The sequence below is a fragment of the Myroides albus genome (assembly GCF_024722315.1).
Classification (GTDB): domain Bacteria; phylum Bacteroidota; class Bacteroidia; order Flavobacteriales; family Flavobacteriaceae; genus Flavobacterium; species Flavobacterium album_A.
The window spans coordinates 3,596,271-3,653,941 of record NZ_CP102754.1 but is presented as its reverse complement, the minus strand read 5'-3'; the positions used below and the strand labels follow the sequence as shown (position 1 = coordinate 3,653,941).

58 protein-coding genes and 4 tRNA genes (1 of these 62 only partly in view) are annotated in these 57,671 nt (G+C 33.8%); 25 read left to right on the top strand and 37 right to left on the bottom strand.

Annotated elements, in window-relative coordinates:
- On the top strand, nt 1-691 hold the 3' portion of the coding sequence (locus NWE55_RS16350; RefSeq protein WP_155092447.1) for an ABC transporter substrate-binding protein. Its footprint begins 110 nt before the window's first position; the window shows 691 of its 801 coding nt (coding positions 111-801); its start codon lies beyond the left edge, outside the window; the stop codon is at nt 689-691.
- A gap of 160 nt (nt 692-851) precedes the next feature.
- Here NWE55_RS16350 and NWE55_RS16345 read toward each other — a convergent pair whose 3' ends face one another.
- A complete protein-coding gene (locus NWE55_RS16345; RefSeq protein WP_155092448.1) occupies nt 852-1,670 on the bottom strand; it encodes a DUF4197 domain-containing protein in 819 nt (272 codons plus the stop codon).
- A gap of 35 nt (nt 1,671-1,705) precedes the next feature.
- Nucleotides 1,706-2,236, bottom strand: a complete 531-nt coding sequence (locus NWE55_RS16340) for a DUF7935 family protein (protein WP_155092449.1) — start codon at nt 2,234-2,236, stop codon at nt 1,706-1,708.
- A gap of 120 nt (nt 2,237-2,356) precedes the next feature.
- Between NWE55_RS16340 and NWE55_RS16335 the strand changes: the two genes are divergently transcribed.
- The 3 genes from NWE55_RS16335 to sucC all read left to right on the top strand — a co-directional run bounded on the left by NWE55_RS16335 (nt 2,357) and on the right by sucC (nt 6,671).
- A complete protein-coding gene (locus tag NWE55_RS16335; protein WP_155092450.1) occupies nt 2,357-4,690 on the top strand; it encodes an ATP-dependent helicase in 2,334 nt (777 codons plus the stop codon).
- Between the two features lie 16 nt (nt 4,691-4,706).
- On the top strand, nt 4,707-5,327 hold the full coding sequence (locus tag NWE55_RS16330; RefSeq protein ID WP_155092451.1) for an L-threonylcarbamoyladenylate synthase: 621 nt from the start codon (nt 4,707-4,709) through the stop codon (nt 5,325-5,327).
- 150 nt (nt 5,328-5,477) lie between these two features.
- Nucleotides 5,478-6,671 (top strand): ADP-forming succinate--CoA ligase subunit beta, encoded by a 1,194-nt coding sequence (gene sucC / locus NWE55_RS16325; protein WP_155092452.1) that lies wholly within the window; start codon nt 5,478-5,480, stop codon nt 6,669-6,671.
- A gap of 101 nt (nt 6,672-6,772) precedes the next feature.
- Here the strand turns inward: sucC and NWE55_RS16320 are convergent, their stop codons facing one another.
- The 3 genes from NWE55_RS16320 to NWE55_RS16310 all read right to left on the bottom strand — a co-directional run bounded on the left by NWE55_RS16320 (nt 6,773) and on the right by NWE55_RS16310 (nt 10,550).
- Nucleotides 6,773-7,195 carry a DUF1456 family protein gene (locus NWE55_RS16320; RefSeq protein ID WP_155092453.1) on the bottom strand — a complete coding sequence of 141 codons (423 nt, stop codon included), beginning with the start codon at nt 7,193-7,195 and terminating at the stop codon, nt 6,773-6,775.
- A 33-nt stretch (nt 7,196-7,228) separates the two neighbouring features.
- Nucleotides 7,229-9,214: an excinuclease ABC subunit UvrB gene (gene uvrB / locus NWE55_RS16315; protein WP_155092454.1), complete on the bottom strand. Its 1,986-nt coding sequence runs from the start codon at nt 9,212-9,214 to the stop codon at nt 7,229-7,231.
- A gap of 103 nt (nt 9,215-9,317) precedes the next feature.
- Nucleotides 9,318-10,550 (bottom strand): OmpA family protein, encoded by a 1,233-nt coding sequence (locus NWE55_RS16310; RefSeq protein WP_155092455.1) that lies wholly within the window; start codon nt 10,548-10,550, stop codon nt 9,318-9,320.
- Nucleotides 10,551-10,717: 167 nt separating this feature from the next.
- On the opposite strand from NWE55_RS16310, the gene NWE55_RS16305 reads away from it, so the two are divergent.
- Nucleotides 10,718-11,140, top strand: coding sequence for an NUDIX domain-containing protein (locus tag NWE55_RS16305; protein ID WP_155092456.1), 423 nt, complete (start codon nt 10,718-10,720; stop codon nt 11,138-11,140).
- 106 nt (nt 11,141-11,246) lie between these two features.
- Here NWE55_RS16305 and NWE55_RS16300 read toward each other — a convergent pair whose 3' ends face one another.
- Nucleotides 11,247-11,525, bottom strand: a complete 279-nt coding sequence (locus NWE55_RS16300) for a DUF3817 domain-containing protein (RefSeq protein ID WP_258204424.1) — start codon at nt 11,523-11,525, stop codon at nt 11,247-11,249.
- A gap of 114 nt (nt 11,526-11,639) precedes the next feature.
- Nucleotides 11,640-12,014 (bottom strand): hypothetical protein, encoded by a 375-nt coding sequence (locus NWE55_RS16295; RefSeq protein WP_258204423.1) that lies wholly within the window; start codon nt 12,012-12,014, stop codon nt 11,640-11,642.
- Between the two features lie 789 nt (nt 12,015-12,803).
- Here NWE55_RS16295 and NWE55_RS16290 point away from each other — a divergent pair.
- Nucleotides 12,804-13,514: a hypothetical protein gene (locus tag NWE55_RS16290; RefSeq protein ID WP_155092458.1), complete on the top strand. Its 711-nt coding sequence runs from the start codon at nt 12,804-12,806 to the stop codon at nt 13,512-13,514.
- A gap of 690 nt (nt 13,515-14,204) precedes the next feature.
- On the opposite strand, the gene NWE55_RS16285 is transcribed toward NWE55_RS16290, so the two are convergent.
- Nucleotides 14,205-14,621 (bottom strand): CBS domain-containing protein, encoded by a 417-nt coding sequence (locus NWE55_RS16285; RefSeq protein WP_155092459.1) that lies wholly within the window; start codon nt 14,619-14,621, stop codon nt 14,205-14,207.
- 239 nt (nt 14,622-14,860) lie between these two features.
- Between NWE55_RS16285 and NWE55_RS16280 the strand changes: the two genes are divergently transcribed.
- On the top strand, nt 14,861-16,792 hold the full coding sequence (locus tag NWE55_RS16280; protein WP_155092460.1) for a DUF262 domain-containing protein: 1,932 nt from the start codon (nt 14,861-14,863) through the stop codon (nt 16,790-16,792).
- A 37-nt stretch (nt 16,793-16,829) separates the two neighbouring features.
- On the opposite strand, the gene NWE55_RS16275 is transcribed toward NWE55_RS16280, so the two are convergent.
- Nucleotides 16,830-17,381 (bottom strand): thioredoxin family protein, encoded by a 552-nt coding sequence (locus NWE55_RS16275; protein ID WP_155092461.1) that lies wholly within the window; start codon nt 17,379-17,381, stop codon nt 16,830-16,832.
- A 250-nt stretch (nt 17,382-17,631) separates the two neighbouring features.
- On the opposite strand from NWE55_RS16275, the gene NWE55_RS16270 reads away from it, so the two are divergent.
- Together NWE55_RS16270 and NWE55_RS16265 are read left to right on the top strand one after the other, a co-directional pair.
- Complete coding sequence (locus NWE55_RS16270; protein ID WP_155092462.1) at nt 17,632-18,594, top strand: NAD(P)H-dependent flavin oxidoreductase; 963 nt, start codon at nt 17,632-17,634, stop codon at nt 18,592-18,594.
- Nucleotides 18,595-18,659: 65 nt separating this feature from the next.
- Nucleotides 18,660-19,109 carry a DUF4442 domain-containing protein gene (locus tag NWE55_RS16265; protein WP_155092463.1) on the top strand — a complete coding sequence of 150 codons (450 nt, stop codon included), beginning with the start codon at nt 18,660-18,662 and terminating at the stop codon, nt 19,107-19,109.
- A 73-nt stretch (nt 19,110-19,182) separates the two neighbouring features.
- Here NWE55_RS16265 and clpB read toward each other — a convergent pair whose 3' ends face one another.
- Entirely contained in the window at nt 19,183-21,774 is a 2,592-nt protein-coding gene (clpB, locus tag NWE55_RS16260; protein ID WP_155092464.1) for an ATP-dependent chaperone ClpB, read from the bottom strand.
- Nucleotides 21,775-22,075: 301 nt separating this feature from the next.
- Between clpB and ytxJ the strand changes: the two genes are divergently transcribed.
- Nucleotides 22,076-22,414: a bacillithiol system redox-active protein YtxJ gene (gene ytxJ / locus NWE55_RS16255; protein ID WP_155092465.1), complete on the top strand. Its 339-nt coding sequence runs from the start codon at nt 22,076-22,078 to the stop codon at nt 22,412-22,414.
- Between the two features lie 58 nt (nt 22,415-22,472).
- Here ytxJ and NWE55_RS16250 read toward each other — a convergent pair whose 3' ends face one another.
- Together NWE55_RS16250 and NWE55_RS16245 are read right to left on the bottom strand one after the other, a co-directional pair.
- A complete protein-coding gene (locus NWE55_RS16250; protein WP_155092466.1) occupies nt 22,473-23,003 on the bottom strand; it encodes a hypothetical protein in 531 nt (176 codons plus the stop codon).
- A gap of 154 nt (nt 23,004-23,157) precedes the next feature.
- Nucleotides 23,158-23,595: a hypothetical protein gene (locus NWE55_RS16245; protein ID WP_155092467.1), complete on the bottom strand. Its 438-nt coding sequence runs from the start codon at nt 23,593-23,595 to the stop codon at nt 23,158-23,160.
- A gap of 423 nt (nt 23,596-24,018) precedes the next feature.
- Between NWE55_RS16245 and NWE55_RS16240 the strand changes: the two genes are divergently transcribed.
- The 3 genes from NWE55_RS16240 (at nt 24,019) to NWE55_RS16230 (ending at nt 25,381) form a co-directional block, all read left to right on the top strand.
- The gene (locus NWE55_RS16240) at nt 24,019-24,330 is read left to right on the top strand and encodes a hypothetical protein (protein ID WP_155092468.1); all 312 of its coding nucleotides are present in this window, start codon (nt 24,019-24,021) and stop codon (nt 24,328-24,330) included.
- A 61-nt stretch (nt 24,331-24,391) separates the two neighbouring features.
- A complete protein-coding gene (gene tnpA, locus NWE55_RS16235; protein WP_155093506.1) occupies nt 24,392-24,823 on the top strand; it encodes an IS200/IS605 family transposase in 432 nt (143 codons plus the stop codon).
- Between the two features lie 111 nt (nt 24,824-24,934).
- On the top strand, nt 24,935-25,381 hold the full coding sequence (locus NWE55_RS16230; RefSeq protein ID WP_155092314.1) for a hypothetical protein: 447 nt from the start codon (nt 24,935-24,937) through the stop codon (nt 25,379-25,381).
- 100 nt (nt 25,382-25,481) lie between these two features.
- Here NWE55_RS16230 and NWE55_RS16225 read toward each other — a convergent pair whose 3' ends face one another.
- Nucleotides 25,482-26,141, bottom strand: a complete 660-nt coding sequence (locus NWE55_RS16225; RefSeq protein ID WP_155092315.1) for an SMI1/KNR4 family protein — start codon at nt 26,139-26,141, stop codon at nt 25,482-25,484.
- Nucleotides 26,142-26,265: 124 nt separating this feature from the next.
- A complete protein-coding gene (fahA, locus tag NWE55_RS16220) occupies nt 26,266-27,549 on the bottom strand; it encodes a fumarylacetoacetase (protein WP_155092316.1) in 1,284 nt (427 codons plus the stop codon).
- Nucleotides 27,550-27,659: 110 nt separating this feature from the next.
- Here fahA and glyA point away from each other — a divergent pair, with 110 nt between their 5' ends.
- Complete coding sequence (glyA, locus tag NWE55_RS16215; RefSeq protein WP_258204422.1) at nt 27,660-28,934, top strand: serine hydroxymethyltransferase; 1,275 nt, start codon at nt 27,660-27,662, stop codon at nt 28,932-28,934.
- 90 nt (nt 28,935-29,024) lie between these two features.
- Here glyA and NWE55_RS16210 read toward each other — a convergent pair whose 3' ends face one another.
- The 9 genes from NWE55_RS16210 to NWE55_RS16170 all read right to left on the bottom strand — a co-directional run bounded on the left by NWE55_RS16210 (nt 29,025) and on the right by NWE55_RS16170 (nt 38,562).
- Nucleotides 29,025-30,641 (bottom strand): IS1182 family transposase, encoded by a 1,617-nt coding sequence (locus tag NWE55_RS16210; RefSeq protein WP_258204053.1) that lies wholly within the window; start codon nt 30,639-30,641, stop codon nt 29,025-29,027.
- A 128-nt stretch (nt 30,642-30,769) separates the two neighbouring features.
- Nucleotides 30,770-31,507, bottom strand: coding sequence for an acyl-[acyl-carrier-protein] thioesterase (locus NWE55_RS16205; RefSeq protein WP_258204421.1), 738 nt, complete (start codon nt 31,505-31,507; stop codon nt 30,770-30,772).
- Between the two features lie 56 nt (nt 31,508-31,563).
- Nucleotides 31,564-32,484 carry a tRNA (adenosine(37)-N6)-dimethylallyltransferase MiaA gene (gene miaA, locus NWE55_RS16200; RefSeq protein ID WP_155092319.1) on the bottom strand — a complete coding sequence of 307 codons (921 nt, stop codon included), beginning with the start codon at nt 32,482-32,484 and terminating at the stop codon, nt 31,564-31,566.
- Nucleotides 32,468-33,319, bottom strand: a complete 852-nt coding sequence (locus NWE55_RS16195) for an ion transporter (protein WP_155092320.1) — start codon at nt 33,317-33,319, stop codon at nt 32,468-32,470. The genes miaA and NWE55_RS16195 overlap by 17 nt, the downstream gene beginning before the upstream one ends.
- A 13-nt stretch (nt 33,320-33,332) precedes the next feature.
- A complete protein-coding gene (locus NWE55_RS16190; protein ID WP_155092321.1) occupies nt 33,333-34,682 on the bottom strand; it encodes an exonuclease domain-containing protein in 1,350 nt (449 codons plus the stop codon).
- A gap of 18 nt (nt 34,683-34,700) precedes the next feature.
- A complete protein-coding gene (locus NWE55_RS16185) occupies nt 34,701-35,372 on the bottom strand; it encodes a YggS family pyridoxal phosphate-dependent enzyme (protein ID WP_155092322.1) in 672 nt (223 codons plus the stop codon).
- Between the two features lie 11 nt (nt 35,373-35,383).
- A complete protein-coding gene (locus tag NWE55_RS16180; RefSeq protein WP_155092323.1) occupies nt 35,384-36,601 on the bottom strand; it encodes a DUF1015 domain-containing protein in 1,218 nt (405 codons plus the stop codon).
- Between the two features lie 78 nt (nt 36,602-36,679).
- Nucleotides 36,680-37,567, bottom strand: a complete 888-nt coding sequence (locus tag NWE55_RS16175) for a 3-hydroxyacyl-CoA dehydrogenase family protein (RefSeq protein WP_155092324.1) — start codon at nt 37,565-37,567, stop codon at nt 36,680-36,682.
- Nucleotides 37,568-37,596: 29 nt separating this feature from the next.
- Nucleotides 37,597-38,562: a Gfo/Idh/MocA family protein gene (locus NWE55_RS16170; protein WP_155092325.1), complete on the bottom strand. Its 966-nt coding sequence runs from the start codon at nt 38,560-38,562 to the stop codon at nt 37,597-37,599.
- A gap of 244 nt (nt 38,563-38,806) precedes the next feature.
- On the opposite strand from NWE55_RS16170, the gene NWE55_RS16165 reads away from it, so the two are divergent.
- On the top strand, nt 38,807-39,448 hold the full coding sequence (locus tag NWE55_RS16165; protein WP_160339162.1) for a protein-L-isoaspartate(D-aspartate) O-methyltransferase: 642 nt from the start codon (nt 38,807-38,809) through the stop codon (nt 39,446-39,448).
- Nucleotides 39,449-39,509: 61 nt separating this feature from the next.
- Here the strand turns inward: NWE55_RS16165 and smpB are convergent, their stop codons facing one another.
- The 8 genes from smpB to NWE55_RS16125 form a co-directional block, all read right to left on the bottom strand.
- Complete coding sequence (gene smpB / locus NWE55_RS16160) at nt 39,510-39,962, bottom strand: SsrA-binding protein SmpB (RefSeq protein WP_155092326.1); 453 nt, start codon at nt 39,960-39,962, stop codon at nt 39,510-39,512.
- 99 nt (nt 39,963-40,061) lie between these two features.
- Nucleotides 40,062-40,652 carry a porin family protein gene (locus tag NWE55_RS16155; RefSeq protein ID WP_258204420.1) on the bottom strand — a complete coding sequence of 197 codons (591 nt, stop codon included), beginning with the start codon at nt 40,650-40,652 and terminating at the stop codon, nt 40,062-40,064.
- Nucleotides 40,653-41,816: 1,164 nt separating this feature from the next.
- Nucleotides 41,817-41,897: transfer RNA gene (locus tag NWE55_RS16150), tRNA-Tyr, on the bottom strand.
- Between the two features lie 41 nt (nt 41,898-41,938).
- A tRNA-Tyr gene (locus tag NWE55_RS16145) sits at nt 41,939-42,019 on the bottom strand.
- 41 nt (nt 42,020-42,060) lie between these two features.
- Nucleotides 42,061-42,141, bottom strand: a tRNA-Tyr gene (locus tag NWE55_RS16140).
- A gap of 39 nt (nt 42,142-42,180) precedes the next feature.
- Nucleotides 42,181-42,264 (bottom strand) — tRNA-Tyr (locus NWE55_RS16135).
- Between the two features lie 161 nt (nt 42,265-42,425).
- A complete protein-coding gene (kdsA, locus tag NWE55_RS16130; protein WP_155092328.1) occupies nt 42,426-43,244 on the bottom strand; it encodes a 3-deoxy-8-phosphooctulonate synthase in 819 nt (272 codons plus the stop codon).
- A gap of 12 nt (nt 43,245-43,256) precedes the next feature.
- A complete protein-coding gene (locus NWE55_RS16125) occupies nt 43,257-43,820 on the bottom strand; it encodes a DUF4199 domain-containing protein (protein ID WP_155092329.1) in 564 nt (187 codons plus the stop codon).
- Between the two features lie 170 nt (nt 43,821-43,990).
- On the opposite strand from NWE55_RS16125, the gene NWE55_RS16120 reads away from it, so the two are divergent.
- Genes NWE55_RS16120 through NWE55_RS16110 form a run of 3 tightly spaced genes read left to right on the top strand, consistent with a single transcriptional unit; the run spans nt 43,991 to nt 47,512 of the window.
- Entirely contained in the window at nt 43,991-44,497 is a 507-nt protein-coding gene (locus tag NWE55_RS16120; RefSeq protein WP_155092330.1) for a SixA phosphatase family protein, read from the top strand.
- Nucleotides 44,478-46,592, top strand: coding sequence for a polyphosphate kinase 1 (gene ppk1, locus NWE55_RS16115; RefSeq protein WP_258204419.1), 2,115 nt, complete (start codon nt 44,478-44,480; stop codon nt 46,590-46,592). The genes NWE55_RS16120 and ppk1 overlap by 20 nt, the downstream gene beginning before the upstream one ends.
- Before the next feature lie 8 nt (nt 46,593-46,600).
- Complete coding sequence (locus tag NWE55_RS16110) at nt 46,601-47,512, top strand: Ppx/GppA phosphatase family protein (RefSeq protein WP_155092332.1); 912 nt, start codon at nt 46,601-46,603, stop codon at nt 47,510-47,512.
- Nucleotides 47,513-47,523: 11 nt separating this feature from the next.
- Here NWE55_RS16110 and NWE55_RS16105 read toward each other — a convergent pair whose 3' ends face one another.
- Entirely contained in the window at nt 47,524-48,282 is a 759-nt protein-coding gene (locus NWE55_RS16105; protein ID WP_155092333.1) for a TIGR02757 family protein, read from the bottom strand.
- Nucleotides 48,283-48,290: 8 nt separating this feature from the next.
- A complete protein-coding gene (locus tag NWE55_RS16100) occupies nt 48,291-48,956 on the bottom strand; it encodes an ABC transporter ATP-binding protein (protein WP_155092334.1) in 666 nt (221 codons plus the stop codon).
- A gap of 258 nt (nt 48,957-49,214) precedes the next feature.
- Between NWE55_RS16100 and msrA the strand changes: the two genes are divergently transcribed.
- Together msrA and NWE55_RS16090 are read left to right on the top strand one after the other, a co-directional pair.
- On the top strand, nt 49,215-49,763 hold the full coding sequence (gene msrA / locus NWE55_RS16095) for a peptide-methionine (S)-S-oxide reductase MsrA (protein ID WP_155092335.1): 549 nt from the start codon (nt 49,215-49,217) through the stop codon (nt 49,761-49,763).
- 379 nt (nt 49,764-50,142) lie between these two features.
- Nucleotides 50,143-50,565 (top strand): hypothetical protein, encoded by a 423-nt coding sequence (locus tag NWE55_RS16090; RefSeq protein WP_155092336.1) that lies wholly within the window; start codon nt 50,143-50,145, stop codon nt 50,563-50,565.
- 60 nt (nt 50,566-50,625) lie between these two features.
- On the opposite strand, the gene NWE55_RS16085 is transcribed toward NWE55_RS16090, so the two are convergent.
- From NWE55_RS16085 to tnpA (NWE55_RS16070), 4 genes are all read right to left on the bottom strand, one after another.
- Nucleotides 50,626-51,141 carry a DMP19 family protein gene (locus tag NWE55_RS16085; protein WP_155092337.1) on the bottom strand — a complete coding sequence of 172 codons (516 nt, stop codon included), beginning with the start codon at nt 51,139-51,141 and terminating at the stop codon, nt 50,626-50,628.
- Nucleotides 51,142-51,202: 61 nt separating this feature from the next.
- On the bottom strand, nt 51,203-52,267 hold the full coding sequence (locus tag NWE55_RS16080; protein WP_155092338.1) for a nucleoid-associated protein: 1,065 nt from the start codon (nt 52,265-52,267) through the stop codon (nt 51,203-51,205).
- Between the two features lie 64 nt (nt 52,268-52,331).
- A complete protein-coding gene (locus tag NWE55_RS16075) occupies nt 52,332-52,877 on the bottom strand; it encodes an IS1096 element passenger TnpR family protein (protein WP_155092339.1) in 546 nt (181 codons plus the stop codon).
- A gap of 291 nt (nt 52,878-53,168) precedes the next feature.
- A complete protein-coding gene (gene tnpA, locus NWE55_RS16070; protein WP_155093506.1) occupies nt 53,169-53,600 on the bottom strand; it encodes an IS200/IS605 family transposase in 432 nt (143 codons plus the stop codon).
- 87 nt (nt 53,601-53,687) lie between these two features.
- Between tnpA (NWE55_RS16070) and NWE55_RS16065 the strand changes: the two genes are divergently transcribed.
- The 5 genes from NWE55_RS16065 to NWE55_RS16045 are packed head-to-tail and all read left to right on the top strand — an operon-like array spanning nt 53,688 to nt 57,552.
- Nucleotides 53,688-53,861, top strand: coding sequence for a hypothetical protein (locus tag NWE55_RS16065; protein ID WP_155092340.1), 174 nt, complete (start codon nt 53,688-53,690; stop codon nt 53,859-53,861).
- On the top strand, nt 53,839-55,230 hold the full coding sequence (locus NWE55_RS16060; protein ID WP_258204418.1) for a 2TM domain-containing protein: 1,392 nt from the start codon (nt 53,839-53,841) through the stop codon (nt 55,228-55,230). The genes NWE55_RS16065 and NWE55_RS16060 overlap by 23 nt, the downstream gene beginning before the upstream one ends.
- Nucleotides 55,231-55,232: 2 nt before the next feature.
- Nucleotides 55,233-55,592, top strand: coding sequence for a hypothetical protein (locus tag NWE55_RS16055; RefSeq protein WP_155092342.1), 360 nt, complete (start codon nt 55,233-55,235; stop codon nt 55,590-55,592).
- Entirely contained in the window at nt 55,579-56,343 is a 765-nt protein-coding gene (locus tag NWE55_RS16050) for a LytR/AlgR family response regulator transcription factor (protein WP_155092343.1), read from the top strand. The genes NWE55_RS16055 and NWE55_RS16050 overlap by 14 nt, the downstream gene beginning before the upstream one ends.
- A 54-nt stretch (nt 56,344-56,397) precedes the next feature.
- Nucleotides 56,398-57,552 carry a TlpA disulfide reductase family protein gene (locus tag NWE55_RS16045; protein WP_155092344.1) on the top strand — a complete coding sequence of 385 codons (1,155 nt, stop codon included), beginning with the start codon at nt 56,398-56,400 and terminating at the stop codon, nt 57,550-57,552.
- Nucleotides 57,553-57,671: the final 119 nt, after the last annotated feature.

Sequence of the window (57,671 nt, the reverse complement as noted above, 5' to 3'; positions counted from 1 at the left end):
AGAAGATGAAATAGTTGGTATTACAAAGTTTTGTGTACATCCATATCACCTAAAGGCTACTAAGACAAAAGTAGGGGGTACGAAGAAAGTACACCTTGAGAAAATAAAGTTGTTACAGCCTGATATCATTATAGCAAATAAAGAAGAGAATACACTTGAAATAGTTGAGAGCTTGAAGGGGATTTGTCCTGTATGGGTAACCGATGTGGTTACTTTGGACGATAATATCCAAATGATTGAAGACTTTGGGAATCTATTTAATAAAAGAACGGAGGCGAGAAAATGGATTGATAAATTAAATTTCGCTCAGAGGGATTTTATGGATTTTGTAAAGGATAAGAATTCTTATAAGGCGGCTTATTTTATTTGGAGAGAGCCTTTTATGGTTGCTGGACGAGATACGTTTATAAACGAGTTATTAAAGTTGAATAAGTTTGTGAATGTATATGAGAATAGGGAAGAAAGGTATCCTGAAATAGAATTAAAAAAGATACGAATTCAAGGAGATCCCGAAGTAGTGTTTTTGTCATCAGAACCTTTTCCTTTTACAGAAGAACATGCTTTTGAAATAGGTAGGTTTACTCATCATGGAAAAACTGTCTTTGTCGATGGTGAAATGTTCTCATGGTATGGCACACATTTGTATAAAGCATTTGATTACTTCAAACAAATACACGAAAGGTTGTCGTGATAATAAAAAATAAAAACCGAGTAGAGGCCTATTTCTACTCGGTTTTTTATTAACTAACCCTAACTTTATGAAATCAATCATATAATGATACAAATGTCTAAAAAAAATCGGACTTAATCAGTTAAATGAATGTTATAATAATGTTATGAGTGTGTTTTGTTTAAAAAATTCCGATTTTATCAAAAATACTTTGCTTTTTTTGATCTTTATCTTTTTTATTCTTAGAGGAATTATCTGAAGTGTTTTTATTCGATGTATTTGTTGTGTTATCTTGAATTGAGAATACATCTTGAAGTAATTTATTTGATCTCGAACCTCCTATATTCTCTCTGATTTTATCTTCTTCAACAGCAATCATAGTAAACACACCAGCCATAGTTTGATTTGTAACGTAATCTGTTAGGTTGGTATTGATTTGCGAGACAAGTGGTAGTTCGTTATAAGTAGAGAAGATCTTTTCCCATACTTTATCAGCACCTACACTTGAGAGTGATTTTTCGATTACAGGAGAAAACTTTGAGTATAAAGCTTTAGTAGTACTTTCTTTTAGATAATTCGTTGCAGAGCCTTTTCCTCCAAGAAGGATATTCTTTGCATCGTTAAAAGTAATGTTCTTTACAGCGTCTACAAATATGGGTGTAGCTTCTTTCACGGCATCTTCTGCTGCGCGATTGATTAGCATTAATCCTTGGTCAGCCAAGTTACCTAAACCTAATTTTCTTAGCGTTTGGTCTACTTTCTGTACTTCTTCAGGTAGTAAAATTTTTACTAATTCGTTTTTGTAAAAACCATCTTTTTCAGTTAGTTTACTAACTTGTTGTTCAATCCCTTTATCTAAAGCTTCTTTTAATCCTTTTGCTACTTTATCTTGACTGATATTGCCAATAATGTCTGTTACTTTTTGGGCATAAGCATTCTCTGTAAGGGTAGAGCTTAAAAAAAGTGCCAAAGTGCTTAGGATAATGATGTTTTTCTTCATAGTAGATTTTTTATGTTTTATATAGTGTTTATTTTTTATAAGTATTGCTTAGCTTCTGTTTTGATTGCGGTTAAACAAATAGAAGTACTGTTAGCCATAGTTTGACTTTCCTTTATTAATAAATGTTGTAAATTCAATGGATTGTCAATATTATGTAGGTTTGAAGAACGCTGTATCAAGCTGACAATTGCATTTTTGTGTTGGGTAAGCAAAGTCCACAGTTCTTCAGAAACATATACTTGTTGTGAAATATTATACTCGTATTCTTGTGTAATGTGTTGTATCAGTGCTAAGCTATACAAAGCTTTGTCATCTGTTTGCAATTGTATTCTCAATAGTAATTTTTGCAAATCAATTCTCTCAATAAAAATAGTTAATCTCTCATAAGCTTGTAATCGCAAAGCTATTGTATCAATTGTCTTGTTGTTTTGTAGGGAATCGATGATGTATTTATCTCTTTGACTTTGTCTTTTCAGAATGGCGTCAAAATAAACATAAGATAATGCGGCAACAACCAAAGCAGGAATAGTGTAACTAATTAATTCAAGTAAAAAAGTTAAGTTCATAATGCGAAATTTTTACAAAAATAAACAATATAATACTTGGGCATAAACTTTTTTATGTATTCAAAAAACTTGTTATAAAGGGAGAGTAATTGTATTTTTGGCTTTTTATGAAAAAAGGATATGCAAAATTATATTGATCAGTTAAATGAAGCACAAAGGGCGCCTGTTTTACAAAAAGAGGGGCCGATGATAGTGATTGCTGGTGCAGGTTCAGGAAAAACAAGAGTATTGACTTTGCGTATAGCATACTTGATGCATCAAGGTGTAGATGCATTTAACATTCTCGCGCTAACTTTTACCAATAAAGCAGCACGAGAAATGAAAGCGAGGATTTCACAAATCGTAGGGAGTACAGAAGCAAAGAATTTGTGGATGGGTACTTTCCACTCGGTATTTGCGAGAATTTTGAGAAGTGAAGCTGATCGATTGGGTTATCCAAGTAACTTTTCTATTTACGATTCTCAAGATAGTCAACGCTTGATCGGGCAAATAATCAAGGAAATGCAGCTTGACAAAGATGTATATAAACCAAAGGAAATTCTCAGTAGAATTTCGTCGTATAAAAACAGTTTAGTTACAGTTAAAGATTATTTTGCAAATCCTGAGCTTCTGGAAGCGGATGCTATGAGTAAACGTCCGAGAATCGGTGATATTTACCAAAACTACGTTGATAGGTGTTTTAAAGCGGGAGCTATGGACTTCGATGACTTATTGTTAAAGACAAATGAGCTGTTGAATATGTTTCCAGATGTGTTGGCTAAGTATCAAGATCGCTTTAGATATATTTTGGTAGACGAGTATCAAGATACAAATCACTCACAATATTTGATTGTTAGGGCTTTGTCTGATCGATTTCAGAATATTTGTGTTGTTGGTGATGATGCACAGAGTATTTACGCCTTTAGGGGAGCAAATATTAATAATATATTGAATTTCCAAAAAGACTACGAGGGGGTTCAAACGTATCGATTAGAGCAAAATTATCGTTCTTCACGCAATATTGTTGAAGCGGCAAATACTGTAATTGATAAAAACAGAGTTAAACTTGAAAAGGTTGTTTGGACAGCAAATGATTTCGGACCGAAGATTAAAGTGCACCGCTCTTTAACCGATGGTGAAGAAGGGCGATTTGTAGCCTCAACGATTTTTGAGGAGAAAATGCAAGGGCAAAAAAACAACAGTGATTTTGCTATATTGTATAGAACCAATGCACAATCTCGTGCGATGGAAGATGCTTTGCGTAAAAAAGACATTCCTTATCGAATTTATGGAGGTTTATCTTTTTATCAGCGAAAAGAGATTAAAGATGTACTTAGTTATTTGCGTTTGATCATTAATCCAAAAGATGAAGAGGCATTAGTTCGCGTAATTAACTATCCTGCTCGAGGAATTGGAGCTACGACACTGGATAAACTTACTATTGCTGCAAATCACTACAAGAGATCTATTTTTGAAGTTATGGAACATATCGATAAGATTGATCTTAAGATAACTGCAGGAACAAGAGGTAAATTATCTGACTTTGTCAACATGGTTAAAGCATTTCAAGCACAAGAACAGACGATGGATGCTTATCAATTGACTGAACATGTAGTAAAGAAAACGGGACTTGTTCAGGAATTGAGAAAAGATACTACTCCAGAGGGAATTACAAGAATGGAGAATATTGAGGAGTTGTTAAATGGTATCAAAGATTTCATTGAAGGTCAAAAAGAGATTGATGGAGCAAGAGGTGCTTTAGGGGAGTTCTTGGAGGATGTTGCTTTGGCTACGGATTTAGATAAAGACAATGGAGATGATGATAGAGTAGCGCTTATGACTATTCACTTGGCAAAAGGGTTAGAATTTCCTACGGTATTTTGCGTGGGAATGGAGGAAGATTTATTCCCAAGTGCAATGAGTAAAAGTACAAGAGCAGAATTAGAAGAAGAAAGAAGGTTGTTCTATGTGGCATTGACAAGGGCCGAACATCAAGCTTATTTGACTTATGCGCAATCTCGTTACCGTTGGGGTAAATTGGTAGATAGTGATCCTTCTTGTTTTATTGATGAGATTGATGATCAGTACTTAGAGTACTTAACTCCTGTTGAGACTAATTATCGATATAAGCCTATGATGAATACTGATATTTTTGGAGATGCGGATAAGAGTAAGCTGCGATTAAAAAAACCAGTAGGAGGAACTCCTCCAGCTTATATTACGGAGAATGAAGAACCAAAAGTTGATAGAAATATTAGAAGGTTAAAGCCAATTGACAGTAGTAAGAAGGAGGTGAGTAATGTGAATAATGGAGATTTGGCAGTAGGGAATATGGTCATGCATGAGCGTTTTGGTAAGGGAGAAATTTTAAACTTAGAAGGTGTAGGAGCAGATCGAAAAGCTGAGATTAGATTTGATGTAGGAGGAATTAAAAAACTACTGTTGAGATTTGCTAAGCTACGTGTATTATCGTAAATTGTAATAAAAAGTTATGGCACAGTTTATAAAGATATATCCAGATAATCCTAATGAAAAAGAAATAGACAAGGTCGTGAAAATCCTTCGAGATGGAGGCCTTGTTATCTATCCTACCGATACGGTTTATGGGTTAGGGTGTGATATTACCAATACAAAGGCTTTAGAAAGGATCGCAAAGATAAAAGGAGTGAAGTTAGAGAAAGCAAACTTTTCTTTTATCTGTTATGACCTAAGTAATATATCTGATTATGTAAAGCAAATAGATACTTCTACTTTTAAAATTCTTAAGAAAGCCCTGCCTGGGCCTTATACATTTATTCTTCCGGGAAATAATGATTTGCCTAAAGAGTTTAAAAAGAAAAAGACAGTAGGTATTCGCGTACCTGATAATAATATTGCAAGGGATATAGTTAAGCGATTGGGAAATCCTATTGTATCAACGTCAATTTATGACGAAGATGAAGTACTTGAGTATACAACTGATCCAGAACTTATTTTCGAAAAATGGCAAAATCTTGTTGATGTAGTTATTGATGGAGGTTATGGAGATAATACAGCGTCTACAGTAATAGACTTATCTGGCTACGAACCAGAGGTTATCCGCCAGGGAAAAGGAGAAATTGATATATTATAATCAACAAAAAATTAGAATTAATTAATAAAATAGATAAAACAAGGTTAAATAGACTGTAAAATATGACAGTTCCCTATTTTAAATTAGGGGAATTCAAACTGAATTGTTATTTTTGTATCTGTTTATTTAAAAAGCTAAACGTATCACACTATGAATTTACATGAATTTCAAGGTAAAGAAATATTAGCTAGCTACGGTGTAAGAGTACAACGTGGATTAGTGGCTAACAACGCAGAAGAGGCAGTTGAAAAAGCTAAACAACTTACAGAAGAAACTGGTACAAGTTGGTATGTAATTAAAGCTCAAATCCACGCAGGAGGAAGAGGTAAAGGAGGAGGAGTTAAGTTGGCTAAAAACTTAGACGAAGTAAAAGAAATCGCTGGTAAGATTATCGGTATGGATTTAATTACTCCACAAACTCCACCAGAGGGTAAAAGAGTTAATCGTGTTTTAGTAGCTGAAGATGTTTACTATCCAGGTGAAAGCGAAACAAGTGAATTCTATATGTCTGTATTACTTGATAGAGCTAAAGGACGTAATATGATTATGTACTCTACTGAAGGAGGTATGGATATCGAAGAAGTAGCTGAGAAAACTCCACATTTAATCTTTAAAGAAGAAATTGATCCTGCTGTAGGATTACAAGGATTCCAAGCAAGAAGAATTGCTTTTAACTTAGGGTTATCTGGTAATGCTTTTAAAGAGATGGTTAAATTCGTAGATGCTTTATATAGAGCTTACATTGGAAGTGATTCTTCAATGTTCGAAATTAACCCAGTATTGAAAACATCAGATGATAAAATCTTAGCTGTTGATGCTAAAGTTACTTTAGATGACAATGCATTATACAGACAGAAAACTTATGCAGAGTATAGAGATATTACAGAAGAAAGACCTATCGAAGTTGAGGCTAAAGAAGCAGGGTTAAACTATGTTGATTTAGATGGTACTGTAGGTTGTATGGTTAATGGTGCTGGATTAGCAATGGCTACAATGGACTTAATTAAGTATGCTGGTTTTGAACCTGCAAACTTCTTAGACGTAGGTGGTACAGCTGATGCAAAACGTGTTGAAACTGCTTTCCGTATTATCTTAAAAGATCCAAACGTAAAAGCTATCTTAATCAATATCTTTGGTGGTATCGTTCGTTGTGACCGTGTTGCTCAAGGTGTTGTTGATGCTTACAAAAACATGGGTGACGATATTAAAGTGCCTATTATTGTACGTTTACAAGGAACAAATGCTGAATTGGCAAAAGAATTAATTGACAAATCAGGTATGCCTATTTTATCAGCTGTTGCTTTCCAAGAAGCTGCAGATCAAGTTAAAGTTGCATTATCTTAATTGATTTACATACACAAAATAAAAAAGAGCTATCAATATTGATAGCTCTTTTTTTTGCTTTCTACTAATGTAATTAGCGGGTCTAAAAAAAAAGAGATTACTTAATCTCTTTTTTGTTTTCCATTATTAAACTTGAATCCTGAAAGCGGTGTTTTAGGATTGTTCTTCTTACTTGAATTTGTAGTTTTAGGTCTTGACTTAGACTTATTGTCTTTATCTTCTTTTGAGTTGACAGTAGTACTTTTTTTATCTTTAGTAAAAGTTTTTTTATGTCCTTCTAAAACTTCTTTTGGATTCTTAGGGTTTTCCTTCGTACCTCTAAGGTGGATTACTAATCCATTAAGGAAATTACGCAAGATTTGATCACCACATTCTACATATTTAGGATGTTCATCATTTCTAAAGAAATTGCCTATTTCTCCTTTAGATATTCTAAAGTCAACTAATTCTAAAATCTCTACTATTTGATCATCGCGCAATTGCAATGCGACTCTCAGCTTTTTTAATATATCGTTATTGTTCATTCTCTCTGATTTTTGCAAAGGTAAGTAAAATATTTACAGTTTGTCTTTTAAAGCTTTTATTTCATCTCTTAAACGAGCAGCATTTATAAAGTCAAGATCTTTCGCAGCCTTTTCCATTTCCTTTCTTTTCTCTCTAATCATTTTTTCTATATCTGCTTTTGACTTGTATTTTATTTCATTTTCTGCAGCTTTTTGCAAGATAGCTTGTTGGTTTTCTTCATAAGTAGGTTTTAGTAAATCACTTCCAATCTTCTTGTGAATAGCCTGAGGAGTTATCTTATTTTTGGTGTTGTACTCAATTTGTTTGCTTCGGCGATAATTTGTTTCGTCAATAGTTTTCTGCATGCTATCGGTAATTTTGTCTGCATACATGATTGCTTTTCCATGAACGTTTCGGGCTGCTCTACCAACTGTTTGAGTAAGTGACCTGTGACTTCTTAGGAACCCTTCTTTGTCCGCATCCAAAATAGCTACAAGGGAAACTTCAGGTAAGTCTAATCCCTCTCTAAGCAAGTTCACTCCGATTAGTACATCAAATAATCCTTTTCTCAGATCTTGCATGATTTCAACTCTTTCAAGGGTGTCAATATCTGAGTGTACATATCTACATCTAACACCAACTTTGGTAAAGTATTTAGCAAGTTCCTCTGCCATTCTTTTGGTTAGTGTAGTAACAAGAATTCTTTCGTCTACTTCAACTCTCTCTTGTATTTCGTTGATTAGATCATCAATTTGATTTTCGGTTGGTCGTACTTCTATAATAGGGTCTAGAAGGCCTGTCGGTCTAATCAATTGCTCTACATATATACCTTCTGATTTTTGTAATTCGTAATCTGCAGGAGTGGCCGAAACATATACGACTTGATTCTGCATAGCCTCAAACTCCTCAAATTTTAAAGGTCTGTTATCTAAAGCTGCTGGTAATCTAAAACCGTATTCTACCAAGTTTTCTTTTCTTGATCTATCGCCTCCATACATTGCGTGTACTTGTGAAACTGTTACGTGACTTTCGTCAATAACCATCAAGTAATCTTTTGGAAAATAATCTAATAAGCAGAAAGGGCGAGTCCCAGGGTCTCTGCCATCCAGGTATCTTGAGTAATTTTCTATACCAGAACAATAGCCTAATTCGCGTATCATTTCAAGGTCGAAATTCGTTCTTTCTTCCAGCCTTTTTGCTTCGAGGTGTTTTCCAATTTCTTTGAAATACTCTACTTGTTTTACCATATCTTGTTGTATTTCCCAAATGGCTTTTTGTAGTACATCGGGAGAAGTAACAAACATATTTGCGGGATAGATGGTCAGTTGTGTGTATTTTTCAATTACTTGAGAAGTGTTCTTATCAAATACTTCAATATCTTCAATCTCATCGCCAAAAAAGTGAATTCGGAAAGGATCGTCTGCATAACTTGGAAATATTTCGACAGTGTCTCCTTTGATTCTAAAGTTTCCTGGTGTAAAATCAGCTTCTGTTCTTGAATATAGACTTTGAACTAATTTATGTAATAGTTTAGTTCTACTTATCTGCTGATCTAATTCTAAAGAAATAACATTCTTTTGAAATTCTGTAGGATTTCCTATACCATAAAGACACGATACTGATGCGACTACCAATATATCTCTGCGTCCTGATAAAAGGGCAGAGGTGGTGCTTAGACGCATTTTCTCCAATTCCTCGTTTATTGATAAGTCTTTCTCTATATATTGTCCTGTAACAGGTATAAATGCTTCTGGTTGATAGTAATCATAGTAAGAGACAAAGTATTCCACTGCATTATTAGGAAAAAAGCTTTTGAACTCTGAATACAATTGTGCTGCAAGTGTTTTATTGTGCGCAAGTACAAGAGTAGGGCGTTGTACTTCTTGGATAACATTGGCTACTGTGAATGTTTTACCTGAACCAGTCACTCCGACTAAAGTCTGATATTTTTCATCGTCAAGTATTCCTTTACTTAGCTTTTGTATTGCTTGGGGTTGATCTCCAGTAGGGTTGTAATCTGATTTAACTTCAAACTTCATATTCAAACGGTATAATAGAATATGCAAAGTTAGTTAATATAAAGCAAAAAAGCGCAAGAGTTACCTTGCGCTTTCTATATAAAAACAGAATGTTTTAATTTAATTAGTTGATTTTGAAAACAACTTTTCTTGCAATCTTACGAGCTGCAGCTGAATCTTTAGAAACAGCGTCATCGATTCCGTTTCCTTTAGCAGAAACTTTAGAAGCGCTAACTCCAGATTTTACAATGATATCTTTAACAGCGTTTGCACGTCTTTCAGATAATTTATTGTTGTAATCTTTGTTACCTACTGCATCAGCATATCCGATAACTTCAACAGAAGCAGATGGATTGTTTCTTAAGTAGTTAACGATAAAGTTGATTCCGTCAACAGTTGTTGGTTGAGCTTTATCAAAGTCAAAGTAAGCAGCAACATATCCTTTGTTTACTAATTCTTTGATCATTGCAGCGTCATCAGCACTAACTCCTTTGTTTAAATCACCATATTTCTCATCGATAAATTTCTCAATGTTATCAGCGATACCATTGTTGTTAGAATCGATACTTCTTCCTTTAGAATCAACTAAAGTGTTTGCAGGTGTATTAGGTTCTAAATCTAAATAATCTGGCACACCGTCATTGTCAGTGTCTTTAAGATCATTCTCGATTTTAGTTAATCTGTTAGTTAACTCAGCAATAACTTCGTTTTCTTTAGCAGCTTCAGCATACCAGTCAGCATGTTGAGCGTGTTTTCCAAGATAAACAGAAACCCCAACAGTTGCGTTGAACATAGTTCCTTGGAATACAGATCTATTAGTTGCAGTTACACCGTCCCAGTTATTGTTTTGTTGTAAACTTTGAATAACAGTAAAGTCAGCGTTTAAAGCGATTCTACGGTGAACTTTAATTTGTCCAGTTAAACCAGCCATTAAGTGTCCCATGTTATCAGTTCCACTGAATTTGTCTCCATTCATCCAAGAGTATCCCCCCCCTGCGTGTACTTGTGCATTTAATACACTAGTCCAGCTTTCGAAGTTTAATACTCTACCTAAATTTACAACTCCTTCTAAACTTGTTCTGTAGTGGTTTGTCTCAATGTCAGCCTTGTTAGTCCACTCATTAAGTCTATCGTATCCAAATGATGCTTTAACACCAAATTTGTTGTTGATACTATAACGTACACCTCCATCTAAGTGCATATTTTTAAATGTTTCTCCAGCAAATCCTGGTGAAAGAGTTCTTGCAGGTTTTGCAAAACCACCATTTAAATCAATAGACCATTTGTTATAGTCCTGCGCAGAAGCAGTACCAAATACAAATAGAGAAGCTAATAACGGTAATGTTAATTTTTTCATAGTTATCATTTTAATTTCCTTTAAAAGTAAGATTATTCATTTATCTCACTTTTTACTAATTGCTTTACAAGGCAAATATAATAGAAAGATTTTGATTATCTTTATTTTTTGAAGTTTTTTATAAAAAACACGCAGAAATTGACTAATTAAATTTATTAAAATCATATATGTCTTATATCTCAAAAATATTTGTCACTGTTGACATTGTTTTACTTAAGAAAGAAAATACTGAAGTAAAAGTACTGTTGATTAAAAGAAAAAATGAACCATTTAAAGATAAATGGGCTTTACCTGGAGGATTTGTCGATGAAAATGAAGATTTAATGGTAGCCGCAAAACGCGAATTATTGGAAGAAACTACAATTGACTGTAAAAGTTTAAGTCAATTAGGTGCTTACGGCAAACCATTTAGAGATCCACGCTCGCATGTTGTTAGTGTCGCTTATATAGGTTTAGTAGATACTAAGACGAAGGGAAAGGCTGCAGATGACGCTAAGGAATTAGATTGGTTCTCACTTGACGAATTGCCTGAGCTGGCATTTGATCATGGTGATATCTTACAAGACGCTATTAAAAAAGCCATACTTTAAAGTATGGCTTTTGGTTTTTAGATAAATCACAATTTTGTGTTTGTGATAATTTCGTTATAGTATTTTTCTCAGATTAAATTATTGATTTACATGAGAACTGTTTTTTTTAAGCATTGCTTAGAACTCTTTTTTCCATCACAAATGTTCCAAAAGGAATAATAGATGCTATACAAATTAGGGCATAAGTTTTCATACTCCACTTCTGATCAGATTTTAATACAGTTGCAAAAATAATGTATGCAATAAATAAAACTCCGTGAGCCATTCCTACTTGACTTACTAATTCAGGTTGTTTCCAAATGTACTTTAAAGGCATGGCAATAAACAATAATACCAATAGTGATAGTCCTTCTAATAATGCGATGAATTTGAATGTTTTAAGCATTTTGTGTATATTAATTGTTTGAAAGGCTAAAATAGAATTTTATGGTATATAAATTAAAAAAGGTCTAATTTTTTCCAAATTAGACCTTTTTTATATTTCAAATTGTAGACTTTCTTAGAAAGCTTGAAATCTACTATTATATTCTCTTAAATCTGCAAGATTGTGTTTGTTATCCACATCTTTGAAAAGTGATAATAAGTATTGAAGACTTTCTAAATCTGTTTTTTCTGTCGATTTCGATGCTTCTACTGTACTTTCTTCTCCTTCTTCAATTGGTTCGTCTGATGGAATTGGAATTAAAAAAGCTTGATTGTTTTCAATGTGCTCATAAGTTAATCTCAGTCCTTTTACTAAAACTGGTTTCTCTTCTAATAGAGCAAATTCTCTTAGTTTCTTAAGATCTTCAACAATTGATTCTACAACAAGACCATTAGCGATTAGGTCTGATTGAATTTGCTTGATTAATTTTAAGGCATTAGCGTTTTCCACAGTATAAATCTTTTAATAAAAAATTATTTCGGTGCAAAAGTAATCTTTTTACTTATTAAAAAACGAATAAAACAATGAATTTTTTTGGAATATGTTTTATTCAACCATGTGTACAAGTGTGGACAGGTTACTATTATTGTTCTTGTCCACTCTTTTTGGAGTTGTATTTACCTGTCATTAAAGCCATTCATTTCTTGAGTTTCAAACTAAAGTATATTCTATAGATTATAGTCTAATGGTTGCTAAATTAGGTGTTTTCTAAAGAGCGTTATAAATTTCGCATTGAGTAATTGATTGTTGCGATTTGATTTTTGATTGTATTTAAAATTCTTTTGATAAATGAAAAGTGAGAAGTTGGGGAGCAATCCATAGTGTTATTTGTCGATTCAATGGTCAATACATTCATTGTTTTTTACACGCCATGACCTCTTTTCTTGTTACAGAAACGTTTGTGAACGGATCCCTTATGTTTTAAATTATTTGTGAGTGGTAAATAGTTAGTTACTTAATCATTGTGCAAAATGGAAAATAGAGAAGAATAGCAACTGACAAAAGTAAATTTACTGTTTTTTTTAGTTGTGATAATTGAAGTGCTCGTTTCTACCTGTTATTAAGCTTTCTCTAAGCTATAAAGGGAGAATTATAAATACAATTTTGTTTAGGTATAAACTAAAGTTGCTCCTTGTTTTTTTCTCAATTAAAAAGTGGGATAACTTATATGTTCGTATGGTTGGTTTTTTCGCATACATGCATACTTTTGTGAGTTTATAATAGAAATAGTAAATAGGTATGAAAAGAGAGATTGTGTTTAAAGATAGTGCTTATCCTGAACCACATCAATTAAAGGAGTTTGTTTGGTCCGGACGAATGGATTTGGAAGGTCGTTTGTGGTTTGATTTACATTTGAAAAGCAAGGATTACTATGATTCTGAAGAAAACACAGATGAGGAAGATGACTATGAAGAAGAAGATTTTGATGGACCTTATACAAGCGAATTACACTGGAAATCGAAGATTGTTTGGGATAACTATCATCAGTGTATTTTATCCTCAACCTATTGGTCTGATGAGCAGGGAATCCTGTTAAGTGATGGATCAAAAAAGGTTGATTTATTTGACAAAGATGAGTTTGGTTTTCAACTTGATGTACTGCCATTAGCGGAAGATTTTTATGAGTCCGAGCCAAGCTTTAGTATTTATTTGTTAGGTCATGACCAGTGTGCAAATCACAATATTACGTTTTCTAAACAGCATGACAAGAAATATACAATACATTGGAAAGGTCAGATTGCTTTGACTTATGGTGGTTTTGAAGAATTCGATCATGCGTTTAGCATAGTCGCAGAAAGTATCTCGTTTATTGGTTTTACCTATCCTGAAGATTGGAGTAGAAAAGAAGCTGAGGAAAAATTCAGTAAAGTATTGACTCATTTCGATCAGTTTGAATTTGTGGCAATTGATTCAGCACAAATAAAAAGTAAATTGGTATATAAGGGTTGATCGGATCCGATCAACCTTAGAACATTTTGTAAAGTGTAGAACAATTTTGGTCTTTAACTCAAAAATAGCCATAGGATAGCAAAAGTAGCTTGGACTATCTGTCAAAAGCGACAAAGTCAAGACTGGTAATAGAGCATCTGTCTAAATGATACGCAAAGTCTAACGATTAAGTTCACTTTAAATTGATAACATTTGTTTTACCTCATTGGTCGTGAATTGGTGTAGTAATGCTTGCACTTCCTTGGGGTTTTCTTGCAGTTTGCTTGGGGTTTCCTTGGGAAAACACACCTTTTCGCCTATAAAACTGCAAGGATGCTGCAAGAAAACTGAGTGAAAGACGCAAGAATGTATCGCTTTTTTTGTGGTAAGTGAGTGTATAAGTGCTTCGGAAATTTGATGGATAACGTGGAAGTATTGTAATTAGACTTGTGTGATACATTGGGACAAAGCAGTTTGCAGTTCTAACGGATGTATTCACAATTATTTTAGGGATAAGAAGATTTTTTTCTTTGGGTTGCTTATACTTTTTGTGTGGTGTTACAGAGTTTAGATATTGATAGAGGTAACTCTTGAATTAACTTTGTTCTCAATAGGGGAAATGAAGTTATGTAAAAAAGACTATCACAAACAGTGATAGTCTTTTTTCGTTGAAATACATTTTATACCTTGAAAAAGGTGTGAATTGTTCAATTAGTATTGCGCAATTAAATAATTTATTAAATCTGTAGTTGTGACTATTCCAACTAATTTTCCTGCTTTGTCCGTGATAGGTAGTGAGTGGAATCTTTGTTTTGAAAATAGTTCAGCTACTTCTTTAATGATTGTGTCTTCTGTAACAACTAATGGATTTTTAGTCATGATATCTTCGAGCTTATAGGCATCGTAAATATCGTTTAGTGCGTCTTTATCCATATCAGCGTTGCTATATCCTATTTTTAGAATATCATTGACACTGATAATTCCAATGAGTTTTTCTGATTCAACTACTGGTATATGTCGGATATTATAGTCGGCAAACAGTTGATTTACTTCACTAATTTTTTTTGTTGATGGTACAGCTATTAATACTTTAGCCATAATCTGAGATACTGGAACTCTTTGTTTCATAGTGTTTCTACTTTAGGTTGTTATATTTTTATATTACAAATATTGGGTTATATGACAACAAAAAGTATGATAAGAGACATTGGAAAAGACATATTAATTTTGTATCTTCTATAATTGCTAAACTTCTCAATATTAGCTTTAGATATTGCAATCATAACACTTTTAAAAGTTAACAAATTAATATAGCTAAAGAGGGCGAATTGAGTTATTTTTGCCTGCATTTTTTAGCAAATTGAGGGATGAATATTATTGCATTTGAAGAAGTATTTAAGGACCGAATTTTTAGGATACCCGATTATCAGAGAGGATATTCATGGACAAAGAAAGAGTTGAGCGAATTGTGGTATGATCTTTATAATACACATCATCATCGAAATACATTTCACTTCACTGGTATTTTAACGCTAAATGCATTTACTACAGCAGATTTTGAAAGCATTCGCAAAGAAGGTTTTACAGTTAGAAGTAACAAACTTTTGATTAAAGGACAATTTTATACGGGTTGTAATATAGTAGATGGGCAGCAGCGTTTGACTACTTTGTTGATTTTATTGTCTGAACTTGTGAATGTTTTAGATAATGTAGAGTTAAAAGCAGCCTTAGAAAATACTTATTTTAGACATAGAGAGAACGAGGTCAATAAGTATATTTTTGGTTATCACATTGATGTGCCGTCACACAATTACTTGATTAGAGAGATTTTTTCAGAGAAAGACTACCAGGTCGAAGAAACTGAAACACTATACACGCATAATTTATCCATAGCAAAGACTTATTTTTATCAACAAGTTAAAAGTCTTTCTCAGGTAGAAGTTGAAGTCTGGATTAATAAGATTACAAAGCATTTACTTTTCTCTATTCTGGATTTGAGCGAGTCTCAAGAACGTCCATTAGATGTTTCTATGGTTTTTGAAACATTAAATTTTAGAGGAAAGCAATTGTCAAGCCTGGAACGTTTAAAGAATCGGGTATTGTACATTGTATCGAAACAGTTAACTGTTTCTTCTACTATAGATCGGAGTAGGAAGAAAGTGAATCAAGCTTGGTTGGAAGTTTATAAGTGGCTTGGGAGGAATCCATCGCAGGCTATGGATGATGATGCCTTCTTAAAAGCGTTTTGGCTTCTGTATTTTTCTAATTCGACTATGGTTTCTAATGATTTTAAGTCTTATCAAAAGCAACTTTTTACAGTAGATTTTCAATTGGAAAAGGATAATGAGCTAATTAATTATGTCGATTATAAAGTACTGAACGAGTGGTTGGGAAGTATGAAGAAAGCTGTTGTTTTGTGGTATTTTATCAATAATCCTTATGCAGTTGATACAGATATTGATTTTGACTTTCACTACACAGTTGCTTTGCAAAAGTCACTACTAAGGATAAACAATTTTCCAAGGGGATATGGAAAGTATATGTTGAATTTAATATTGTCTATTTTTATGCGTGATTTACCACAGAAATCAGGTGAGGAAACAGACTATAGTGTTCAGCAAAAGTTAGATCAGATTGAGCGGTTATTATTTGCAATAGAACGACATAATATTATGTGCTTTTTATTGCAGGGCAATAATTCCAACTTGAATTTAGAAGATACTTTTAGAGATATTAATTTTTATTATTTAAGAGGTAGGGCTCATACCAATGAATATTTGATAAATGTACTGTTGGAACAACGAGTTAGTCACTTTAGATGGAAAGAGGTAATCAATCACATTCACAAAGGTAATCGCTTCAAAACCTGGGCGGGTTTAGACTATTTTTTAAAGACAATCGAAGAATTAAATGGAGGAGGGTTAAGTCATGTAGACCCTAAAGTTTATCTAATATATCCAGAAGAAGGGCATTATGAAGAACGAAGTACCTACAAGGATATTAATAGCATGCAAAAAGTGAATCGCGATAGGTATAGTTATTCATTGGGAAATATGATTTTGGCTTTTAATCGCTATGAACCCAGTAGTTTTGAAAGAATCCAGCATAAAATAGAAAATGCAGTTAAGCACGAATATAGACTTACAGAGCTCGAGAAAGAAATATTGAGTTATGAAACATGGGATAAGTATAGCATTGAGGATAGAGGGCGTAAGATGATGGAACAGTTTATATCCCATTGGGAACTTCCTGATATACAGGATACGGAGATGAGAAGGTTGTTGTTGTATGAGGTATAAAAAAAGAAACTCTCAATCGAGAGTTTCTTTTTCTTGTTTATAAGGCGTTGTCTAAAAACATTTGTTTTACTTTCTCAACATCATATCCTTTGTCTAATTCTAAGTCTACAGAGTTGATGATATTAGTTACTTTTCCTTCTTGGTCAATCACGAAAAAGAAAGGAAAACCTAATTTCTTTCCCTCAGGCGCATATTTATCAAATACCTCTTTGTTCTTGTTTTTAGTTGAATAGTTCAAATGGTAATACACGTATTCTTTATCTACAATAGATTTAAGTTCTTCTGTTTTTTGAACAAAATCATTGAATCTCAAACACCAGATACACCAGTTTCCTCCCGCTTGTACAAAAACTTTCTTTCCTTCTTTTTTTGCCTGTGCGATTAATTCGTTTAATTTCTCATCTGCATCTTCTTCCTCATTATAAGGTTGAGAAAGGGATTCTTTTTCCGATTTAGCTTCATCTTTCTCTACTGTAGGAGTAGCTTCTTCGGTTTTGGCTTCAGTTTTACTTTCTGTTGCTTTTTGATTACAACTACCCAATAACATCACTGAGAGTACAAGGGAACAAGCGTATGTTAGTTTTTTCATATTAAATTTAATCTATCATTGTTTATTTTACCTTGCAAAGTAAAAAAATAATTAGAGATATACTATCAAGTGTTTTGATCAAAATGAGTAGGTAATTTGTGCTTCCTTTCCTTCAAGGTAAGAAAGTAGGTGTGTTTATGTGTTAAAAGCTTGAAATGAGGGGATTTTCAATCAAAAATAGAGTGGATATGTTTAGAAATCTTGTTATTTTAGATTAAATTACACAATTAAAAAAAACGATAAATTAATTATGACAATACAAGAGTTAAAAGATAGGGTAGTATTACCTATTGTAGTATCCCCAATGTTTATTGTTTCTGGAACCAAATTAGTGATAGAGAGCTGTAAGAATGGAATAGTAGGAACTTTTCCAGCTTTGAATGGTAGAAGTACAGAAGATTTTGAACAAATGCTTATAGAAGTTACGACAGAACTGGACAAGTTTGAAAGAGAGACAGGGAAGAAGCCAGCACCATTTGGAGTTAATATCATTGTCAATAAGACAAATCCAAGAGTAATGCCTGACTTACAGCTTTGTATTAAGTACAAAGTACCTATTATCATTACTTCTTTAGGAGCTGTCAAAGACTTAGTAGATGCAGTTCACAGTTATGGAGGATTAGTTTTTCACGATATTATCAAAAAGCGCCATGCAGAAAAGGCAGCTGAGGCAGGAGTAGATGGTTTAATTTGTGTAGCTGCGGGAGCTGGAGGACATGCAGGTACAGCAAGCCCTTTTGCACTGATAGCGGAGATAAAGAGTTTCTTTGATGGAGTAGTGCTTTTGGCGGGAAGTATAGATAAGGGGAGTGATGTTTTAGCAGCACAGAATATCGGAGCTGATTTTGCTTATATGGGAACGCGATTTATAGCAACAAAAGAATGTGATGCAGTAGATGAATATAAGCAAATGATCGTAGATTCAGGTATTGATGATATAATGTATACAGATGGCGTATCAGGGGTAAATGCAAACTTTCTAAAACCAAGTATCGAGAAAGCAGGTTTAGATCTTAGTGTCAAAAAAGAAGAAGATTTCTCTCAATTGACTGCGGCAAATAGCAAAGCATGGAAAGATATTTGGTCTGCAGGCCATGGGACAGCTGGAATTACAAGTGTTTTGACAGTCAGGGATTTGGTAGAGCAACTAAAAGGAGAGTATAAAGAATCTCTGTGCAAGAATAAAGAAATTTTAGAATCATTAAAATTCTAATTACATAGGATAAGCGAGAGCTTTTAGATTAGTAACTTAATTAACTGAAAAATAAATAATAGAATATGAATCAAGAGACATTTAAACAAATTCTAACAACGCAAATTCCAATTGCTTGGATTGCAGGTGTTCGCTTAGAAAGTTTTAAAAAAGACGAAGTGATAACATATGTAGAGTTTGACTTTTTAAATCAGAATCCATTTCAGAGTATGTTTTGGGCAGTACAGGGAATGGCTGCTGAGTTTTCGGGAGGCTTAATGCTATTGACAAAAATTAAAATGTCTGGTCAGAATATAGCTTCTTTGGTTGTGAAGAACGAGATGGAGTTTACTAAAAAAGCAGTTGGTAAAATTACATTTACCTGCGATGAAGGACAAAAAATTGACGAGGCAATACAAAGAGCAATAGAAACAAAAGAAGGAGTAGTAATCCCATTGACAACAATTGCTAAGGACGAACAAGGTGATGTAGTAGCAAAGTTTTTGTTTACGTGGAGTATCAAAGCAAGAGGCTAATTGATAATAAAAATAGAGGTTGCTCATTGAGCAACCTCTATTTTATTGTAAAAACGAATTTATAAACAAGCTATTAAGCTTCATGGTTTCTGAAAACTAATTCATTGTCAAATGAATCTAATAGTATAATACTATCTGCTTTTACATGCCCAGCAAGTATTTCTTTTGATAAGCGGTTTAAAACTTCTTTTTGAACAACGCGCTTAACTGGACGCGCACCAAACTCAGGATCATATCCTTTATCTGCTAAAAACTCCTTAGCTTCTGGTGTCGCTTCCATAATGATATTTTGTTGTTTCAACATCTTGATGACATTTTTCAACTGAATATCTACAATGTTGAGGATATTACCTTTCGACAATGGTGTAAACATTACAATCTCATCAATACGGTTAAGAAATTCAGGACGCACTGTTAATTTTAATTCATTAAGCACTCCTTGTTTTGCTTCCTCTGAGGCCTGTTCTACATTTGAAATAGATTCAAATTTCTCTTGTATAATATGGCTTCCCATATTAGAAGTCATAATAATGATTGTGTTTTTAAAATCAGCTAAACGACCTTTGTTATCTGTTAAGCGTCCTTCATCCAATACTTGTAATAAGATATTAAAAGTATCTGGGTGTGCTTTTTCGATCTCATCTAAAAGTACAACAGAGTAAGGTTTTCTTCGAACAGCTTCAGTTAACTGACCACCTTCATCATAACCTACGTATCCTGGAGGCGCTCCTACCAATCTACTCACACTGTGTCTTTCTCCATATTCGCTCATGTCAATACGAGTCATGGCGTTTTCATCATCAAATAGATATTCTGCAAGTGCCTTAGCAAGTTCTGTCTTACCTACACCAGTTGTTCCTAAAAATAGGAATGAACCAATTGGTTTTCTCGGATCTTGTAACCCAGCACGACTTCTACGCACAGCATCACTAATTGCTTCAATCGCTTCTTCTTGACCAATAACGCGTTTGTGTAGTTCGTCCTCAAGGTGTAAGAGTTTTTCTCTTTCACTTTGTAGCATTTTTGCAACAGGAACTCCAGTCCACTTCGCAACTACTTCAGCGATATCCTCACTTGTCACTTCCTCTTTGATAAGTGATTGACCACTTTGGTTTTCGTCTAATTGCTTTTGTGCTTGTTCAAGCTCCTCTTGTGCCGTTTTGACTTTGCCATATCGAATCTCCGCTACCTTACCATAATCACCTTCACGTTCAGCTTTTTCGGCCTCCAGTTTATAAGCCTCTATTTGCTGTTTAATATTTTGAACGCGATCGACAACTTCTTTTTCACCCTGCCACTTAGTAAAGATTTCATTGCGTTCTTCTTTTAAATTAGCAAGTTCAAGTCCCAGAGATTTCAATTTCTCATCGTCATTCTCTCTTTTGATTGCTTCAATCTCAATCTCTAACTGCATGATTTTTCGATCTAACACATCGAGTTCTTCAGGTTTAGAGTTGATTTCCATTCTCAATTTAGCAGCAGCTTCGTCCATTAAGTCAATAGCCTTATCAGGTAAGAAACGATTGGTAATATATCTTTCAGATAAATTGACAGCTGCGATAATTGCCTCATCTTTAATTCTTACTTTATGATGAGCCTCATATTTCTCTTTAATACCTCTCAAGATTGAAATAGCACTTTCTGTATCAGGTTCATCTACGACAACCTTTTGGAAACGTCTTTCAAGAGCTTTGTCTTTCTCAAAGTACTTTTGGTATTCATCAAGTGTAGTTGCTCCTATAGAGCGCAATTCACCTCTAGCTAAAGCTGGTTTTAGGATATTTGCTGCATCCATAGCACCTTCACCACCACCAGCACCTACTAAGGTGTGTATTTCATCGATAAATAGAATAATATTTCCTTCAGCAGAAGTAACCTCTTTTACGACAGATTTTAATCGCTCTTCAAACTCACCTTTGTATTTTGCACCTGCAATTAGTGCTCCCATATCCAAGGCAAAGATTTGTTTATCTTTTAAGTTTTCAGGAACGTCTTGTTGTACAATACGATGCGCTAATCCCTCAGCTATAGCTGTTTTCCCAACTCCAGGTTCCCCAATTAACATAGGGTTGTTTTTAGTACGACGACTTAAGATTTGCAATACACGTCTAATTTCTTCATCTCTACCTATTACTGGGTCCAACTTACCTTCATTGGCTAATTGAGTTAAGTTGTTAGCATATTTATTCAAAGAGTTGTATGTGTCTTCTGCTGATGCTGATGTAACTCTTGCTCCATTTCGAATTTCTTCAATGGCAGCTATTAATTGTTTTTCAGTTACACCTTGATCTTTTAATATTTGAGCTACTTTACTTTTTGATTTAAAAATAGCTAATACTAAGTGCTCTATTGAAACAAATTCGTCTTTCATCTTTGTTGCGATAGCTTGTGCTTCTGTTACAGCTACACCCGCTTCTCGTGATAAACTCATTTGTCCCCCAGCTACTTTTGGAAAACTTTCTATTGTAGCATCTAAGACCTTTTTGAAGGTATCAAGATTTACATTTAGCTTTTTGAGAATAAATGGGGTTACATTTTCATCTACTTCAAGAATAGCTTTAAAAATGTGTTCATTCTCTATTTGTTGTTGGCCAGCCCCTTGTACAATTACCTGTGCACGTTGCAGAGCCTCTTGTGATTTTATTGTAAAATTGTTCAAATTCATAATTAAGCGTATTTTTTTTGTTGTGTTATAACTTAAGCAATAGATGTTCCAATGTACCTAAATGGTCTAATTGACATAATTTTTGAGAAAACTATTGCAAGAAATTGACAAAAAGTCATATATAGGTGGGGTTGTTAGCCGTTGTTAGTGTCATTTTGTCTTGTTTGGATTGGTTGTATTTTTAAGTGTTATAGAAGTAAGAAAGACTATAGAGTATAAAGAGTCAGGAGATAACGGTAAACAATAGGAGGGTAGTGTATTTTTATTTAATTTAGCGTAATAATTTAATATAATCGAAACTATGGACTGGATACAATTAACGAAAAGCTCACAATTAGAAGATTTAATTGCAGAATCTCAAGAAAAGGCAGTTGTTATCTTTAAGAATAGTACACGATGCTTTATTAGCAAGTTTGCATTAAAGAATTTCCAAAGTTCATTTAGTAATTCAACACATGTATCTTGTTATATGGTTGATGTTGTTGCTGATCGCTTAATTTCTTTAGAAATAGCAGAGGTATTCAAGGTTGAACATCAATCACCACAAATCCTTATTGTTTCAAAAGGACAAGCAGTTTTTAATACATCTCATGAAAGTATTGACGGCGCTCAAGTTGAAAAACTATTATTGCGTTTGTAATCACTCGTAAGTGAAGTATAGAATAAAAATGTCCGATTTGAATAATCGGACATTTTTATTATTGAATAGTGTGGTACTCTATATCAATGCTTGAAGATACGTTAGTTCCCTTTTCATAGTTTGAAGAATTAACAGCTTCTACAAAGTTAGTGGCTAAAGTAGTAGCCTTAGTTAAATCTATTTCTTTAGTATCTTCATTAGCCTCAATGGATACTCCATCCACTTCTAAGATCTTTGTTGCATCATTGTCGTTTTTGAGTAATTTTTGCAAGGCAGTTGCATATGAATTCTCTTGAGAAAATTGTATGTTTTTGATAGTGATTTCTTTTGTGTTTTCATTAATTTGCGTAAGGAAAGAGACGCTTCTAAATGATTTCGCTTCGTTTTCTTGTGAAATAAAGCTGATCAGTTGTTGGTAAAGTTCTGTTGCTTTTTGCGTTAAATCGGTTGATTCTGACGTGTATTTAATAGTGAACTCCTTTGTAGCTTTTTGATTGATAGCAGTAGTAGCATGTGCTGCTGTATTGTTAGCAATTGCTATAGAAGAAATAGGCAATAGCAATAAGGATAAATAGATTAGCTTTTTCATTTTAGAATTTCTTTTACGGTTATCTCCTAAAATTACAAAAAACAAAGCTAACTCATGTTAAATTTAAAATAAAGAAAGGGCATTTTTTTAAAAAAAGCCCTTTCAAAAGTTTACATAAGTCTATGGATAATTGTAGTGTGAGTTTTTTTAATACTTATATTGATAAGGTATTATAATTTTTCTCTTGCAATTGGAACATATATTTATGAGCATTTGGTGTCCCTATAAAATACGAAGGCAAATCTTTTAATTCAACACCGTATACTTTTAATGCAAATTCACAAACTACTAGTTTGATACCAGCTTTATCAGCAGCGTCTAACTCAGGTTTTAATTCTGCGTTATTTAGTTCTTGTACCATTTGTCCCATTATAACGATTTCAAAATTAACAGCAGGATTATCTTTAATCATTTCTGAAGCCGTCATTATAGATGAACGTAGGTTTTTTGTAGACTGAACAAGAATAGCAAACTTTTTGCCCTTAGTTTCTTGAAATAATACACTCTCTGTACTTTCTGAAATAGAAGTTGATGCAAATGATATTGTATTCATTGATAAAATTAGAGCTAAGCTCAAAACTATTTTCTTCATCTCTATAAATGTTATTAATTATTACTTGGACCAAAGTACTATATCTACTATAGTCTGACAGTAACAATTGTTACATATTGCCATTTTTATAATGATTAGTTTTGTAGATAATGAAAATCAAAGACGTTATGATTAATTATTTTAAGCAATGGACTGCAATAAGATGGATTCGATTAATCCTTGGAGTTTTTATTGTTTTTCAAAGTATAGATAATGAGCTATGGGTTTTGATGATACCGGCTCTGTATTTGTTTTTACAAGCTTTTTTTAACTTTGGTTGTAAGGGTGATTCGTGTAGTATCAAGTAATTATAAATAGTTGCTATTGACTCTAATGTTCTTTTGTTCTTTTAATTTTATAACTAAAGGTAAAGATTCTTCGAATATTTAATATATTTACCTAAGTTTGAAAAAAAGAATTGACATGAAAAGACTACTATTACTTGTAATTATTTTACAATCTGTTTTTGCATTCGGGCAAAAAGCTTCAAATAATTTAGTTGGAAAGTATAAAAACAAATCCTTTTGGAGTTTTTATAATACATCTTTAGAATTTGACGGAAAAGGAACTGCTATTTTAGATGAAAAAGAGTACTACGATTATTTTGAAAGAAACGACACTATTTATGTGTTAGCAGGTGGAGATGGGGTTTTTCTTGAAAAGAAGAATGGAAATGAATTGAAGGGGTTTAGTAGAAAAGTAAAGAAGTCTACTTTTATTGGTCGCAGACTGTAGTTAAAACTATGCACTTTAGTGCATTTAGCTTTCAGCTTCTAAAAATGTTTACCTTTGATATATGGAATATCAACGAACCGGAGGACATAGTGTATCACGTTTAACCGCCCATATAGTATGGGTGACTAAATATCGTTATCCAGTATTGGAAGGAGATATTCAGATACGTTGTCGTAGTCTGATCATTCAGATTTGTGAAGCAGAAGATATTCAAATTTTAAAAGGTGTAGTATCAAAGGATCATGTTCATCTTCATATAGAATATCGACCATCTCAAAACATAAGTAATATTGTCAAACTCTTCAAGGGTCGTACCTCAAGGAAACTCCAAATAGAATTTCCTGAGTTGAAGCACAGATACTGGGGACGTCACTTTTGGGCAATAGGCTTTGGTTGTTGGAGTACAGGAAATATTACTGATGAAATGCTAAATCAATATCTTGAACACCATCGTAAACCAAATGATAACGGAGGTAACTTTATACTTGAGTAAGTAGCTCCACCCAGGCAGACTTTAGTCTGCTTTAACAAACTATGGACTTTCAGTCCATAGTGGTTTATTTCTTTAGATAATGAATTTAAATATGCTCCGAAAGCTCCAGGAATGGAAAAGCGCCTTGAATTGTTAGAGAAGTTTTACTATTTGAATTATGTAGAGGGGGATAGATTACTTGAACGCAAAGGAAAGGGGATGTTTATGGATTCAATGAGTAAAATTAAGCAGGGGAATCAAAAGTTGTGTGATGCTGGATTGGATACTGCTTGTATTCAAGTTTTTATTTATGGCTTAGGTGAAAAAGCAATTGATGTTGTTTCTGTATTAGGGGATAAGAATGCAAAAGAGGTAAAACACCCTCAAGCAGATGCAGAACTTGAGAAGTTAGGTTCCAAGATTATCGAAATGGGCAATAACGAAGGATATGGATTATTATACTCTTATTACACATTGATTGACCAGGAGAAGACAGGAATCGAATGGAATGAAAAAGGGTTAAAAAAAGGATGCCGTTTATGTGCATCTAACAAAGAGATTTACGAGAAAGAGCTATAGGTAACAGACCTCTAACTATCGATGTAATAAAGAAAAATCTCCTATTGAGTTCAGTAACTCGATAGGAGATTTTTTTATAAGGCTGTCTTAGTTCTTGTGATTAGATAAACTCTGAAATAGAATTGTCAAGCCATAATTCATACCAATCTAAAAAAGTTAGACTATTAATATTTTCTAATTCAATACTCGGATATAATCCTCCGTCATTTATTCGGTCGTCTGTCCACATAAAACCTTTTTGATTTCCAGCTACGACAAGGAAAATGGTAATACCACATCCAAAATCACAAAGGTTAAGCCTTCCATAGTCATGTTCTTCTCCACTGATCAGGGCCAATCTTTTTTCATATAACTGTTCTTCAAGTTCATCATCTCCACTGGCATTTTCTATTTTAGCATCAAGACTTTCTAATTCAGCTAATGGATTCCATAGGGAACTATGAGGAAAAGGCTTTTGTAAAAGTGAAGTAGTACTCTTGCCTGTTATCATTAGCTCTTCTTCGTTTACGCTTGCTTCAGTTAATGTTTGCAAGCCATAAAAAGGTCCCATACCTCCATTGCCTACTTCAGTGATAAATGCTAAATAATCTTTTGGTAGCGTAACCTTATTCTCCTTTTCAAATTGAGTTACATCTTCAATAGAAACAGTAGGGTTTAATATATATTCGTGTGTATCTGCACCGAAAATTTCCAAGTCTTGATCTAAACTCTTTAATTGGTTTACTTTCTCTTTGATACGATGAATTTGTTCTGTGTACATAAATTATAGTAATAAGCGACAAAAGTAGTTAAAATATAACGTTCGCCTTTATATTGAAACAAAAAAGCGCGAAATGACAGTTCATTTCGCGCTTGGTATATTTACTTTGTAAGACTTTTCTGTTTTAAAAACGTACTGATGCTGGTAATAGCATATTACTAACCTCCCCAAAGCCAATGCGGATATCACTATTTTGGCAATAACCTTTCATTGTGATAGTATCGTAATCTTCAATAAAAGTTCTGGTAGAACCATCAGGTAAAGCAATTGGTTTGGTTCCGCCCCAAGTTAACTCTAAAAGAGATCCATAGCTATTTGGTTCAGTTCCAGAGATGGTTCCGGAACCCATTAAGTCACCTGAGTTTACTTTGCACCCATTAATGGTGTGATGCGCTAACTGTTGACTCATAGTCCAATACAAATACTTAAAGTTAGACTCACAGATTAACTTACTCTCTTTTTCTTTTGGAGTAATGTATACTTCTAATTTAATATCAAAGGTTCGATTACCAGATTGCTGTAAGTAAGGTAGAGGGGTAGGTGATTGAGCTGGACTTGCAACTCTAAACGGCTCTAAAGCGTCGAGTGTGATAACCCAAGGGGAAATCGAAGTGGCAAAGTTCTTAGCAAGGAAGGGACCTAACGGAACGTATTCCCATGTTTGTATATCTCTTGCACTCCAATCATTTAACAAAACCATACCAAAGATATGATCTTCAGCCTCATCTACTGGAATGTGCTCTCCTAAAAGGTTAGCATCGGTTGTAATAAAACCTGTTTCTAATTCGAAATCAAGGCGTTTTGAAGGCCCGAATACTGGAGAGGTTTCTCCTTTGGGCAAAGTTTGTCCTACAGGTCTTTTAATAGGAACTCCTGAAGGAATAACAGTAGAGCTTCTACCATGGTAGCCAACAGGGATGTGTAACCAGTTTGGTAACAATGCATTCTCAGGGTCTCTGAACATCTTCCCTACATTGGTTGCATGTTCTTTACTCGAGTAGAAATCAGTATAGTCCCCAATGAGTACAGGTAACTGCATTTCCACAGAATCAATTGCAAATATTACAGCATCTCTGTGTTTTTCGTTATTTTGAAGATCTAAGTTATTTAAGTCAAATATTTCAGCAACTCTGTTTCTAACTGCTCTCCAGGTTTTTTTACCTGCAGAAATAAAATCATTTAAAGAATCTTGTAGAAATACATCATCGGTCAAGTCAATGCCTTTAAAGTAACCTAACATTTGCAATGCACTTAAATCAATTGCATAATTACCAATTCGGGTACCTATTGTAATGATGTCATCTTGCGTGATAAAAACACCAAAAGGAATATTCTGAATTGGAAAATCAGAATTCTTTTCAACGTTTAACCAAGACTTCCTATTCGGATCGTTTGCGTTAATTGTCATAAATTATTTTTTAGTGAGTTAATAGTAATACTCAAATATATAATTAAGACTGAAAATAACAAACGTTTTTTGTACATTTGGAAGCAATAAAAATGAAACACACAACATAAATGAGAAAAGATACTGAAATTTTCGACTTAATTCTTGAAGAACAAGATAGACAAATTCATGGAATTGAATTAATTGCTTCTGAAAACTTTGTAAGTGATGAGACAATGGAAGCTGCAGGTTCTTGCTTAACAAATAAATACGCAGAAGGGTATCCTAATAAGAGATATTACGGAGGATGTGAAGTTGTTGACGTAGTAGAGCAAATTGCTATTGATCGTGCAAAGGCATTATTTGGTGCTGAGTATGTAAACGTGCAACCTCACTCAGGATCTCAAGCTAATACAGCTGTGTTTTTTGCTTGTTTGAAGCCTGGAGATAAGATACTTGGGTTTGATTTATCTCATGGAGGACATTTAACTCACGGTTCACCAGTGAACTTTTCAGGTAAGCTGTACAACCCTGTGTTTTATGGTGTAGATCAAGAAACAGGTTTATTAAATTACGATAAGATACAAGAAGTAGCTACTAAAGAGCAACCAAAACTTATAATTGCTGGTGCTTCTGCATATTCTCGCGATATGGATTTTAAACGATTCAGAGAGATTGCTGATAGTGTTGGAGCTATTTTAATGGCAGATATTTCACACCCTGCAGGTTTAATAGCTAAGGGATTGATGAATGATCCTGTACCTCATTGTCATATTATCACTACTACAACACACAAGACATTAAGAGGACCAAGAGGTGGTATTATCATGATGGGGAAAGATTTTCTAAACCCATTTGGTTTAAAAACGCCAAAAGGAGAGGTACGCATGATGTCTTCGCTTTTAGACAGTGCTGTATTCCCAGGTAATCAAGGAGGACCTTTAATGCATATTATTGCTGCTAAAGCTGTAGCATTTGGGGAGGCTTTATCTGATGAGTTCTTTAAATATACGTTGCAAGTGCAAAAGAATGCTAAGGCAATGGCCGCAGCTTTTGTAAAAAGAGGATATAATATCATCTCTGGCGGTACAGATAACCACATGATGTTGATTGATCTTAGAAATAAGAATATCTCTGGTAAAGAAGCTGAGCAGGCTCTTGTAAAAGCTGAAATTACTGTGAACAAAAACATGGTACCTTTTGATGATAAATCACCATTTGTAACTTCTGGTATTCGTATTGGTACTCCAGCTATTACTACAAGAGGTTTAGTTGAAGAAGATATGGAAACTATCGTTGCTTTAATTGACAAAGTATTGATGAATCACACAAACGATGAAGTAATTGAACAAGTTGCTGATCAAGTAAACGAAATGATGGAAGAAAGACCTATGTTTGTATGGTAAATCACAACATTATAGGTATATAATAATAAAGAGGGTGTCCCAAAAGGTCACCCTCTTTTGTATTATATAAAACGTTACTTTTCTCTTAGATTAAAAGTTCTTGCAATTAAAACGAGTTTTAGACTTATAATTTGTCATTTTTCGTTTATCAGTCTCTTTTTTAGGATGAAAATTGTTGTTTAAAGTCGATTTTTCTCTATTCTTAGTAAGTTTTCTTAAATTATGTGCAAGAGCCATCAGTCCAAATTCAATTTCGACCATTTCTAATCCTCTTAGAGTAAACCTAGTAAATTTGTTGTTGCTTTTTAGTTGTCCAAAAACAGCTTCTACTTCTACAGGTCTTTTACTTCTATGATATTTACCGCGTTCAGAGTTGAGTAATTCTCTAATATGTTGTTTTATTTGAACCAATCTATGATTCATAGAGACTGTTCTGTTTTCTGCTGCTTTATTACATAGCTCTTTTAACGAGCATTTCAAGCAGTTAGAAGCTTGATACAGATGTATTTTTGACGCAAAACCAGTGGTGGTGTATTTAGTACTACTTCCAATATTAGGTAGCTTTTCTCCATTTGGACATAAGATGTAATCAAACAATTTATTGTAGTAAAGATTGTGTTGTAGAAAAGGGTTGTTCTTCCAAGCTCTTTTCTGTTCCATATGAAAATAATTAAATTTCACATAGGGCGTTATTTCTCTTTCAAGTAAATACAGATAATTCTCTTCGCTACCATACCCAGCATCTGCTACAACTTCTTTACTTTGTTGTGCATAGGTTTGTTCAAAAGTCTCTAGATGATTGATTAAGGTAGTGGTGTCAGTTGATTTTTGTGCAATAGTATAATGTGTAATAAATTGATTTTCAGTACTTATTTGAGTATTGTAGGCAGGTTTAAGTTGCCCGTTTTTCATGTGATCTTCTTTCATTCGCATAAAAGTAGCATCTGGATCTGTTTTACTATAACTATTTCGAGTACCTAAAGTTTCTAGTTGTTGTTCGTATTTTTGCAAGCGAGGTAAATGCTCGTCTTCTAACTGTTTGAGCTGTTTAGCTGTAGGTTTGGGTAGGTCTGCCCTATGTTTATTTAACTGAGTCACTTTTTCTTTAAGCTCTAAACTATCAATATTTTTGGAACAGTGTTCTTTTGCGAGTTCACTTTGATCCTGTTTGATTTGACCCTCTATTTCTGTGAGAACATCTTGAATTTTTGTTTCTAATTTAGCCTTGTTTTTCTCCACTGAACCACGCCATACAAAGGTGTATCGGTTAGAGCTAGATTCAATTTTTGTTCCATCAATATATTGAACTTGTAAACTAACATATTGTAATTCTTGTAACAGACGAACCACATCTGCAAAAAGCTGATGGATTTGACCTTTCAATCGCTTAGCGCGAAAATAATTAATCGTGCGATGATCAGGCAAGCTATTACCAGATAACCACATAAAATAAATGTTCTCCGTCAAAGCCCGTTCAATCTTACGCGATGAATAAATATTATTGAAATAGGCGTAGAATAAGACTTTTATCATCATACGGGGATGATAACTGGTGGTCCCTCCTCCTTTGTATTGACTTAAAATAGAACTAATATCTAACTCATCAACAACAGCATTGATAAGACGAACAGGATGGTCTAGAGGAATTTTAGAAAAAATATCTTCAGGAAATAGACTCGGCGATTTTAAACTTTCAGATTTGAACATTATATTTGTCTTTCTTATTGTTTGGTTGCACCTTGAAGATAATTATTTTTGAGGACAAACAATGAAAAAACCCCGCCTTTTTTAGACGGGGTTTTGTTTTTTAGGCTTTTTAGACAGCCTCTTTTCTTTTAGTTTAGGTAGCAGTAAAAATTAACTGTATCTTCATTTGTATTGACTGTAAAGTGATGCCCTTCTTTATCTACTGAATATAAAATATCATAAGGGAGATCATAGGTCATTTCTTTTTTAAATAACATATCTAACGTTTTCACTCCCTTTAAGTCGATATTGTGAGCATATGCTGTATCCATTATCCATTCTATATACTTTATATTAGTCACGTGATTAACCATGTCTAAATCTGAGTATTTTACTTTGTCACTTGATAGCTTGCTAAAGATATTTTTTGGCATTCTTTGAAAGTCCTCTTTTACTGACTTTTTATCTGCGTATTTAATAAAATGTTCGTGGGGAAGTTTCATTAATTCAGGTCTTCTCTTTTCTGTATTCATAATCACCCAAAGAGAAGAAGCATTTGCCAGTAATTGGCCATTCTGGTGCACTTCAAAGTTCCTTACTGATCGAAAGCCATCTAATTTTTCTATCCAAGTTGTAATTGTAATCTCATCTTGCCAATGGGGTAATTCTCCTTCAATCTCTATTCTAAACTTATTCACTACCCAGGCTTGACTAACTTGTTGTAAGTCCCAAAAGCTGATTCCCCCTACAATAGAATGTTCTGACGCGACATATTGTATTAATCGACTAAGCGCGGATAGCTTGATAACTCCATCCGGTGAGCAATCAAAGAAATCAACAATGAAACTTCGAGTATAAATGGAAGTGAAATTTGGAGAAATTGGCATATAATATAGTTTTAAAGTGGTTGTATGTTTGCTTGGTAGAGTAGAGGTCGTTGCCTTTATTGATTGATGATTTTGTCAATCTCCGCAATAATGTTGTTTGGATCTGTAGTAAAATCAAACCATTTGGCACCTTCAGTTCTTTTGAACCAAGTCATCTGGCGTTTAGCAAAACGGCGTGTGTTTTTCTTAATTTCCTCAATTGCAAAATCTAAATTGCAATCTCCATCAAAATAAGTAAACAGTTCTCTGTATCCTACGGTCTGTAATGCATTATTCTTCCTAAAAGGATACAATGCCTCAGCTTCTTTTAAAAGTCCGTTATCGATCATAATATCCACTCGCTTGTTAATGCGTTGATACATTAATTCACGATCAGCCTCTAATCCTATAATGATAGGAGTAAAGTTTCTATTGTTTGCTTTTTTATTCAAGAAGGATGAATAGGGTTTCCCTGTACCTATACAAACTTCCAGTGCTCTTGTAACACGCTGTGGATTATCTATCGCAACCTTTTCATAGTGTACAGGATCAAGTTCTTTTAACTTATTTTGAAGAGAAGCCAATCCCTTTTCTTCAAGTTCTTTGTTTAAGTCTTCTCTGATATTGGGGTCTATGTCAGGGAAATCATCTAAACCATTGATAATTGCATTGACAAATAAACCAGAACCACCAACCATGACTTGTATGGGGTTGTGTTGAAATAGATCTTCCAGTTTTGCTAAGGCGTCTCTTTCAAAATCTCCTACTGAGTAGGGTGTATCTATACCAATATGTTGAATAAAATGATGAGGTATAATACTTAATTCTTCTTGAGAAGGCACGGCTGTACCTATATTCATTTCTCGATAGAACTGTCTGCTATCACAAGAAATTATGTTACTGTTATAATGCTTTGCTATTTCGATTCCCAAGGCTGTTTTTCCAATAGCAGTAGGTCCGATAACAACAATTAAATATCTATTATTTTTTGAATACATCTCCTAATTTTTGACCACAGTTATAGCAGTAGTTCGCATCTTCATCATAAATAGTTGTTGTACATGAAGGGCAGTTTCTTCTCTTACGCGCATCTAATCTATTCCTTTTAATATTAGAGAATTCGGCAGTTACAATTCCAGTTGGTACTGCAATAATGCCGTACCCCATAATCATGATAAATGAGGCAATCATCTGTCCCTGTATGGTCTGGGGAGCAATATCTCCATAACCCACAGTGGTCAAGGTTACGATACACCAGTAAATACTGCGCGGAATGCTTGTAAAGCCATTGTCTTTTCCTTCGATTACATACATCAAAGCTCCCAAAATAATAGATACAACTAATACGAAGTAAACAAATACAATGATTTTTGTTCTACTTGCTTTTATAGCGAGTTTTAAGTGGGATTCTTGACCGATATAAGGAACCAAATTTAAAATTCCAAAAAGGCGTAAAAGACGTAATGCACGTACAACTGTTAACACTTGAGCATCTGCTACGAAGAAAGATAAGTACATTGGCAATATGGAAATCAAATCGACTATTCCATAAAAGCTGAATACGTATTTTAATGGTTTCTTATTACATAGAATACGCAATATGTATTCTATAGTAAAAAAGACAGTAATAATCCATTCACATACTTTAAGACTGATATGGTGCTTCATATCAAAGCTTTCTATTGACTCAAGCATTACCAATAAAACGCTCAAGAGAATAACGGCTAATAATACTAAGTCAAATAATTTTCCAGCAAAAGTGTTAGAACCGTAAATTACGATGTAAATCTTTTGCTTTAGGATATCCCATTTATTCTTAAGTTTCTTTCTCAACGGTGTCTAAGATTTAAATATGAACTAATTTATAACCTGTTTTTTTATTTAAATAATTTAAAATAATATTTCTATTATTTCGATTAAAAGTAATAGTTGTTAAATTACTTTGCAATCGATCTAATGAATTTACTTGATAATTTAGATCGTAGAAACAGTAACCTCTCAATTTTCCTTCTTCGAGTACTACGGCACTTTTTTCTTCTACTTTTCTTCCTTTGTTGATGATTAATAAGTTGTCTTGATCTATGTTATAATTAACAAGTAGTTCTAAAAGATTACAATTATAATCCGTTTTATTCATTTCTATTGTATCTGAGAAATTAGCTTCAGTCACTTTCTTGCTCTTTTTCTCATTTATCATTTCTAAAAAGAACGGTAATTCAAAGTGATGTGTTATACTTTGAACAAACTTTCTACCCTCAGTTGGCGAGGTGAAAGCCATAACGTTGCGTTTTCGACCATCCGTTTTTTCTATAGCGAAATAATGGTATCCGTTTAAATTTGTTTTTATATACAAAGAGTAAGGGTAGATATTCTTCTTGCTTACTTTATTATATTTTGGCTTGTTAATAGTAATCTCCTCTGCTTCTTTGAGCATTGCTATTAATTCATTGCCTGTTTTTTCATAAGTCACTGTATAAGTTTCTTGTTGAATCTTCTTAAAGACAGTAGTGTTGCTTGTAAAGTGTTGTAAAACTTTCTTCTTGATATTCTGACTTTTGCCTATAAAGATGATTTGACCTTCTTCGTTGTGGATATAATAAATACCAACTGTTGAGGGAAGACTATCTGCAATGTCTAAAAACTTAGGATTAATACCAGTGCGAATATCTGATTTAATCATTGATTTTAGGATTGTTTTTTCGTGGTCTTTTGACAGTAATAATTGAAACAATTTCAAAGTAGCCATTGCATCTCCATGTGCTCTATGTCTATCAGCAATAGGAATACCTAATGAACGCACTAATTTGCCTAAAGAGTGTGATTTAGCTTCAGGTAATAATTTTTGAGATAACTCAACAGTACATAGTGTATCTCTGTTAAAGTCGTAGCCCAATCTTCTAAACTCTGTTCTAATTACTCTATAGTCGAAGTCTGCATTATGAGCAACAATAACGCAATCTGTTGTTATTTCAATGATGCGCTTCGCTACTTCATAGAATTTAGGTGCTAAACGGAGCATAGCATTACTTATACCCGTAAGTTTTACTACAAAGGGCTGTATTTCAATTTGAGGATTTACTAAACTAATGAATTGATCTACTACTTTATCGCCATCGAATTTATAAATGGCTATTTCAGTGATTCCTTCTTCATTAAATTGTCCTCCTGTTGTCTCTATATCTAATATTGCGTACAAGCTGTAATATCGTATTAATTAATAATTTCGATGACCGAATATACTACTGCCAATTCTAACCATGGTGCTACCACATTCTATGGCTAATAGGTAATCGTTACTCATTCCCATTGACACAGTAGTCAATTGTAAAGAAGGAATATGTGAGTAGTTGTTTTTTACTTTGTCAAATATAGCCTTTAGTGAAGTAAACTCCTCTTTGATTAGGTGCTGGTCCTCTGTAAAAGTAGCCATTCCCATTAACCCTTTGATTTCAATATGTTGCAATTTTGAAAAGGCTTCACTCTCTAATATTTCGATTAACTCCGCTTCGTCTAATCCAAATTTAGTGTCTTCTTTGGCAATAAACATTTGCAATAAACAAGGAATAACTCGGTTATTTCGCTTAGCTTGTTTATCTAATTCTTCAAGTAGTCTAAAGCTATCTACACCGTGAATCAACGAAACATAAGGTGCCATATACTTCACTTTGTTTCTCTGTACGTGCCCTATCATGTGCCATTGTATGTCCTTAGGTAGAGATTCGTACTTATCACTCATCTCCTGAATCTTGTTTTCCCCAAATACACGTTGGCCTGCATCATAGGCTTGTTGGATATCTTCTATTGGCTTTGTTTTCGAAACAGCTACCAATGTCACTCCCTCAGGAATCGTTTTTTTAATCTCATTCAGATTATTTGCTATAACCATTTTCTCTTACATTAAATTTCATAAATTAATAAACCATTCATGAACTTAGGTTCAATATATGTACTTTTTGGTGGCATGATCAGGTTGTTATCCGCCACTTTTTTAATTTCTTCTACATTGGTAGGGTAAAGCATAAAACCTACTTCGTATTCTCCGTCATCTACCATTTCTTTAATTGTTACAATAGATTCATTTCCTGGAATATAGTCAATTCGCGCGTCATTACGCAAATCATCGAGTCCGAGAATAGGGTGTAATACTTCATCGTATAAGATTTGAGCATCTAATTGTTGGAGGATATCGTTTGTTTTCTTTTTCTCTTTTAATTTAAGAGCGTAGAAATCTCCATCCAAATACATGCCAAATTCCATTTTCTGTGTGGGTTTCCACAACTGTTGTTCTTTATTTTCAACAAGGAATTTTTGATTTAACAATTCAAGAAATTCTTCTTTTGTGTGATTGTTTAAATCGTGAATAATTCTGTTGAACTCGTAAATCTTGATATTGTTTTCTGAGATTAAGTAAGTCATGACAGAATTGTTGTGTCCTCTTTGGTTCTCAGGATCTTCTTGTTGTAGCATATTGGCAGAAGCAAAACGGTGATGTCCATCGGCAATGTACATTTTATCTACTTGCTCGAACTTGCTACACAACCATTCAATTTCAGCGTCATTGTCTATTTTCCACAGCGTATGCCTTTCTTTCTCTACTGTACTAAAGTCGTATATCGGCCTTGACTGTTTAAAATTATCTATCCAAATATTAATGTCCTCTTGATCTGGATACATCATTAAAACGGGTTCTGTATTGAATTTACTGAAATCCAAGTACTCTTTGAATAACTTAACTCTGTATTCAAGTGTGTCTTCGTGCTTGAGAATCACATTGTCATTGTAGTCTTCAAGTGTTGTACCGGCTATAATGCCTGTAAATACATGTGATTTTGTTTGAATTTGATATAAATAGAAAATCGGCTTTTCTTCTTTGACAAGGATATTCTCTTTCTTAAAGTCTTTTAATTTAGCAGCAACCATTTTGAAACGCTTGTCACTTGTTACCTTTTGTGGATTAACATAAGCGGGATGCAAAACGTGAAGAAAAGAAAAAGGATTGTAATCTAATAGATAGGCTAATTCTACAGTTGTGTAGTCTTCGAATGAACGACAACTTACTAAACTAACTTTATCTCTTGTAGGACGAACGCCTTGGAATGGAAGTATTTTTGCCATTATTTATGGTATCAAATCGAAAGAAAGACAACTGATTTTATTGTGAATCAGTTGTCTTTTTCTATATTATTTATCTTGTTATGCAAACATTTTAGCTACTTTCTCAGCTTTCTTACTCTCTGAGTAGTCATAGAATCCCTCTCCAGATTTTACGCCAAGTTTTTTAGCCATAACCATATTTACTAATAACGGACATGGTGCGTATTTTGGATTTTTAAATCCTTCATACATTACGTTTAGAATTGACAAACAAACATCTAAGCCTATGAAATCTGCTAATTGAAGCGGTCCCATTGGATGAGCCATTCCCAATTTCATCACAGTGTCAATTTCTTCTACACCAGCAACTCCATTATATAGTGTTTCGATAGCCTCATTAATCATTGGCATCAGTATGCGGTTAGCTACAAATCCAGGGTAATCATTTACTTCTGTAGGTACTTTATCTAATTTTTTAGATAACTCCATAATCGCTTTAGTAACTTCGTCAGATGTACTATAACCGCGAATTATCTCCACTAACTTCATAATTGGCACAGGATTCATAAAGTGCATCCCTATAACTCTTTCTGGGTTCTTCACCACAGAAGCAATTTGAGTAATTGAAATTGAAGAAGTGTTTGAAGCTAAAATGATATTCTCATTACATACTTCACTTAATTCTTTAAAGATATTTAGTTTTAACTGTACATTTTCTGTTGCAGCCTCTATAACTAAGTCAGCATTTACCACACCGTCTTTTATCTCTGTATAGGTAATGATGTTTTCAATAGTTGCTTTCTTTTCAGCTTCAGTGATACTTCCTTTTGCAATCATGCGATCAAGGTTTTTCACAATCGTAGTCATACCTCTTTCAATAGCTTGTTCAGATATATCGATTAAGAATACTGTAAACCCCTTTTGAGCAAAGGTATGTGCAATACCATTCCCCATGGTTCCAGCACCTATAACTGCGATATTTTTCATATATAGTTGATTTTTAATGTTAGTTCATTTTATTTTTTAAATGCATCGATGATTTGATATGCTAATTTCAAAGCAGCTGTACCATCTTCTAACGTTACAACAGGTCTTGTATTGTTTACAATAGCATCGTGAAACGTTTCCAATTCATCTAAAATAGCATTATTTTGATGAACTTCAGGGTTGTCGTAATAAATTTGTTTTTTAACTCCTTCAGCATTTTGTAAGATAAGGTCAAAGTCGCCAGGAGTTTCTGGAGCTTCTTTCATTTTGACTACCTCACAAGTTTTTTCTAAATAGTCTACCGAAATATAAGCATCACGTTGAAAGAAACGAGATTTACGCATATTCTTCATTGAGATTCTACTTGCTGTAATATTAGCCACGCATCCGTTTTCAAACTCTACTCGAGCATTGGCAATATCGGGTGATTCACTTAAAACAGCTACTCCGCTTGCACTAACGTGTTTTACAGGGGATTTAACCACACTTAAAATAGCATCGAGATCGTGTATCATTAAGTCCAAAACAACAGGTACATCAGTTCCTCTTGGGTTAAACTCAGCAAGGCGGTGAGTTTCGATGAACATTGGTGACTCTATCTTTGATTTTACAGCTAAAAAGGCAGGATTGAATCTTTCGACGTGTCCTACTTGGCCATATACGTTGTGTTTCTTTGTTAACTTGATAATTTCTTCAGCCTCTTCTACAGTAGTTGTGATTGGCTTTTCAAGGAAAACGTGTTTTCCTGCCTCGATTGCTTGTTTAGCACAATCAAAATGGGAAAGGGTAGGAGTCACGATATCTACTACATCCACAGCAGCTATCAACTCCTCAATGCTATCAAATTTACGATATCCAAATTCAGCAGCAACTTTCTCTGCGTTCTCTTTAAAAGGATCATAGAATCCTACTAAATTATATTTTTCAGATTGGTTTAACAGGCGTAAGTGAATCTTACCTAAATGTCCTGCTCCCAATACACCAACTTTTAGCATATCTAAATATTTTCAACAAAAATATAACTTAATTTAAGTAACGCATAAAAAATAGGGGATAAAGTTTTGCTTATCCAAGCTTAAGTCTTGCTGTTGAGTTAGTTTGAAAAAATGTTGTTTAAATTCTTTTTCATAGTTCGATATAAAAAGGATATTAGATAGGAAATGAAATGCCTCAGAGAGGCTTTGTGAGTAAGTTTATTGTAAATATTGTGTAAATTAGCGCAAATTAAAATTACTTGCCGTGATAGATACCCCTAAACATCAAGGTCTTCGCAATCAGCTTGTAGAGTCTTTAAAACAAAAAGGTATAGTAGATACTGCTGTTTTAGAGGCTATCAGGGTGATTCCCAGACATTTATTTTTAGATTCAAGTTTTGAAAATTTTGCTTATCAAGATAAAGCATTTCCAATTGGTGCAGGACAGACGATCTCTCATCCATACACTGTTGCTTTTCAATCGCAACTGTTAAGGCTGGAGAAAGAAGATAAAGTGTTGGAGATAGGAACGGGAAGTGGTTATCAAACCGCTGTTTTAGTAGCAATGGGAGCAAGAGTTTACAGCATAGAAAGGCAAAATGAATTGTATAAGAAGACAAGTCATTTGCTTCCAAAATTGGGAATACGTCCCAAATTAATGACTTTTGGTGACGGATATAAAGGATTGCCTAATTATGCTCCTTTTGATTCTATTATTGTTACTGCTGGTGCTCCGTTTATACCACAACCTTTAATGGCTCAGTTAAAAATTGGAGGTAGGCTTATCATTCCTTTGGGAGAAGAAACACAAATCATGACTGAACTAGTTCGTTTGAATGAAACTCAGTTTGAAAAACACGAGTATGGTGACTTTAAATTTGTCCCAATGTTAGAGAATAAAAATTAGATACAAAAAAACGAAGTACTCTGCAGAGTACTTCGTTTTTTGTTTTATTAAAATCAGTTCTTTAATATGACTTTTTCAATCTGTCTAAGTTGATCTTATTATCTCGATCTTTAATTGTCTCACGTTTATCGTAGTTCTTTTTACCTCTACACAGCGCTATCTCAAGTTTAGCTAATCCTCTGTCGTTTAAAAATAGACGCAATGGTACAATGGTTAACCCCTTGTTTTGAACACTCTTGTTTAAGCTTTTAAGCTCTTTCTTGTTGAGTAGTAATTTGCGCTCTGTTTTAGCTTTGTGATTGAAGTGTTTGCTATAGGCGTATTCTTCAATTTGAGTATTAATGGCAAATAATTCAAGGCCTTGAAACTCACAAAAACTTTCTGCAATACTCGCTTTCCCCAATCGAATTGATTTAATCTCTGTTCCCGTTAAAACTATACCAGCGGTAAATCTGTCTATAATCTCATAGTCAAATTTTGCGCGCTTATTTAATATGTTTATTTTCTTCTGCATATTGCAAAAATAATATTTTTAAAACTATTTGAAAGTAGCAAACAAAAAAGAGTTGCTACTGCAAAGTAACAACTCTTTCTGTTAATGTTGAAATTTATCTTATAAAAAGAAATATCCTACTGAAACTAACCAAGTGTTTGGTTTAGTTTTGAAGTCTTTACTCACGTTGCTGAAACCTCCATCGTATGAAACGTCAACAGTGAATTTTAAGATATCAGCTCCAACTCCTAAACGGTAACCAATGTTTGATTTGTCAAAGTTTTTAAATGTATCTCCTATGTCTTTTTTATTGAAGTTATCTCCAATCATATTTGTGTAAACTCCCCCTGCATAGGTACGCAAGTGCAATAAAGGTAGGTTGATGATTTTGTAACCAAAAACAACAGGAACTTCAATATTCTTCATTTTGGAAGTGTTGTTGCCAGTTGCTCCCTCAAATTTTACGTTTTTCTCAGAGTATAAAAGCTCTGCTTGAAGGTAAGTTTTTTTAATGTCAAATCTCGCTACAGCACCAAGCGCAAAACCAGTAGCAGATTTACTGTTGTAATCTTTTAAAGATGTAGACATATCAGTAAAGTTTGCTCCTGCCTTAATCCCAACGTGTAAAGGAGAAGGCGACTGTGCGTAAGATGTTGCTCCAGCTAATAATAATGCAAAGGTTGCTAATCTAAAAATTTTTTTTGCTTTCATAGTTTAGTTATTTTTTGCCAAAGTTAAAGAAATGATTATCTATTAACAAAATTTTTTTAAGCGATGAATTTACTTTATCATAATTGATTTATAATTATAAATAAGCTAATAAAGTGTCACAGGTAAGTTGATTTTATATGGAAGGAGTAATGTTGAGTACAAGTCTGTTTTAGATCTGTGTAAAGACATAAAGAGAGTATCGCTGAGTAATTGGAGAAAGGGATTGTTGTTTGTGTGGTAAGTATTAAGTTTTAATTTTTAGTGTTATTCACAGTTTGGTATTTTTTGTTGTACCAAAGGTGGTATTAGTAGTGCTTCTTAGTTGGTTATAAGTTTATTAAGTAGGTGTTTTTAAAGCCCTTTTTAGCTACTTACGAAGGGTTTTCTAGGGGTATCCTTGCAGTTTTGTTGCCAAGAATGAGGGTTTTGCCAAGGAAACCCATAACAATCTGCGAGAATACGTGGAGAAAGTGCAAGCAATACTCTATTGATTTTGGGTATAGTGATACATGATGTGTTTGTTATTTACTTTAACTTTAAACGCTCTGTTGTATTCTTTTTTGATTTGCTGAAAGCGGAGCAATGTGTGAAATTTGAGTAATGTCTATTAATTTGGGTAGGGGAGTAGCAGAAGAAAGAGTTGTGATGTTAGGGGTATGGTATGCGATGTGAACTATAGAAGTGGTAAGGTATTCTGGGGGAGTGTGTATGGAGTAGAGGTATCGCTAAATGAAAGATTTAAATAGATTACATCATTACTTAGGTGTAGTTAGGTTATTCTTCAATATATGTATAAGGGCTGTTAGTTTACCTCTAAGCATCGAATACGTCTTTTGTCATAGATTTTGACTTAGTTCTTATTTCTATTGATGATATAATACTTTCGTCGCTTTCACCAGTATGAGGATCAATAAACAATATGTGTTTACACTTTTCTTTTCAGCTATTATCGTCGTTTGTGTTTTTGTTTGCGAGTTCAGTTTCGGTAAATAGCATTTGATGAGCGGTGAGATGATACTAATAACAATTTTGAGTGTGGTATAATCTGTTTGTATAATCCCTGTTAATTGTGGTAGGTAAGAGAGGTAGACGTTATCGTGGAAGTGAAATTGGTGCTGTGATAAAATAGAAAAAGCTTTCTAAGTAAATAGAAAGCTTTTGTAGTGGGGAGAGCAGGATTCGAACCTGCGAAGGTTTCCCAACGGATTTACAGTCCGTCCTCGTTGGCCGCTTGAGTATCTCCCCTCCGGTATTTTAAAATATTTTACAGTCTATAAGAACTTTAGTGGGGAGAGCAGGATTCGAACCTGCGAAGGTTTCCCAACGGATTTACAGTCCGTCCTCGTTGGCCGCTTGAGTATCTCCCCTCCGATATTTTAAAATGTATTATAGTCTATAAAAATAGTAGTGGGGAGAGCAGGATTCGAACCTGCGAAGGTTTCCCAACGGATTTACAGTCCGTCCTCGTTGGCCGCTTGAGTATCTCCCCTCCGGTATTTTACAATATTTTTACAGTCTATAAGAACTTTGGTGGGGAGAGCAGGATTCGAACCTGCGAAGGTTTCCCAACGGATTTACAGTCCGTCCTCGTTGGCCGCTTGAGTATCTCCCCTAAGCTTGATTGCTTATCTTCTTGTTAAGAACGGTGCAAAGATAGAGCTGTTTCCTTAATCTGCAAGCGTTCTTGAATTTTTTTTTGAAGTTTTATTTTCTCTGTACTGCTAAACCTTTGGTTATAAAAATAGTACAGAGAAAATTATTTTTCATTTTATTTTAGAATTTATTTACTGTTTGGCGTATCGCAACTAATTTAGTCATCAAGTCTTCAAAATAGTCCAAATGCAACATGTTTGCTCCATCACTTTTTGCATTAGCTGGATCGAAATGTGTCTCTAAAAATAATCCATCAACTCCTACTGCAATACCCGCTTTTGCGATAGTTCCAATAAGGTCAGGTCTACCTCCAGTTACACCAGAACTTTGATTTGGCTGTTGTAATGAATGTGTAATATCTAAAACAGTTGTTCCAAATTGTTTCATAGTTGGAATACCTCTATAGTCAACGATCATGTCTTGGTAGCCAAACATAGTACCTCTGTCAGTCATCATTACGTTCTCATTGTTGCAATCCAGTACTTTTTGAACTGCGTGTTTCATACTTTCAGGACTCATGAACTGCCCTTTTTTCAAGTTAACAGTTTTACCTGTGTTAGCAGCAGCAACCACAAGATCTGTTTGTCTAACTAAGAAAGCAGGTATCTGCAAGATGTCAACGTATTCTGCTGCCATTGTAGCATCGCTAATTTCGTGAATGTCTGTTACAGTTGGAACACCAAATTCCTTACTTACTTTTTGCAAGATTTTTAGTGCTTTTTCGTCGCCAATTCCCGTAAAACTATCAATTCTCGAGCGGTTTGCTTTTTTGAACGACCCTTTGAATACGTATGGTATTTTCAATTTGTCTGTTACTTTAACAATGTGCTCTGCGATGCGCATTGCCATTTCTTCACCTTCAATAGCACAAGGACCTGCTAATAAAAAGAAATTATCAGCATCCGTATTTTTGATTTGTGGGATATTATTTAAGTTCATAATCTTATCAGTTTAATATGTCTTTCTTTTTGTTTTGTTCTTTTTTACTTTGACTACTTCTGCTTTTTGAGTCGCATTTTTCTTTAGCAGTTCTTTGTCTTTGGTTTGTTGAAAATAAGAAACTACTGCGATGATAACTACTCCAAACGACAAGTTATTGGTAACTCCGTTTCTAAGGAAAATGTCAAAGGTAGCGTTCTTTTGAGCTTCTTCAAGCGGAATGTTGGTTTGTGTTACAATAGCTTGAGTCAAAGTATCCATGAATTCAGGAGTCACTTGATTAAAGGTAATGTATTGAATCATTGGGTAAAAGAATGTGATCAGAATACACATGACCAATCCACTTAAAAATGCTTTTTGCCAAGTAATAATACCGTTGTAAAATTCTTTCTTTTTCTGTCTTATACCTAACCAATAGAAAAGAATAAGAATAAAATTAAAAAGTATTTCAAGAAGGACTTCGAATCGGATCTTTTCAACGCTATGAAAACCCAGTGATTTAACTACAAACATCCAGACTAATGCAGCAAGTGTAGCAATCGCAGCCCACTTAAACTCAATTGAGAAGTTTCTCATTATGCTATATTAAAATTAATACCTCAAAATTAAAGTTTTTATTTTAGAGTATAAAATGTATTTTATTTTGATTTTTTTTATTAGATTTAAAGTTACTATTGATAACTCATTATGATTTAGACTATAAAACCAACAAATTTTAACCATTAATCAACAAAAAATGCTTTATTATGAAAACAATTATTTTGATTCGACACGCTAAATCTTGTTGGGATATAGTAACAGATGACAAAAGTCGTCCTTTGTCACGTCGCGGAATTAAAGATGCGCATTTAGTTTCAAATGCAATATTGTCTTATCTGCCAAAAAAATTCATTGTTTGGTCAAGTACAGCTGTACGCGCAAAACAAACTGCAATCATCTTTGGTCAGAATATGGATATTAACTTAGATTGTATCGTTTATAATGATGAGCTTTATACTTTTGATGAGTATGATCTTTTGAAAGTCATAAAAAAATGCAAAAATGAACATAATACTCTAATTCTTTTTGGGCATAATGACGCTATAACAAATTTTGTTAATAAATTTGGTAACGAATCTTTCGAGAATATTCCAACTTCAGGGTCTGTCATTATGAAATTTAGCATAGATAATTGGGAGGATATTTGCAAAGGGAAGATTCAATTAACCATATTCCCAAGAGATTTAAAAAATAATGAACACAAATACGCCTAAATACCATTACGTAGATAGAGAGAAAAGTTGGTTGTCTTTTAATGAAAGAGTACTGCAAGAAGCTGCTGACTCAACTGTACCACTATTAGAAAGACTTAGATTTATTGGGATTTTTTCCAATAATCTGGATGAGTTCTTTCGCGTGCGCTATGCGACAATTAGACGAATGACACTTACTGGTCAAAGCAACCGAAAATTGAGTAGTGGAGAAGTTGTCAAAACGCTATTGAGTGAGATTACGAAAAGAGTAATTGAACTACAAAACGAAAGTTTGCGTATTCTGACAGAAGTTGAATCGAAGTTGGAGGAGGAGAATATTTTTATTGTCAATGACAAGGAAATAAACGAGAAGCAACAAGCTTTTGTAAAGGATTTCTTTCTGCATCAAGTATCTCCTGACTTAGTGACAATTATATTAAGTGATTTAGCTGAGTTTCCTTTATTGAGAGATACGCATGGGTATCTTGTTGTGAAATTGATGTTAGATGACAAATTAGTGCAAAAGCATCAATCAGAGAAAATTAGAAAGGCTGTATCTCCTGTGCGTTATGCTATTATAGAAATACCAAATATAATCAATCGCTTTGTAGAACTCCCTTGTGAAGGAGATAAGAAGTTTATCATTATGATAGATGATATTATCCGATTTAATTTAGATTCTATTTTCAATATTATTGATTATAAGGCGGAAGCAGCTCATATGATTAAAATCACAAGAGATGCTGAATTAGACTTCGATACGGATTTACACAAGTCGTTTGTAGAAAAAATATCAAGTGGAGTTAGGGATAGAAGAGAGGGTGCTGTTGTTCGATTTGTCTTTGACCGCGAGATGGAGGAGGAAACTTTGCAGTTTTTACTTCAGAATATTGAAATAGAATTGAACGACAGTATTATCCCTGGTGGCAGGTATCACAATAGACGAGATTATATGGGGTTTCCCAATATGGGGAGAACGGATCTTACCTATCCAAAATTACTGCCAGTAGGAGTGCCTAATTTAAGTCTTGAAGATAGTATTATACAGCAAGTACAGAAGAAAGATTACATGGTATATACTCCTTATCAATCTTTTTCATATTTGGTTAAATTTTTAAGGGAAGCTGCATTAGACCCCCAAGTATTATCTATAAAAATCACTTTATATCGATTAGCTAAGAACTCGCAGATTATCAGTTCTTTGATAAATGCAGTGAAGAATGGCAAGCAAGTAATTGCTCAGATTGAATTACAGGCGCGTTTCGACGAGGCTAGTAATATCTATTATTCAGAGTTAATGCAAGCAGAGGGCATTCACTTAATTTTTGGTGTAAAAGGGCTAAAAGTACACAGTAAGATATGTGTTGTTGAGCGTCTGGAGAATAAAAAAGTAAAGAGATACGGCTTTATATCAACAGGGAACTTTAATGAAAGTACGAGTAAAATCTATACAGATGTCACTTTGTTTACAAGTCATAATCAGATTATGAAAGACGTTTCCAAAGTATTTGAGTTTTTACAAGTAAACTATAGGGTTCACAAATACAAACACCTTTTAGTATCTCCTCATTATACTCGTAAGGGATTTTATAAGTTAATCGAGCGTGAGATAACTAATGCTAAAAATGGTTTGCCTGCTTATATAGGGTTGAAAATGAATAGCTTGTCAGATATTAAGATGATTGATAAACTATATGATGCAAGTTGTGCAGGAGTGAAAATACAATTGATTATTAGGGGAATATGCTCTCTTATTCCTGGTGTGCCTGGTATGAGTGAGAATATCGAAGCAATTAGTATCGTAGATAGGTTCTTAGAGCATTCTCGAGTTTATATCTTCGGCAATAACGACAAACCTGCAGTATATATTTCTTCTGCAGATTTTATGACTAGAAATTTAGATGAAAGGGTAGAGGTGACTTGTCCAATTTACGATGAGGATATCAAGCAAGAATTAATTGACACTTTCAGTATCGGTTGGAAAGGAAACTATAAGACACGTATTCAAAGTGGTGATTTGTCTAATAATTACAGAAAAATTGAAGAAGGAGAAGTTTTCCATTCTCAAATGGAAATGTATAAATATTACAGAGAAAAATTAAATAACAAGAGTTAATATAATATATGCTAAAGATAAAGAAATACGCCGCTATAGACATTGGTTCTAATGCCATGAGATTATTAATAACGAACATAGTTGAGGAAAAAGGAAAAACGACTGTGTTTAATAAGAGTTCATTGATTAGGGTTCCAGTGCGTTTAGGACAAGATTCATTTACTAAAGGAGAAATTAGTGAAGAGTCGAAGTTGCGTATGATTGATTCTATGAAGGCCTTTTATTTGCTTATGAAGGTAAATAAGGTGGATAGGTATATGGCTTGTGCTACAAGTGCTATGAGAGAGGCTGAAAATGGAGAGGAGATTGTAGAGGAGATATATAAAGAATCTGGAATAAAGATTAGTATAATTGATGGGAAGAAAGAAGCGATGATAATTGCGTCCTCTGATTTAAAACACTTTATCAACAGTACACAAAATGTGATGTATATTGATGTAGGTGGTGGGAGCACTGAGTTTACGATATTTTCAAATGGAGAACAAGTTGCATCTCAGTCGTTTAGAAATGGTACAGTGCGACTGATAAACGACATGGTACCTAAATCAGTTTGGATAGAGATAGAATCGTGGATCAAGGAGAATACAGTCAACTTAAAAGACCTTGTTGTTGTCGGATCTGGTGGGAATATCAATAAGATATTTAAGATGTCAGCCAAAGCACAAGATAAACCTTTAACTTATAGTTATTTGACACAGCAATACAATAAGTTAAAGGAGATGTCTTATGATGAGCGTATTTCCGAATTAGGTTTGAATCCAGATCGCGCCGACGTTATTATACCAGCTCTACGCATTTATAGCAGCGCGATGAAATGGAGTGGTGCTAAGTATATTTACGTTCCTAAGATAGGAGTATCCGATGGAATCGTTAAAGCGATTTACTATGACCGTGTGCCATTAGATTATCAAAGTATGTAAATACAGGCTATTTAGAATTTTTCAATAGCACCTAAGCCAAATAAGGCAAAGTCATATTTTACTGGATCTATAGGATCCATCTGACGCAAAACATTATCTAATTCAGCTAATGCTTTTGCGTCATTTTGTTTGCGCTTTAGTATCCCCAGTTTACGAGCAACATTGCCAGAGTGTACATCTAAGGGACAAGATAGATCAGCGGTGCTTATGGTATTCCATATGCCAAGATCTACACCGTTATTGTCATTTCGCACCATCCAGCGGAGGTACATATTAATTCTCTTTGCAGCAGAGCCTTTCATAGGGTCGGAGATGTGTTTCTCTGATCGAGTAGGGTGTTCTATTTCAAAAAATAATCTTTTGAAATTAGATATTCTCTCTTGCATAGGAGCAGATGTATTTGCAAAAACACTTTCTAAACCATTGTGATTGGTATAAATGTGTTTGAGCCCTTTTATAAAAGTTGCAAAATCTACTCCGTTAAAGGTTCTATGGACGAATGAATCAAGATTGTCTAAGTGGTCTTGCTTGTGCTCCATAACGAAATCGTAAGGAGAATTCCCCATGAGTTCCATCATTCGCTTCGCATTCTTTATAATCATCTTTCTATTGCCCCATGCTATAGTAGCACTTAGGTAGCCAGCAATTTCAATATCCTCTTTCAACGTGTAAAGATGTGGTATCTGAATCGGATCATCAACAATAAAAGCTGGAGCATTGTATAAAAGAACTTTTTCGTCTAAAAATTCTTTAAGATCGTTTAAATTCATTTGTTTTATTACTTTGATACTATAATTCCATCAACCATTGTAAGCTTTCTATCTGCCATATCAGCTAATTCTTCATTGTGAGTAACAATGACAAAAGTTTGTCCTAATTCATCTCTTAATTGGAAGAATAGTTTGTGGAGGTTTTCTGCCGAGTGCGTATCTAAATTTCCCGAAGGCTCATCTGCGAAAATGACCTGTGGCTTGTTAATTAGAGCTCTTGCAACTGCCACTCTTTGCTGTTCTCCTCCTGATAGTTCAGATGGATAGTGCTTTATCCTATGAGATAGATCTAAGTAATTTAACAGATCAATAGCGTCTTGTTCCACTTCTGAAATAGTTTTTCCAGCTATAAGAGCGGGAAGATAAACATTTTCTAAAGCTGTGAACTCAGGGAGTAATTGGTGAAATTGGAAGATAAATCCAAGGTTTAGGTTTCTAAACTTAGAAAGTTCTTTATCGTCTAACTGCAGTATATCGCTGCCATTGATATGTAGAGAGGTGTTTTCTTGTGTAGTAGGATGATCAAGAGTACCTAATATTTGTAATAAAGTTGTTTTTCCTGCACCAGATGCACCAACAATAGATACAACTTCTCCTTTTTTAATGTGAAGATCTACTCCTTTAAGGACTTCTAATTTATCGTAGAATTTGTGAATATTTACTGCTCTAATCATATTTTGATTGTGGTTTTAGTATTGCAAAGTAACGATTTTTATGTTGCAAGAGCGAAACTTTGTCAGATTGTTTTTACAGTTATCAAATAAGTAATTGTGGAAATTACTTTAGAATTTAGTAGAACGACAAAGTCAAAGTAAGATTGTGAATACTTTGCTGTGACATATAACAACTAATTAATTCAGTCATTTTTTTTTATAGCGTAAAATATAATATTTTTATCTCTGATAAATAGTAATAGAAAATAGTATAAACAAATGGAGAACAATATAAACTTGCAAAAGGCCATTTTTGCTGGAGGGTGCTTTTGGTGTACAGAAGCCATTTTTAAAAACTTAAAAGGAGTAGAACAAGTGCTACCTGGATATATTGGAGGACACACAGTTGATCCTACTTATGAGCAGGTTTGTACAGGAGAGACCGGTTTTGCAGAGGCAATTCAAATTATGTATGATGGAAATGTTGTTAATTACAATCAATTGTTAGAGGTATTCTTTGCAACTCATAATCCTACTACTTTGAATAGGCAAGGAGCAGATGTGGGCACACAGTACCGAAGTGAGATATTTTATACGGGTCTTGAGCAGAAGACTTTAGCAGAGGAGTACATAGCTGTGTTGAGTCAAGAGCGCGTATTTGAAGATCCTATAGTAACTGTAGTCAGTAAGGCAACTTTATTTTATGTAGCAGAAGATTATCACAAAGATTACTTTGCTGTTAAGGGGGATAGTAATCCCTATTGTCAGATGGTTGTAAAGCCCAAAGTAGATAAGTTTATGACCAACTTTAGTAATAGAGTAAAATAAGTTAGATGTGATTGGGATGTCATTGCAAACTATCATATCGAAAGACTGACAACCTTTTTGCGAATTGGCTAAGGTGTTAGAGCTGTTTTCTTTTTAGGGGATTGAGATGATAATTATTTAGTATTTGCAGTGATATCCTCATCGTGCTTAATGTTGCTCTATCTAATCAGAAAGGGAAAAAAGAATAATTTAGTTTACTTCATTTTAGAATTATTGTCGAGAATTAATCTTATGCTAACTTTTGCATTAAAATGGCACTGTATAGGGCGAATTAATTGGTAGAGGTATTTGTTTAAATCATAAATTTTTATTAAATTTATAATAGAAATAAAAAAGAATAATATTAATAGTGTAATTGATTAACGCAAATTTGTTCCTTATGAAGAAAATTTTTACAATTCTATTTTTGGCATTAGCTTTTGGTGCTTGTAAAAATACAAAAGAAAGTAAGTCTCTTGGAGATCAGAGAGCTGGTGAATCTGTAATTGGTATGTATTACTACTTTGTTACAAATCAGAAATTAGATTCTTTACCTAATTACGTGGATAGCGAAAGTTTCACTGCTCAAGATGTAGAGGCATTAACAAGTCAAATAAAAGAAAGACATGACAGCTTAGGACCTATTGAAAGTTTTAAAATGGCTGACTGGAAATTAACAGAGCACAACAAAAAGGAGAAAACAAAAGATTTCATTTTTGATTATACTGTAGAGTATAAGACAAAAACAGTAAAAGAAAGAATCCATCTTGATAGAAAAGGTAAGGATTTGAAAATATCTAAAATTGAGTTTGATGTAGAGTAATATCTACGGTAATTCAATAGTAAAAAAAACACCTCACAATTTTAATTGTGAGGTGTTTTTTTATTGTATAAAATCTACTATTATCTTTTGCATTTCATCGATACTAACTACTTTTAAATCGGGATGATTTCTCAGCCAATTCTGATGATCTTCTTTAAGATCTGAAGTGAAATCCTTGAAAGAGTTATCTTCGAGTAATAGAGCAATGTCTTTTTGACTTTCAAATTTAGAGTCTAAGAATTTAGCCAGTTTAACTTTACTGAAAAGTTTGATTTTGCGCATTTGTTTCTGGAAATATTCCAAGTACTCAGTATTGCCGATAGCTTCTAAGCCAGCTTCTATAATTTCAATTAATTCTAATTCCCATTTGCTTTCGTGAATAAACTTAGCAAGACCTTGGTCTTTCAATATAGTGTGAAAATAGTCCACACAATAGCTTGTAAACCCGTCAGGATGGAGTTCGTCATCATTGACTTCAGATGCTCGTAAATAATTGATAACAGAAATGTTAGAGTTGATTAAATCATTGTTCTCAAAGGAATTTTCTGATATAAGTATGTATTCAAATTCTCTCATGATATGGTCGGTATTTAACAATAAAAGGCTATTCTTTGTGTGAATAGCCTTATGTATATAATTACGCTTTTTGTTCTTTGTTGAAGTAAACTAAGTAGTAGTACATTTGTTTTTCTTCATCCCATCCTTTTTCGACAAACTTATCTGCACTCTCAGGATTGATAAAGTCAAGCTTGATTTGAATATTCGTATCAAGATTAATGATGTTCTTGATTTTCTTGCGAGCATCAGTCACTGCATTATTTGCGATTGGGAAGTTGCTGATGTCTTCAATACTGTATTTTTCTCCTTTATCTACTTTGTAGTTTTTAAACTCTGCAGCTAAGTCAGGATTCTCAATTACCTCATTGATGAAGTTTGATTCTTCAAACTCGTCGTTCTTTGCAAAGTAGTTCACTGAACGGTTCATGAACATTACTTCTTCTTTTTTATCTTCTGCTGGAAGTACAACTTCTTTAGCGAAATCTTGACAGAACTTCAAGTATTTTTTAGTCATGAATGCTTCGTCTTGGAAGATATCTACAGATAAGAAATGCTCTAACCAATAACGTGCATCATATTTGTTGCTGTCAATAGTCAAGATTTTGTATCCTTCTTCTTTTTTGTAATTGAAGATAATACATCCTTTGTCTAATTTATTTAAGTTAATCCCCTGTTGTAGGATCATTTCTAAATTAGAACCATTTTCTTGGAATTGTAAGAAGTCAGCTTTAATCTCACTTTTAAATATCCCTATTGCATCAACTACATTGTTGTCTATAGATACATTGGTCAAGTAAGTAACATAAACTTCCCCATTTTTAATATGTGGGTGATTTGATTGCTCAAATAAGTGTTTTGTTATTTTCTGAGAAACTTCATGAGATTTAGCACTTGATGGAGCATTGAATAATTCACTTGCATAGTTATACATCTCATTAAATTCCAAATCAACATCATGCGCAAATTGATAATAACTCTCCTCTTTTTCTCTAAAAGGTTTGAAGAAATACTCTTTTAACAAAGGAGCTATTTCATCATTAAGTTTATATGGTTCTTCTGATAAAAAGAAGGCTTCACTTCTACTTTTATTTCCAACTCTATGGATAGAAAGTGTTTCTATGTGAGCATTAAATAAGTTAATCATGGCAAATAATAATATAAAAAGGTTATAAATCCCTTATATAAGGTTTAGTTAAATCAAAAGCGGATTAGTTCCAGTTGTCTTCGTACCCGAAGTCCTCAAAGTTGTCATCTCCGTCGAACATATCGAAATCTTCTTCATCAAAGTCATCGTCAAATTCTCCAAAGATATCATCATTCGAAACAGGATTTGCAGTAAATGATTGAGTCGGCATAGAATCAGGTAGTATACCATGAGAGAACAATAATTCAGGGTATGCATTTCCAGGTTCTTCTTCTTCAATCGCTCCTAACTCTACAAAGAAGGTAAACATATTCAAGAAATCATATACATAGATGATTTTTGTTTGATTCTCACTCAATACGCTATTGATTGGAGTAGAACTCATTGTTTTTGCTGAGTGATCTTCTCCTATATCAAATAATGAAATCTCCTCTTCAAGTTGAGTCCATTGATCATCACAGGCGTAAAATGAAGCTGCCTCCATTCCGTCAAAACCAAATGCATTTACAATAGCATTGTGTAAATCTTCCAGAGAGTCGTCTTCTAAAATAGCTATATCTCTAAAAATATCTTCTTCTGTATCAAGGATTACTCTAAATTTATATACCATAATTGTAATGTGAATTAGATGGCAAATTTAAACTTATTATTCATTTTTTTAGAATAAAAGAGTCCCTTTTTCGCTTTGTTTTTTTATGTAATACTCAGGGGTTTGACTTTCAGATTTTTATAAAAATGAGGGGCAATTTACAACTCATCCTTTAAATTCCACAACTCAGTAGTTATGTTTTGAGTATCTCTATACTTTAAAGGACATTTGTTCTAACAAAAAAATAAACCACTATGGACTGAAAGTCCATAGTTTGTTAAAGCAGACTAAAGTCTGCCTGGGTGGAGCTACTTACTCAAGTATAAAGTTACCTCCGTTATCATTTGGTTTACGATGGTGTTCAAGATATTGATTTAGCATTTCATCAGTAATATTTCCTGTACTCCAACAACCAAAGCCTATTGCCCAAAAGTGACGTCCCCAGTATCTGTGCTTCAACTCAGGAAATTCTATTTGGAGTTTCCTTGAGGTACGACCCTTGAAGAGTTTGACAATATTACTTATGTTTTGAGATGGTCGATATTCTATATGAAGATGAACATGATCCTTTGATACTACACCTTTTAAAATTTGAATATCTTCTGCTTCACAAATCTGAATGATCAGACTACGACAACGTATCTGAATATCTCCTTCCAATACTGGATAACGATATTTAGTCACCCATACTATATGGGCGGTTAAACGTGATACACTATGTCCTCCGGTTCGTTGATATTCCATATATCAAAGGTAAACATTTTTAGAAGCTGAAAGCTAAATGCACTAAAGTGCATAGTTTTAACTACAGTCTGCGACCAATAAATGATTATGAATGTTATAATCTCGTTTACGCTATTTTTGATAAATACTATTTGTAGTTTAATAGGAATGTCAATTGATGATGTTAATATACAAGAACAAGTAATTCCCAAAAAGGAAAAGATTGAATGGATTGTTTATCAAGGAGAAAATAGAAAAGATGGAAGTAGAGAATACAAATAAGAAGGAGTACAGGGGAAAAGAGTCAGCTAAGCTATTTAAGCTATTTCTGTTAACGCTTTTGACCTATGTACTGTTTAAGAAAGTCTTAAAACTATATGGTTTAGATTTTCCAACGTTCATTGGCTATTTGGTGTTCTTTGGTGGCTCTTTTATGCTTGTACACTCATTTTTGGTCAAAAAGTTTTACACAGACATAGAGCGACTTCTTAGAGCGGATGAGAAGAATGTGAACAAACTTACTTTGTACTGTGGAATTACGCTCTTTGCTGTATTCTTTATGCTGAGTTTTATTATCAAGCTATTTCACCTCCTTTTTATATTAGAAGACCAGCGTATTCAGATAATATTGTTCAATGAGCACTTTAGGGCAATATGTAGTTTTAGTTTTTTATTGACTATTGTTTATACTATTTACATTTATACGCGCTTAAATGCTTTAGCGAAGAATCAGCAAATCGTTGAACAAAAAGTGATTACAGGGAATGTGTCTGCTCAGTTTGAAAGTCTAAAGAATCAGTTAGATCCACATTTCCTTTTTAATAGTTTGAATGTTTTAGGTGCCTTAATAGAAGAAGATCAGGACAAAGCTATTCTCTTTAATCAATCCCTATCGAGAACTTACCGTTATATACTGGATCAAAAGAACAAAGAACTCGTGCCTTTAGAGGAAGAATTGGCCTTTGCAAGAACCTATATTGAGCTGTTGCAAATGCGCTTTGAGGATAGCCTTACTTTTGACTTTCCCGAAAGCGTTAAGCAAGAAGGGGGAAAGGTGGTGCCTCTGTCTTTGCAGTTATTGTTAGAAAACGTGATAAAACACAATAAGGCTACTTCTGCAAAACCTATTCACATTACAATTGTTGAACAAGCTGATGGCTATTTAAAAATTCAGAATAATCTTAGTAAGAAAGAGTTGAGAGAGGGAAGAAAGGGAATCGGATTAGAGAATATTGCAAGTCGTTATGCTTTACTTACAGCAAAACCAATAAAAGTAGAGGAGTCTTCTGATTTCTTTACAGTACAAATACCTATACTAACCAAAAAAATTGAACATATGAGAATTATTGATGTACAAGAAGATGAACAAGATCTACTAATTGAAGCAAAGAAAAAAGTAGCAGAGTACAAGCGTTTTTATTCGCATTTAACTACTTACCTTTTAGTAAATACTTTCCTGATAATGATGAATATCCTTACTGATGCAACCTTTATGTGGAGTTTGATTCCGTTGTTTGCATGGGGGATTGGTTTGGGATCACATGCCATGAAAGTATATAATTACAGTTTTTTTTTAGGTAAAGATTGGGAGGATAAAAAGATGAGAGAATATGTTGAAGATCGAAAAAATGATAAATCAAATTGGCAGTAGTTATGAAAAAGGAACTGTCAACTAAGGTTAGTGAAAAGTATAAAGCTTATCGTTTTAGTTATACTAATAGGACTGTATATCTCGTATTGCAATTTGTACTTTTTGCAATTGTCCTCTTGTTTACAAAATACCTTGAACATTTGGAAATAGAAGATGTTAGGATTGTGTTTTTAAACAATGACGAAAAGCTGCAAATTGTCTTTTTTGCTATTTGGTTTGCGGTAATTACAATTAAACTAATCTTGCATTTTGCTGATTATATCCCCCTTTTAGATCGCTGGATAAATAGAGTAGAGAGAAGGGAAATGGATAGAATAAAGAATACATACGAATATCAAGTTAATCGATATGACAGGAATTAATATAGTGATTATAGAAGATGAAAAGCCCGCTGCAAGGTCGTTAGAGCGCAAGTTAGAGAAGTTAGGTTATTTTCCAAATGCGAAATTGACTAATGTAGAAGAGGCTATAGAATGGTTTGGTTCTAACAAAGAACCAGACCTCATCTTTTTAGATATACAGCTGTCAGATGGTTTGTCATTTGAGATTTTTGAACAAGTCAAAGTGAATAGTGCTATTATTTTTACTACAGCTTATGATGAATATGCTTTGAGAGCTTTTAAGTTGAATAGTATTGATTATTTGCTAAAACCTATCCAAGCAGATGAATTAGAGCAAGCCATTCAAAAGTTCAAAAATAATAAACAAGCGATTTTTGGATTTAATGAACAACTCTCCATGTTCACCCAGTTTCTCTCCAATAATGTGATCGAGTACAAGGAGCGCTTTGTTGTGAAGATAGGTATGCAGATTAAAATTATCAGTACTACTGATATTATGTGTTTTTTTAGCGAAAATAAAGCGACTTATATCAAGACCAATGAGGGAAGAAACTATTTAACAGATTATTCTTTAGAGGAGATTGAGAAGCACTTATCTCCAAATGATTTCTTCCGCATTAATCGAAAGTTCATTATATCATTAGTGTCAATTCACGAAATCCATGCTTTTTCCAATTCCAGATTAAAGGTAAATTTAAAGAATTTTGATGATGATGATTTAATCGTAAGCCGCGAAAAAGTTAATGATTTTAAAAAATGGATAGAAAAGTAGTATAATCTCTAAAAACTTCTTTAATTTAGGATTAAATTTTAAATAAGAAAAATAATGAAAAGAATTAGCGTATTGCTAGCATCTGCTTTAATATTCGTAGCTTGTAATAAAGCAGGTAATATTTCAGTAGAAGTTGCGAATATTCCTGACGGCTCAAATGTAGAGTTACAAACTATTGAAATAGGAGCAGTAGCGCCAACAACAATCTCTAAAGCTGAGGTAAAAGAAGGAAAAGTTGTATTTGAGAATACTTTTAATGACTTAGACGAAGCTTACATTGTATTTGGAAGTGAAGAAGAACCATTAGGAGCAGTTCCATTTGTTGGAGAAAAAGGGGATATTAAAATTTTCTATGACAAAGAGGAGTTAACGAAGATAAAAGTAGAAGGTACGGAAGCAAATAATAAGTTGCAAGAGTTACAATCTAATATGATTCCAAAGATAGATGAGCTTAAAGCTTTCTTGAATGACAACGGTCTTGCTTTGATGATGCCAGTTGATGAAAATGATCAAGAAGCTGTAAAAAATCGCGCAGCTGTTGAGCAAAAGTATGAAGCAATGGTTCAGGAGTTAGAAAACTATCCTGCTAACTTTAAAGAGAAAAATAAAAATACTGCCATTGCATTATTGATTTTATCTAAAGAAGTTCCTACTAAAGGAAAAACAGCTAAAGAATACCAAGAGGAGTTTGACGCTTTTTCTATTGACTTAAAAAGTACATTATTAGGAAAGAAAACACAAGCTGCTATTAAAACTTTGACTGAGAGCAAAACAGCTGTACCTGTAATAGGAGAGAAGATAGGTGATTTTAAAGGAACTACACCTGCAGGTGAAGAGTTGTCTTTATATGACTATATGCAAGGAAAGAAACTTATCTTGATTGATGTTTGGGCTGCTTGGTGTGGACCTTGCCGCAAAGAAAATCCTAATCTTGTAAAAGCTTATAAATTATATCACGATAAAGGATTTGATATTATCGGTTATTCATTAGATAGAACAAAAGAAGAGTGGGAAGAGGCAATTGCAAAAGATGGCCTAACTTGGACGCAAGTATCTAATATTGCTTATTGGAATGATCCAATCGTTTCTGCTTACGGGATTCAAGGTATTCCAGCAAGTTACTTAATCGACGGTAATGGTGTCGTGATTGCAACTAACTTGAGAGGTGCTGCTCTTGAGCAAAAAGTAAAAGAGGTATTAGGACTATAATATACCGCACGATAATAATAACAAAAAGGTTCCTGTAGTAATACTATGGGAACCTTTTTGTTTTACAAGTGATTATAGGACAAAAAGAAACTGCTTAGTATTTACTAAGCAGTTTCTTT

Coding starts and splice junctions, on each gene's coding strand:
- NWE55_RS16345 (WP_155092448.1), bottom strand. CDS start 1,670: ATGAAGAAAAACATCATTATCCTAAGCACTTTGGCACTTTTTTTAAGC.
- NWE55_RS16340 (WP_155092449.1), bottom strand. CDS start 2,236: ATGAACTTAACTTTTTTACTTGAATTAATTAGTTACACTATTCCTGCT.
- NWE55_RS16335 (WP_155092450.1), top strand. CDS start 2,357: ATGCAAAATTATATTGATCAGTTAAATGAAGCACAAAGGGCGCCTGTT.
- NWE55_RS16330 (WP_155092451.1), top strand. CDS start 4,707: ATGGCACAGTTTATAAAGATATATCCAGATAATCCTAATGAAAAAGAA.
- sucC (WP_155092452.1), top strand. CDS start 5,478: ATGAATTTACATGAATTTCAAGGTAAAGAAATATTAGCTAGCTACGGT.
- NWE55_RS16320 (WP_155092453.1), bottom strand. CDS start 7,195: ATGAACAATAACGATATATTAAAAAAGCTGAGAGTCGCATTGCAATTG.
- uvrB (WP_155092454.1), bottom strand. CDS start 9,214: ATGAAGTTTGAAGTTAAATCAGATTACAACCCTACTGGAGATCAACCC.
- NWE55_RS16310 (WP_155092455.1), bottom strand. CDS start 10,550: ATGAAAAAATTAACATTACCGTTATTAGCTTCTCTATTTGTATTTGGT.
- NWE55_RS16305 (WP_155092456.1), top strand. CDS start 10,718: ATGTCTTATATCTCAAAAATATTTGTCACTGTTGACATTGTTTTACTT.
- NWE55_RS16300 (WP_258204424.1), bottom strand. CDS start 11,525: ATGCTTAAAACATTCAAATTCATCGCATTATTAGAAGGACTATCACTA.
- NWE55_RS16290 (WP_155092458.1), top strand. CDS start 12,804: ATGAAAAGAGAGATTGTGTTTAAAGATAGTGCTTATCCTGAACCACAT.
- NWE55_RS16285 (WP_155092459.1), bottom strand. CDS start 14,621: ATGAAACAAAGAGTTCCAGTATCTCAGATTATGGCTAAAGTATTAATA.
- NWE55_RS16280 (WP_155092460.1), top strand. CDS start 14,861: ATGAATATTATTGCATTTGAAGAAGTATTTAAGGACCGAATTTTTAGG.
- NWE55_RS16275 (WP_155092461.1), bottom strand. CDS start 17,381: ATGAAAAAACTAACATACGCTTGTTCCCTTGTACTCTCAGTGATGTTA.
- NWE55_RS16270 (WP_155092462.1), top strand. CDS start 17,632: ATGACAATACAAGAGTTAAAAGATAGGGTAGTATTACCTATTGTAGTA.
- NWE55_RS16265 (WP_155092463.1), top strand. CDS start 18,660: ATGAATCAAGAGACATTTAAACAAATTCTAACAACGCAAATTCCAATT.
- clpB (WP_155092464.1), bottom strand. CDS start 21,774: ATGAATTTGAACAATTTTACAATAAAATCACAAGAGGCTCTGCAACGT.
- ytxJ (WP_155092465.1), top strand. CDS start 22,076: ATGGACTGGATACAATTAACGAAAAGCTCACAATTAGAAGATTTAATT.
- NWE55_RS16250 (WP_155092466.1), bottom strand. CDS start 23,003: ATGAAAAAGCTAATCTATTTATCCTTATTGCTATTGCCTATTTCTTCT.
- NWE55_RS16245 (WP_155092467.1), bottom strand. CDS start 23,595: ATGAAGAAAATAGTTTTGAGCTTAGCTCTAATTTTATCAATGAATACA.
- NWE55_RS16240 (WP_155092468.1), top strand. CDS start 24,019: ATGAAAAGACTACTATTACTTGTAATTATTTTACAATCTGTTTTTGCA.
- tnpA (WP_155093506.1), top strand. CDS start 24,392: ATGGAATATCAACGAACCGGAGGACATAGTGTATCACGTTTAACCGCC.
- NWE55_RS16230 (WP_155092314.1), top strand. CDS start 24,935: ATGGAAAAGCGCCTTGAATTGTTAGAGAAGTTTTACTATTTGAATTAT.
- NWE55_RS16225 (WP_155092315.1), bottom strand. CDS start 26,141: ATGTACACAGAACAAATTCATCGTATCAAAGAGAAAGTAAACCAATTA.
- fahA (WP_155092316.1), bottom strand. CDS start 27,549: ATGACAATTAACGCAAACGATCCGAATAGGAAGTCTTGGTTAAACGTT.
- glyA (WP_258204422.1), top strand. CDS start 27,660: ATGAGAAAAGATACTGAAATTTTCGACTTAATTCTTGAAGAACAAGAT.
- NWE55_RS16210 (WP_258204053.1), bottom strand. CDS start 30,641: ATGTTCAAATCTGAAAGTTTAAAATCGCCGAGTCTATTTCCTGAAGAT.
- NWE55_RS16205 (WP_258204421.1), bottom strand. CDS start 31,507: ATGCCAATTTCTCCAAATTTCACTTCCATTTATACTCGAAGTTTCATT.
- miaA (WP_155092319.1), bottom strand. CDS start 32,484: ATGTATTCAAAAAATAATAGATATTTAATTGTTGTTATCGGACCTACT.
- NWE55_RS16185 (WP_155092322.1), bottom strand. CDS start 35,372: ATGGTTATAGCAAATAATCTGAATGAGATTAAAAAAACGATTCCTGAG.
- NWE55_RS16180 (WP_155092323.1), bottom strand. CDS start 36,601: ATGGCAAAAATACTTCCATTCCAAGGCGTTCGTCCTACAAGAGATAAA.
- NWE55_RS16175 (WP_155092324.1), bottom strand. CDS start 37,567: ATGAAAAATATCGCAGTTATAGGTGCTGGAACCATGGGGAATGGTATT.
- NWE55_RS16170 (WP_155092325.1), bottom strand. CDS start 38,562: ATGCTAAAAGTTGGTGTATTGGGAGCAGGACATTTAGGTAAGATTCAC.
- smpB (WP_155092326.1), bottom strand. CDS start 39,962: ATGCAGAAGAAAATAAACATATTAAATAAGCGCGCAAAATTTGACTAT.
- NWE55_RS16155 (WP_258204420.1), bottom strand. CDS start 40,652: ATGAAAGCAAAAAAAATTTTTAGATTAGCAACCTTTGCATTATTATTA.
- kdsA (WP_155092328.1), bottom strand. CDS start 43,244: ATGAACTTAAATAATATCCCACAAATCAAAAATACGGATGCTGATAAT.
- NWE55_RS16125 (WP_155092329.1), bottom strand. CDS start 43,820: ATGAGAAACTTCTCAATTGAGTTTAAGTGGGCTGCGATTGCTACACTT.
- NWE55_RS16120 (WP_155092330.1), top strand. CDS start 43,991: ATGAAAACAATTATTTTGATTCGACACGCTAAATCTTGTTGGGATATA.
- ppk1 (WP_258204419.1), top strand. CDS start 44,478: ATGAACACAAATACGCCTAAATACCATTACGTAGATAGAGAGAAAAGT.
- NWE55_RS16110 (WP_155092332.1), top strand. CDS start 46,601: ATGCTAAAGATAAAGAAATACGCCGCTATAGACATTGGTTCTAATGCC.
- NWE55_RS16105 (WP_155092333.1), bottom strand. CDS start 48,282: ATGAATTTAAACGATCTTAAAGAATTTTTAGACGAAAAAGTTCTTTTA.
- NWE55_RS16100 (WP_155092334.1), bottom strand. CDS start 48,956: ATGATTAGAGCAGTAAATATTCACAAATTCTACGATAAATTAGAAGTC.
- msrA (WP_155092335.1), top strand. CDS start 49,215: ATGGAGAACAATATAAACTTGCAAAAGGCCATTTTTGCTGGAGGGTGC.
- NWE55_RS16090 (WP_155092336.1), top strand. CDS start 50,143: ATGAAGAAAATTTTTACAATTCTATTTTTGGCATTAGCTTTTGGTGCT.
- NWE55_RS16085 (WP_155092337.1), bottom strand. CDS start 51,141: ATGAGAGAATTTGAATACATACTTATATCAGAAAATTCCTTTGAGAAC.
- NWE55_RS16080 (WP_155092338.1), bottom strand. CDS start 52,267: ATGATTAACTTATTTAATGCTCACATAGAAACACTTTCTATCCATAGA.
- NWE55_RS16075 (WP_155092339.1), bottom strand. CDS start 52,877: ATGGTATATAAATTTAGAGTAATCCTTGATACAGAAGAAGATATTTTT.
- tnpA (WP_155093506.1), bottom strand. CDS start 53,600: ATGGAATATCAACGAACCGGAGGACATAGTGTATCACGTTTAACCGCC.
- NWE55_RS16065 (WP_155092340.1), top strand. CDS start 53,688: ATGAATGTTATAATCTCGTTTACGCTATTTTTGATAAATACTATTTGT.
- NWE55_RS16060 (WP_258204418.1), top strand. CDS start 53,839: ATGGAAGTAGAGAATACAAATAAGAAGGAGTACAGGGGAAAAGAGTCA.
- NWE55_RS16055 (WP_155092342.1), top strand. CDS start 55,233: ATGAAAAAGGAACTGTCAACTAAGGTTAGTGAAAAGTATAAAGCTTAT.
- NWE55_RS16050 (WP_155092343.1), top strand. CDS start 55,579: ATGACAGGAATTAATATAGTGATTATAGAAGATGAAAAGCCCGCTGCA.
- NWE55_RS16045 (WP_155092344.1), top strand. CDS start 56,398: ATGAAAAGAATTAGCGTATTGCTAGCATCTGCTTTAATATTCGTAGCT.